General features: G+C 66.1%; 48 protein-coding genes and 3 pseudogenes (1 of these 51 running past the window's edge). 20 read left to right on the top strand and 31 right to left on the bottom strand.

The annotated features are described in order from the left end of the window. Positions 1 to 261, bottom strand: the start of a protein-coding gene (locus tag ABIB25_RS24505) for a YcaO-like family protein (protein ID WP_354531151.1). It extends 1,209 nt beyond the left edge of the window; only the first 261 of its 1,470 coding nucleotides appear in the window; its start codon is at positions 259 to 261; its stop codon lies off the left edge, out of view. 216 nt (positions 262 to 477) lie between these two features. On the opposite strand from ABIB25_RS24505, the gene ABIB25_RS24500 reads away from it, so the two are divergent. From ABIB25_RS24500 to ABIB25_RS24490, 3 genes are all read left to right on the top strand, one after another. Further along, entirely contained in the window at positions 478 to 1,314 is an 837-nt protein-coding gene (locus ABIB25_RS24500) for an alpha/beta fold hydrolase (protein ID WP_354531150.1), read from the top strand. Then, positions 1,307 to 1,882, top strand: coding sequence for a TetR/AcrR family transcriptional regulator (locus ABIB25_RS24495; RefSeq protein ID WP_354531149.1), 576 nt, complete (start codon positions 1,307 to 1,309; stop codon positions 1,880 to 1,882). The genes ABIB25_RS24500 and ABIB25_RS24495 overlap by 8 nt, the downstream gene beginning before the upstream one ends. Positions 1,883 to 1,990: 108 nt before the next feature. Continuing rightward, positions 1,991 to 2,344, top strand: a complete 354-nt coding sequence (locus ABIB25_RS24490; RefSeq protein WP_354531148.1) for a YciI family protein — start codon at positions 1,991 to 1,993, stop codon at positions 2,342 to 2,344. 119 nt (positions 2,345 to 2,463) lie between these two features. On the opposite strand, the gene ABIB25_RS24485 is transcribed toward ABIB25_RS24490, so the two are convergent. After that, entirely contained in the window at positions 2,464 to 3,033 is a 570-nt protein-coding gene (locus ABIB25_RS24485; RefSeq protein WP_354531147.1) for a hypothetical protein, read from the bottom strand. A 56-nt stretch (positions 3,034 to 3,089) separates the two neighbouring features. Here ABIB25_RS24485 and ABIB25_RS24480 point away from each other — a divergent pair, with 56 nt between their 5' ends. Beyond that, positions 3,090 to 4,058 carry an aldo/keto reductase gene (locus ABIB25_RS24480; RefSeq protein ID WP_354531146.1) on the top strand — a complete coding sequence of 323 codons (969 nt, stop codon included), beginning with the start codon at positions 3,090 to 3,092 and terminating at the stop codon, positions 4,056 to 4,058. 86 nt (positions 4,059 to 4,144) lie between these two features. Here the strand turns inward: ABIB25_RS24480 and ABIB25_RS24475 are convergent, their stop codons facing one another. Next, positions 4,145 to 4,774 carry a mycothiol transferase gene (locus ABIB25_RS24475; protein ID WP_354531145.1) on the bottom strand — a complete coding sequence of 210 codons (630 nt, stop codon included), beginning with the start codon at positions 4,772 to 4,774 and terminating at the stop codon, positions 4,145 to 4,147. A gap of 299 nt (positions 4,775 to 5,073) precedes the next feature. Here ABIB25_RS24475 and ABIB25_RS24470 point away from each other — a divergent pair. Continuing rightward, positions 5,074 to 6,823, top strand: a pseudogene (locus ABIB25_RS24470) (KUP/HAK/KT family potassium transporter). A gap of 41 nt (positions 6,824 to 6,864) precedes the next feature. On the opposite strand, the gene ABIB25_RS24465 reads toward ABIB25_RS24470, so the two are convergent. After that, on the bottom strand, positions 6,865 to 7,899 hold the full coding sequence (locus tag ABIB25_RS24465) for a LacI family DNA-binding transcriptional regulator (protein WP_354531144.1): 1,035 nt from the start codon (positions 7,897 to 7,899) through the stop codon (positions 6,865 to 6,867). 233 nt (positions 7,900 to 8,132) lie between these two features. Between ABIB25_RS24465 and ABIB25_RS24460 the strand changes: the two genes are divergently transcribed. Then, on the top strand, positions 8,133 to 8,945 hold the full coding sequence (locus ABIB25_RS24460; protein WP_354531143.1) for a phytanoyl-CoA dioxygenase family protein: 813 nt from the start codon (positions 8,133 to 8,135) through the stop codon (positions 8,943 to 8,945). Here the strand turns inward: ABIB25_RS24460 and ABIB25_RS24455 are convergent. The 9 genes and pseudogenes from ABIB25_RS24455 to ABIB25_RS24415 form a co-directional block, all read right to left on the bottom strand. After that, the gene (locus tag ABIB25_RS24455) at positions 8,884 to 9,915 is read right to left on the bottom strand and encodes a DUF4380 domain-containing protein (RefSeq protein WP_354531142.1); all 1,032 of its coding nucleotides are present in this window, start codon (positions 9,913 to 9,915) and stop codon (positions 8,884 to 8,886) included. The genes ABIB25_RS24460 and ABIB25_RS24455 overlap by 62 nt on opposite strands. 55 nt (positions 9,916 to 9,970) lie before the next feature. Next, the gene (locus tag ABIB25_RS24450) at positions 9,971 to 13,375 is read right to left on the bottom strand and encodes a tetratricopeptide repeat protein (protein WP_354531141.1); all 3,405 of its coding nucleotides are present in this window, start codon (positions 13,373 to 13,375) and stop codon (positions 9,971 to 9,973) included. 64 nt (positions 13,376 to 13,439) lie between these two features. Continuing rightward, complete coding sequence (locus ABIB25_RS24445) at positions 13,440 to 13,832, bottom strand: hypothetical protein (protein WP_354531140.1); 393 nt, start codon at positions 13,830 to 13,832, stop codon at positions 13,440 to 13,442. 37 nt (positions 13,833 to 13,869) lie between these two features. Further along, positions 13,870 to 14,085, bottom strand: a pseudogene (locus tag ABIB25_RS24440) (alpha-galactosidase); the annotation flags it as partial. A 195-nt stretch (positions 14,086 to 14,280) separates the two neighbouring features. Next, positions 14,281 to 14,622 (bottom strand): hypothetical protein, encoded by a 342-nt coding sequence (locus ABIB25_RS24435; protein ID WP_354531139.1) that lies wholly within the window; start codon positions 14,620 to 14,622, stop codon positions 14,281 to 14,283. Then, positions 14,619 to 15,521 carry a carbohydrate ABC transporter permease gene (locus ABIB25_RS24430; protein ID WP_502919895.1) on the bottom strand — a complete coding sequence of 301 codons (903 nt, stop codon included), beginning with the start codon at positions 15,519 to 15,521 and terminating at the stop codon, positions 14,619 to 14,621. The genes ABIB25_RS24435 and ABIB25_RS24430 overlap by 4 nt, the downstream gene beginning before the upstream one ends. A 1-nt stretch (position 15,522) precedes the next feature. Beyond that, the gene (locus ABIB25_RS24425) at positions 15,523 to 16,455 is read right to left on the bottom strand and encodes a carbohydrate ABC transporter permease (RefSeq protein WP_354531138.1); all 933 of its coding nucleotides are present in this window, start codon (positions 16,453 to 16,455) and stop codon (positions 15,523 to 15,525) included. Next, positions 16,452 to 17,741 (bottom strand): ABC transporter substrate-binding protein, encoded by a 1,290-nt coding sequence (locus ABIB25_RS24420; RefSeq protein WP_354531137.1) that lies wholly within the window; start codon positions 17,739 to 17,741, stop codon positions 16,452 to 16,454. The genes ABIB25_RS24425 and ABIB25_RS24420 overlap by 4 nt, the downstream gene beginning before the upstream one ends. A gap of 75 nt (positions 17,742 to 17,816) precedes the next feature. Next, positions 17,817 to 18,089: a hypothetical protein gene (locus ABIB25_RS24415; protein ID WP_354531136.1), complete on the bottom strand. Its 273-nt coding sequence runs from the start codon at positions 18,087 to 18,089 to the stop codon at positions 17,817 to 17,819. A 102-nt stretch (positions 18,090 to 18,191) separates the two neighbouring features. Between ABIB25_RS24415 and ABIB25_RS24410 the strand changes: the two genes are divergently transcribed. After that, positions 18,192 to 19,058 carry an AraC family transcriptional regulator gene (locus tag ABIB25_RS24410; RefSeq protein ID WP_354531135.1) on the top strand — a complete coding sequence of 289 codons (867 nt, stop codon included), beginning with the start codon at positions 18,192 to 18,194 and terminating at the stop codon, positions 19,056 to 19,058. A gap of 121 nt (positions 19,059 to 19,179) precedes the next feature. Here the strand turns inward: ABIB25_RS24410 and ABIB25_RS24405 are convergent, their stop codons facing one another. The 5 genes from ABIB25_RS24405 to ABIB25_RS24385 all read right to left on the bottom strand — a co-directional run bounded on the left by ABIB25_RS24405 (position 19,180) and on the right by ABIB25_RS24385 (position 26,320). After that, positions 19,180 to 21,564: a lysylphosphatidylglycerol synthase transmembrane domain-containing protein gene (locus ABIB25_RS24405; protein WP_354531134.1), complete on the bottom strand. Its 2,385-nt coding sequence runs from the start codon at positions 21,562 to 21,564 to the stop codon at positions 19,180 to 19,182. A 281-nt stretch (positions 21,565 to 21,845) separates the two neighbouring features. Next, a complete protein-coding gene (locus ABIB25_RS24400) occupies positions 21,846 to 22,502 on the bottom strand; it encodes an RICIN domain-containing protein (RefSeq protein ID WP_354531133.1) in 657 nt (218 codons plus the stop codon). Between the two features lie 308 nt (positions 22,503 to 22,810). Beyond that, positions 22,811 to 24,178, bottom strand: coding sequence for a carotenoid oxygenase family protein (locus ABIB25_RS24395; RefSeq protein ID WP_354531132.1), 1,368 nt, complete (start codon positions 24,176 to 24,178; stop codon positions 22,811 to 22,813). 190 nt (positions 24,179 to 24,368) lie between these two features. Next, complete coding sequence (locus ABIB25_RS24390; RefSeq protein WP_354531131.1) at positions 24,369 to 25,217, bottom strand: bacteriorhodopsin-like; 849 nt, start codon at positions 25,215 to 25,217, stop codon at positions 24,369 to 24,371. 104 nt (positions 25,218 to 25,321) lie between these two features. Next, a complete protein-coding gene (locus ABIB25_RS24385) occupies positions 25,322 to 26,320 on the bottom strand; it encodes a MerR family transcriptional regulator (RefSeq protein ID WP_354531130.1) in 999 nt (332 codons plus the stop codon). 262 nt (positions 26,321 to 26,582) lie between these two features. Here ABIB25_RS24385 and ABIB25_RS24380 point away from each other — a divergent pair, with 262 nt between their 5' ends. After that, the gene (locus ABIB25_RS24380; RefSeq protein ID WP_354531129.1) at positions 26,583 to 27,083 is read left to right on the top strand and encodes a MarR family winged helix-turn-helix transcriptional regulator; all 501 of its coding nucleotides are present in this window, start codon (positions 26,583 to 26,585) and stop codon (positions 27,081 to 27,083) included. Further along, a complete protein-coding gene (locus ABIB25_RS24375; RefSeq protein WP_354531128.1) occupies positions 27,080 to 27,541 on the top strand; it encodes a group I truncated hemoglobin in 462 nt (153 codons plus the stop codon). The genes ABIB25_RS24380 and ABIB25_RS24375 overlap by 4 nt, the downstream gene beginning before the upstream one ends. Positions 27,542 to 27,678: 137 nt before the next feature. Here ABIB25_RS24375 and ABIB25_RS24370 read toward each other — a convergent pair whose 3' ends face one another. The 3 genes from ABIB25_RS24370 to ABIB25_RS24360 all read right to left on the bottom strand — a co-directional run bounded on the left by ABIB25_RS24370 (position 27,679) and on the right by ABIB25_RS24360 (position 29,347). Continuing rightward, positions 27,679 to 28,080 carry a PPOX class F420-dependent oxidoreductase gene (locus tag ABIB25_RS24370; RefSeq protein WP_354531127.1) on the bottom strand — a complete coding sequence of 134 codons (402 nt, stop codon included), beginning with the start codon at positions 28,078 to 28,080 and terminating at the stop codon, positions 27,679 to 27,681. 106 nt (positions 28,081 to 28,186) lie between these two features. Next, the gene (locus ABIB25_RS24365) at positions 28,187 to 28,909 is read right to left on the bottom strand and encodes an SDR family NAD(P)-dependent oxidoreductase (RefSeq protein ID WP_354531126.1); all 723 of its coding nucleotides are present in this window, start codon (positions 28,907 to 28,909) and stop codon (positions 28,187 to 28,189) included. A gap of 57 nt (positions 28,910 to 28,966) precedes the next feature. Further along, positions 28,967 to 29,347, bottom strand: coding sequence for a Rossmann-fold NAD(P)-binding domain-containing protein (locus ABIB25_RS24360; RefSeq protein ID WP_354531125.1), 381 nt, complete (start codon positions 29,345 to 29,347; stop codon positions 28,967 to 28,969). 138 nt (positions 29,348 to 29,485) lie between these two features. On the opposite strand from ABIB25_RS24360, the gene ABIB25_RS24355 reads away from it, so the two are divergent. After that, the gene (locus ABIB25_RS24355; protein ID WP_354531124.1) at positions 29,486 to 30,157 is read left to right on the top strand and encodes a TetR/AcrR family transcriptional regulator; all 672 of its coding nucleotides are present in this window, start codon (positions 29,486 to 29,488) and stop codon (positions 30,155 to 30,157) included. 151 nt (positions 30,158 to 30,308) lie between these two features. Here the strand turns inward: ABIB25_RS24355 and ABIB25_RS24350 are convergent, their stop codons facing one another. The 8 genes from ABIB25_RS24350 to ABIB25_RS24315 all read right to left on the bottom strand — a co-directional run bounded on the left by ABIB25_RS24350 (position 30,309) and on the right by ABIB25_RS24315 (position 43,397). Further along, positions 30,309 to 31,349 carry a CopD family protein gene (locus tag ABIB25_RS24350; protein ID WP_354531123.1) on the bottom strand — a complete coding sequence of 347 codons (1,041 nt, stop codon included), beginning with the start codon at positions 31,347 to 31,349 and terminating at the stop codon, positions 30,309 to 30,311. A gap of 72 nt (positions 31,350 to 31,421) precedes the next feature. Further along, a complete protein-coding gene (lepB, locus tag ABIB25_RS24345) occupies positions 31,422 to 31,898 on the bottom strand; it encodes a signal peptidase I (protein ID WP_354531175.1) in 477 nt (158 codons plus the stop codon). Positions 31,899 to 31,910: 12 nt separating this feature from the next. Beyond that, on the bottom strand, positions 31,911 to 33,605 hold the full coding sequence (locus tag ABIB25_RS24340; RefSeq protein ID WP_354531122.1) for a multicopper oxidase family protein: 1,695 nt from the start codon (positions 33,603 to 33,605) through the stop codon (positions 31,911 to 31,913). 47 nt (positions 33,606 to 33,652) lie between these two features. Then, positions 33,653 to 34,447, bottom strand: coding sequence for a hypothetical protein (locus tag ABIB25_RS24335; RefSeq protein WP_354531121.1), 795 nt, complete (start codon positions 34,445 to 34,447; stop codon positions 33,653 to 33,655). A gap of 162 nt (positions 34,448 to 34,609) precedes the next feature. Then, on the bottom strand, positions 34,610 to 40,861 hold the full coding sequence (locus tag ABIB25_RS24330; protein WP_354531120.1) for a fibronectin type III domain-containing protein: 6,252 nt from the start codon (positions 40,859 to 40,861) through the stop codon (positions 34,610 to 34,612). 431 nt (positions 40,862 to 41,292) lie between these two features. Next, entirely contained in the window at positions 41,293 to 41,913 is a 621-nt protein-coding gene (locus tag ABIB25_RS24325) for a response regulator (protein ID WP_354531119.1), read from the bottom strand. A 450-nt stretch (positions 41,914 to 42,363) separates the two neighbouring features. Continuing rightward, the gene (locus ABIB25_RS24320; protein WP_354531118.1) at positions 42,364 to 42,864 is read right to left on the bottom strand and encodes an MMPL family transporter; all 501 of its coding nucleotides are present in this window, start codon (positions 42,862 to 42,864) and stop codon (positions 42,364 to 42,366) included. Then, on the bottom strand, positions 42,849 to 43,397 hold the full coding sequence (locus ABIB25_RS24315; protein WP_354531117.1) for an MMPL family transporter: 549 nt from the start codon (positions 43,395 to 43,397) through the stop codon (positions 42,849 to 42,851). Before ABIB25_RS24315 ends, ABIB25_RS24320 begins: the two co-directional genes overlap by 16 nt. Positions 43,398 to 43,635: 238 nt before the next feature. On the opposite strand from ABIB25_RS24315, the pseudogene ABIB25_RS24310 reads away from it, so the two are divergent. The 9 genes and pseudogenes from ABIB25_RS24310 (at position 43,636) to ABIB25_RS24270 (ending at position 54,739) form a co-directional block, all read left to right on the top strand. Further along, positions 43,636 to 44,694, top strand: a pseudogene (locus ABIB25_RS24310) (IS701 family transposase). Positions 44,695 to 44,942: 248 nt separating this feature from the next. Continuing rightward, positions 44,943 to 45,560, top strand: coding sequence for a helix-turn-helix domain-containing protein (locus ABIB25_RS24305; protein ID WP_354531116.1), 618 nt, complete (start codon positions 44,943 to 44,945; stop codon positions 45,558 to 45,560). After that, positions 45,557 to 47,458, top strand: a complete 1,902-nt coding sequence (locus tag ABIB25_RS24300; protein ID WP_354531115.1) for a M28 family peptidase — start codon at positions 45,557 to 45,559, stop codon at positions 47,456 to 47,458. The genes ABIB25_RS24305 and ABIB25_RS24300 overlap by 4 nt, the downstream gene beginning before the upstream one ends. Further along, positions 47,455 to 49,248, top strand: a complete 1,794-nt coding sequence (locus ABIB25_RS24295; RefSeq protein ID WP_354531114.1) for an ABC transporter substrate-binding protein — start codon at positions 47,455 to 47,457, stop codon at positions 49,246 to 49,248. Before ABIB25_RS24300 ends, ABIB25_RS24295 begins: the two co-directional genes overlap by 4 nt. After that, positions 49,245 to 50,375, top strand: coding sequence for an ABC transporter permease (locus ABIB25_RS24290; RefSeq protein WP_354531113.1), 1,131 nt, complete (start codon positions 49,245 to 49,247; stop codon positions 50,373 to 50,375). The genes ABIB25_RS24295 and ABIB25_RS24290 overlap by 4 nt, the downstream gene beginning before the upstream one ends. Next, positions 50,372 to 51,343, top strand: a complete 972-nt coding sequence (locus ABIB25_RS24285; RefSeq protein ID WP_354531112.1) for an ABC transporter permease — start codon at positions 50,372 to 50,374, stop codon at positions 51,341 to 51,343. The genes ABIB25_RS24290 and ABIB25_RS24285 overlap by 4 nt, the downstream gene beginning before the upstream one ends. After that, positions 51,343 to 52,392: an ABC transporter ATP-binding protein gene (locus ABIB25_RS24280; RefSeq protein WP_354531111.1), complete on the top strand. Its 1,050-nt coding sequence runs from the start codon at positions 51,343 to 51,345 to the stop codon at positions 52,390 to 52,392. Before ABIB25_RS24285 ends, ABIB25_RS24280 begins: the two co-directional genes overlap by 1 nt. Further along, complete coding sequence (locus ABIB25_RS24275) at positions 52,392 to 53,381, top strand: ABC transporter ATP-binding protein (RefSeq protein WP_354531110.1); 990 nt, start codon at positions 52,392 to 52,394, stop codon at positions 53,379 to 53,381. The genes ABIB25_RS24280 and ABIB25_RS24275 overlap by 1 nt, the downstream gene beginning before the upstream one ends. Before the next feature lie 59 nt (positions 53,382 to 53,440). After that, positions 53,441 to 54,739 carry an ArgE/DapE family deacylase gene (locus ABIB25_RS24270; RefSeq protein ID WP_354531109.1) on the top strand — a complete coding sequence of 433 codons (1,299 nt, stop codon included), beginning with the start codon at positions 53,441 to 53,443 and terminating at the stop codon, positions 54,737 to 54,739. A gap of 312 nt (positions 54,740 to 55,051) precedes the next feature. Here the strand turns inward: ABIB25_RS24270 and ABIB25_RS24265 are convergent, their stop codons facing one another. Further along, complete coding sequence (locus ABIB25_RS24265) at positions 55,052 to 55,492, bottom strand: SRPBCC family protein (RefSeq protein WP_354531108.1); 441 nt, start codon at positions 55,490 to 55,492, stop codon at positions 55,052 to 55,054. A 21-nt stretch (positions 55,493 to 55,513) separates the two neighbouring features. Between ABIB25_RS24265 and ABIB25_RS24260 the strand changes: the two genes are divergently transcribed. Continuing rightward, a complete protein-coding gene (locus ABIB25_RS24260; protein WP_354531107.1) occupies positions 55,514 to 56,248 on the top strand; it encodes a TetR/AcrR family transcriptional regulator in 735 nt (244 codons plus the stop codon). A 370-nt stretch (positions 56,249 to 56,618) separates the two neighbouring features. Here the strand turns inward: ABIB25_RS24260 and ABIB25_RS24255 are convergent, their stop codons facing one another. Then, positions 56,619 to 56,900 carry a hypothetical protein gene (locus ABIB25_RS24255; RefSeq protein ID WP_354531106.1) on the bottom strand — a complete coding sequence of 94 codons (282 nt, stop codon included), beginning with the start codon at positions 56,898 to 56,900 and terminating at the stop codon, positions 56,619 to 56,621. Positions 56,901 to 57,671: the final 771 nt, after the last annotated feature.

Below are 57,671 nucleotides of genomic sequence, written 5' to 3'. Positions count from 1 at the left end.
CGCCGTCACGACCCGTTCTGCCACTTCGCCCAGTGCACCCACCGACGCGGTAGACCAGGTCGAACCGTAGCCGACCCCGTGGGCCTCTCTCGGCCCGTCGTCTTTCCCGGACCAGACGGTAGCGGCGACCGGTACGCCGGTCCGGTCGAATCCGTCGAGCTTCCACTCCCGCACATGCCCCACCGAATCAAGGGCAGATCGATAGGACTCGAGGACTTGCGGGTCCACCTCGCGGCCGGAAACGATTGGCGCGCTGGTCATCGACGACCTCCTGTTGTCCGCGGTGGCCGTTGAGCGGGCGGCGGTCGTTCTTTCCATGCCCACCATCGGAGACGACCAAACCGATCCTTCTCACCCACCTACGGTCGCGAGCCGAGATCGCGACGGCACGACCAGGCGGCGGGTCGAGTCGATGCGGCCTGGCTGGCTAATTGTGCTAGCTTTGACCTAACGCAATTAGCCCACCCGGAGGACTTCATGACCGAGCACCTGACCATCGACGGCAACACCCTCGCATACGATGTGACCGGCGACGGTCCCCTCGTCGTGCTCGCCCACGGCATCGGCGACAGCCGGCACTCGTACCGCTTCCTCGCGCCGGGCCTGGCCGCCGCGGGATACCGCGTCGCAAATGTCGACATCCGCGGTTGCGGCGACTCCAGCCTCGGCTGGAACGGGTACAGCCGCACCGACATCGCCGGAGACCTCGTCGCCGTCGTGCGGCGTCTCGGCGGTCCGGCCGTCGTCATCGGTCAGTCGATCAGCGGCGGCGCCGCGACCATTGCTGCCGCCACCGCTCCCGAGTTGATCACCGGCCTCATCGAACTGGCGCCCTTCACCCGCAAGCAGGCGTTCGACTTCAGCGGGCTTCTTCGCGTGAAGCGGTTCCGGGCCGGATACAGCCGCCTGGCAATGACTCTCGTCCTGGGGAGCCTGCCGAGCTGGAAGAAGTACCTGGACCTGGCGATGCCGGTCAAGCCCGCCGACTGGGACATCGAACTGGCGCGCATCGACGCCAAACTCAGCGAACCCGGCCGGATGAAGGCACTGCAGGCCATGTGCAAGGCCAACCCCGGCGACGCGGGCGCGCAACTGGCAAACGTCCGCTGCCCCGTCCTGATCATCGAGGGCAGCGCCGATCCCGACTGGGCTGACCCGCATGCCGAGGGGAGGCGCATCCTGGCCGACCTGCCCGAAGGTCTCGGGGAACTGGCCGTCATCGAGGGTGCCGGTCACTACCCGCACACCCAGATGCCCGACGACGTCATGGCGCTGGCGCTGCCCTTTCTCGCGAGGACCGCGGCCCGTGCCTAGGGCCGGACTGGCCGCGGCCTCGGTCACCGAGGCCGGAGCGAAGCTGGCCGACGAGGTCGGTCTCGATCAACTCAGCATGGGCCTGCTCGCGCAGCGGCTGGGCGTGAAAACGCCTTCGCTCTACAAGCATGTCGAGAGCCAGGCAGATCTCCTCCACCGAATCGCCATCCTGGCCATGACCGAGCTGGGCGATGCCCTCCGTGACGCCACCCAGGGGCGTGCCCGCACCGACGCACTCACCGCCGCCGCCCGAGCCATGCGGAGGTTCGTCAAGGAGCACCCCGGCCGGTACGCGGCGGGTAACGGCGCCCGACCGACCGGGCCTGACGACCCGCTCATCCCGGCCGGCGACCGGCTGCTCGCCTCGCTCTCGGCGGTGCTGCGCGGATACCAGCTCGACCCGAGCCAGGAGATCCACGCGCTACGAATGCTGCGGAGCACGTTGCACGGATTCGCGACCCTCGAAGTCGCCCACGGGTTCCGGATCGACACCGACGTCGACGAGAGCTTCGCCTGGATGATCGCTCTCATCGACCACGGACTGCAGTCGACACCGCAGCTCACGTGATTCGCCCGACAAGTCCGGGGAGCGATGTCGAATGCGGGCAACGGCGTTCGTAGTGGGGAGGAGCGGGCACCCACGAGGGGTGCCCCGATCGATTGGAGATGATCCGCCATGCAGTTCCTATTTTCCGTCATCGATGACGTGACCCGCGTCGACAGCCGGACCGGCACCGCCACCCAGGCCGAGATGGATGCCATCGACGTCTTCAACGACCGGCTGGTCGCCGATGGTCATTGGGTCTTCGCCGCCGGCCTCGGTGCGCCCGATACCGCCACCGTCATCGACAACCGCGGTGGGAAGGCCCTTTTCACCGACGGACCCTTCGTGGAATCGAAGGAATACCTTGCCGGCATCTGGATCATCGACGCCGCCGACTTCGCCGCGGCGCGCGAACTCGCCGCCGAAGGGTCGAAGGCCTGCAACCGGAAGGTCGAGATCCGGCCGTTGCTGGGCGAGGAAACCTGATCCCCATCGGTCTTCAGCTCACGGATGTATGTCGGATCGCCAGCGACATTGCCTCGAGAAGCCCAGGGCACCCTGGGACGTTCGACGTCACCACCGCCGGGCCTCCGATCGGACGGCCCCTACAGGTCCTGCAGGCCCATTCGGTCACGGCGGTAGGCGCGTAGTGCAACGCCGAGCGATCCAGCCAGGCGGGACGCGGACTCGGCGTCGGCGAGCTCCACGCGGTAGGAGCGCCGCCCCGAGGTCGGTATGGCGACATCGGTGCCGCGCGTGTCCTCCACCAGGACACCGGGCTCGAGATGTCCGTACGGCAACGTGAACACCTCCCAGTGCGGGCGGAAACCTCCGGACGTGCGTGCGGCCACCAGCTTCCGATCCGTCACCAGGACCACGACCGCGTCCCGGAGCAGCACCCTTCCGTCGATCTCGCCGATGGCCTGCACCGGTTGCCGGAGCCACACCGCCTCGTCGGTTTCCAGGTACTGAATGACCGCGGCGCGTTCGCCCTTGGGCAATTTCCCCGGAACCGGGAGATCGTCGTACCCATCGGCACCAGTCCGCTTCGACTCCAACACCATGATCGCGCGCCCCTCCCTCGAGTGAAGATCGATACTTGGGTACTCCTCCACCTTGCCTGCGCCGGCGGCAGCCTGCCAGGAGGCAGGAAGTGGAGCGCGACGAAGGGCCACCGAAGCCTCCCGAGCGGATGAGACTGCACCAGCGCAGTCGTGGGCACACTGTAGGTATGAAGTTTCTGGAAGTGGCGGGGCTGGGTCAGGTCGGTCGGGTCGGACTGGGTACGTGGCAGTTCGGATCACGGGAATGGGGTTACGGCGACGGGTACGCCTCCGGCGCCGCCGCTGACATCGTCCGGCGGGCACGAGAGCTGGGGGTGAACCTCTTCGACACGGCGGAGATCTACGGAACCGGCAAGAGCGAGCGCATTTTGGGTGAGGCGCTGGGCGCGGAGCGTGACAGGGTGATCGTCGCCAGCAAGATCTTCCCGATCGCACCGTTCCCGTCGGTGGTCCGCAGCCGCGAGAAGGGGAGTGCCGACCGCCTGAAACTGGATCGGATCCCGCTGTACCAGATTCATCAGGCCAACCCGTTGGTGCCGGACTCGGTGATCATGCCCGGCATGAGGGGCCTGCTGGACGCCGACCGCATCGGCGCGGTCGGCGTCTCCAACTACTCGTTGGCGCGGTGGCGCAAGGCCGATGCCGCACTGGGTCGTCCGGTGGTGAGCAATCAGGTCCAGTTCTCCCTCGCCCATCCCGGGCCGCTGGAGGATCTGGTGCCGTTCGCCCAGCAGGAGAACCGGATGATCATGGCCTACAGCCCACTCGCCCAGGGACTGCTCGGCGGCAGGTACTCGGCCGAACTACGGCCCGGCGGCATCCGCGCGATGAACCCCTTGTTCGGCACGGAGAATCTCCGGCGGGCGAAACCACTCCTGGATCTGCTGCGCACCATCGCGGCCGCACACGATGCCAAACCTGCTCAGGTGGCGCTGGCCTGGTTGCTGAGCCTGCCCGGGGTCGTCGTCATCCCCGGCGCGTCCAGCGTCGAACAACTCGAGTTCAACGTCGCCGCAGCTGATCTCGACCTCGACACCGACTCGGTGGCGTCGCTCACGGCAGCCGCCAAGGCCTTCCGGCCGATCTCGCTGCCGCGCACGCTGCTGGAGAAGGCGCGCGAGAAGCTCCCTGTGTGAGCCCTCCGAGGAGTCGCAGACCCGCGAGCCATCCAGCCGACGTCGAATCGGGACGGGGTGCGAGAGCCGAGCCCCCGACCGATGCGTCAGGTGTGCTGCACACCGACGGGAGAGATACCCGACGCACTGACCCAACCCGCGGATGGGTCCTCTCCCACCCGGCCGTCGACGGCCTCCCGCAACAGGTCCGCGTGACCGGTGTGACGCCCGTACTCCTCCAGCAGGTCGTAGAGCAGTCGACGCAGGCTGACGACGAAGCCGGCGTCAGCACCCATCGTCACGCGCTGGGCCAGGTCGGCGTCCGACAGTGCCGCATGCAAACGCTCGTCGGACCGCTGGACGGCATCGTCCCAGAGGCGGTAGAGATCGTCGGCCGTCAACCCGGCGGTGGAGAAGCCGTATTCCTTCGACGAACCGCCCCACTCGGCCATCCCGGACCACGGTGGTCCGTAATCGGCGCCGGACAGCGCCATCCCGAACTTCTCGTCCTCGACGCACGCCAGGTGTTTGAGCAGATTCCCCAGGGTCAGATCGGACGCCCCGACGGTGACGGAGAGGCCGTCCAGGTCGAGTCCGTCGGCCTTCCAACGGAAGGTCGTGCGCAGCCGGGTCAGCGAGCCGAGCAGGTGTTCGACCTCCGATCCGGACAGCGGCGGCTCCCAGGGAGTCTGCGGCAAGGTGTCTTGGTGGGCCGGGGGCATCGCGGTGTCATCCATGCGCGAGACGCTACGACGCATTGCGGACGATCGACGTCCTGAATCCCAGATCAGATGAATGGGCGACCTTTGCTCGTCGACTCGAGCGACCATGTCAGCGTCCGGACGGTCCGCTCAAGAGGCGCTCGATGCCCGGTTGACCCTCGAAGCCAGAAGTCGCTCCAGTAGGCCAGCCCTTCGCGCTGCATCTGCCTGGCCCAACCAACGTTCGAACACCCGGCGGGGTAGTGATGGTGGCTCGACCCCGACCAGCTCAACGCCTCCACAACCCGTACTTGGATCAGCGGTGTCGGGTTTGGGTGCGGAGCGTGACCACCGAACTGACTCGCCCCGCCGGCGTCCTGCGCCTCGCCGTCGTCGTCGGTGCCCTCGGGGTGGTTTTCGGGGACATCGGAACGAGCCCGATCTACACCCTGCAGACGGTGTTCAGCCCGACCGACCCGCAGCCTGTGCCGGTGACGAACGAGAACGTGCTCGGCGTGGTTTCGTTGGTGTTCTGGTCGGTCGTGCTGATCGTCCCCGGCCATCTCGGTGCTCTCCGCGGTCGAGGGATTCAAAGTGGTCAACCCCTCGATGGACGACTGGATAATCCCGATCACGGTGGTGATCATCATCTGTCTGTTCGCCGGGCAACGCTTCGGCACCGCCGCACTGGGGCGCCTGTTCGGGCCGGTCATGATCGCCTGGTTCGTCGCGATCGGTGCTTGCGGAGTGGGGGACATCGCGGGCGAGCCGGAGATCCTCAAGGCACTGTCCCCGACCTATGCCATCGGCTTCCTGGCCGGTCATTTCGGTCTGGCCTTCTTTGCGCTGGCCGCCATCGTGCTGGCGGTGACCGGGGCTGAGGCCCTCTACGCGGACATGGGCCACTTCGGCAGGCGCCCCATCTCGATAGCGTGGATCTTCCTGGTGTTCCCCGCCTGCGCGTTGAGCTATCTGGGACAGGGTGCGCTGATCCTGAGGGATCCTGCGAACGCCAGCGCGCCCTTCTTCCTCCTCACGCCCGAGTGGGGCCGAACGCCGATGGTGTTGCCGGCCTGCGCGGCCACCGTGATCGCCTCGCAAGCCGTCATCACCGGCGCCTTCTCGGTCGCGGCCCAGGCCGCCCAGCTCGGTTACCTACCGCGGCTCCGGATCCTGCACACCTCACGCTCGACCTACGGGCAGATCTACGTGCCATGGATCAACTGGCTGCTGCTGGTCTCGGTCATCACCCTCGTCTTCGCATTCCGCAGTTCGATCGCGTTGGCCTTCGCCTTCGGCATGGCGGTCACCGGCACGATCACGATTACCACCCTGTTGTTCTTCTACGTCGCCCGTCGCCGCTGGCGGACACCGGGGTGGCTGCTGGCACTCGTGGCAGTTCCGTTGCTCGTCGTGGACCTGTTGTTCCTCGCGGCCAACCTCACCAAGATCGTCCACGGCGCCTGGTTACCCCTGGTGATCGCGGCCGTTGCATTCTTGGTCATGACGACCTGGCAGCGCGGTCGGCAGCTCGTCACCACCCGCCGGACGGCCATGGAGGGGCCGCTACGGAACTTCGTGGACGACCTCAACGCCGATCCGTCCCACGCCACCGTCGTGCCGGGTACGGCCATCTTCCTCAACCGCGGCATCGAGAACACGCCGCTGGCACTACGCGCCAACGTCGAGCACAACCACGTCCGACACGACCACGTCGTGGTGGTCTCGATCGACGTCGACACCATTCCCCGCGTCCGGGACGAGGACCGCGTCCAGGTCGACCCACTCGGCACCATTGACGACGGGATCACGCACGTGGCGATTCGCTTCGGGTACACCGAGACGACGGACGTGCCTGCGGTCCTGCATTCGCTGAGCTACGAGCAGACCGAAGGACCGATCGACCTTGCCGGGGCGACGTACTTCCTGTCCAAGATCGAACTACGCAGGGGAGACTCTGAAGAGATGGCCCAGTGGCGCCAACGACTGTTCATCGCCACCTCGCACATCACGTCCGACGCAGCGGAACAATTCTGCCTGCCCCGCGATCAGGTCGTCCTCATCGGATCGCACGTCGAAGTCTGACACCTCCGGTCCGGACTAGCCCTCGTCCAGGTCTACCGGTGTCAGGTCGGCGGTGTGCCTGCTGGTGGGGCGGTGCTTCCCCGCGGCTGGATCTCGGCTTGGCTGTCTCGAAAAGCTGCGGGCTCGGCCCCGTCGAGGAGATCGAGCATGCGGCGCGCCGTATGGCTGCCCAGGGCTTGGATGTCGCGGCTCATCGCCGACAGAGTCGGATGCGTAATCTTGCACAGTGACGAGTCGTCCCACGCCAACAAGGACAGGTCTCGGGGAACGTTGAGACCAAGTTCGGTGGTGACCGACAACCCCGCGACTGCCATCACGTCGTTGTCGTAGATGATCGCGGTCGGTGGCGCCGATGACGTGAGCAGCTGGCGGGTGGCCCTGGCTCCGCCTTCTCCGCTGAAGTCGGTGGGTACGAGCAACTCCGACTCGACCGGAATGCCAAGATCGAGGCTGATGGAGCGCATGGCTTCGGTGCGCTTGCTGATGTGCGTGAGGTAGGTCGGTCCGGTCACCCGCGCGATCCGGCGGTGGCCGAGGGTGTAGAGGTATCGAAGAGCGCTGTCCATCGAGGCGTGGTCGTCGGTCCACACGCAGGTGAAGCCGCCGGCCACCGTTGGCGACCCGATCACCACGGTGGGCACGTCGAGGGTTCTCAGCACCTCGATGCGCTGGTCGTCGTGGACGATATCGACCAGAACCACGCCGTCCACCTGCCGATCCCGCCACCAGGCGCGGTGGATGTCGCTCTCACGTTCCCGGCTCGCCGACATCTGCAGCATCAGGGACATCGAACGGCTGGAGAAAACTTCTTCCATCCCGGCGATGAATTCCATGTAGAAGGGCTCGGCGCCGAGCAGTTTGGCCGGCCGCGCCAGCACCAAACCCAGGGCGTTGCTGCGTGCACCCGATAGTTTGCGGGCGGTCTGGCTCGGGGTCCAGTTCAGCTCACGCGCAATCGATTCCACCCGTCGACGGGTTTCGGCCGAGACACCGGGCAGTCCGTTGAGGGCGTAGGAGACGGCGCCCTTGGACACACCGGCCCTGGCCGCGATGTCCGAGATGGTGACACGTTTCATGCGCCGATCACCGCCTCCCGATTCGGCCGGATCCGCCCCTGACAGGGCATTGAACGGAAGCCTAACGTCGGCCCCAGCCCCGCCGGGGTGCGGCTCGCCCCCAGGCGGTCGAGGTCAGTAGGTCGTCGAGCTACTGCAGAGCGCCGGAGACGGCGAATGATTCGGCAGCATCATCCATTTGTCGGCCTCAATCGTCCATGGTCAAAAGCTTGGCTCGACGGCAGGGTGGAGGGATGACCAACAACCTCACCTCCTGTGACAGCAAGCTTGAATTCGAACGTGACGGAGTAGAACTCGCCCGTGGACTCCTACCGTTGGTGGACGTCGAGACAATCCGCGACACTTTCATGCAGCAGGTCGAGTCGGACCGGCTTGCGCTGGCCGCCGACGACAAACTGGCCCAGAACGACATCCTTTCGCAGTACCCGCGCTTCATGCAGCCGCACCGCCGCCGCGACCTGAGCGCCGGCCTGGTGGCCCGGAAAACAATGGTCGACGCTCGGATCACCCAGATCGTGACGCGATTGATCGGAGCAGCACATGGTGCCCAGTCGATGTTCTACTTCAAACCACCGACCGCTCGCGGCCAGGCCATGCACCAGGACAACTACTTCCTGCGCAGCAACCCAGAAACATGTCTGGCTGCATGGATTGCCATCGACGACTGCGACGGCGGGAACGGCGCGCTGTCCGTCGTTCCCGGTTCGCACCGCATGGAGGTCGTGTGCCCGGAAGAGTCGGACGCGAGCGAGTCCTTCACCAGGGGCCTGGTCCGGCCACCTGAGGGCATGACAGCCGTGCAGACGGAGATGAATGCCGGTGACGTCCTGTTCTTCCACGGAAGCCTGGTCCACGGGTCACTGCCCAACACTTCGCTCGACCGGTTCCGTCGCTCGTTGATCTTCCACTACGTTCCCACCGCGAGTAAGGAGATCTCACGGTGGTATCTACCGATGACCGACTTGTCCACCGGCAATGACGTATTCATCGGTGAAGCCGGCGGCGGTGGCCCGTGCGGTGAGAGCTGGGAGGGTGGTGCGCACTGATGGCCCACCCTGCCGGGACGAAATCGCTGGTCACTCCGACGACAACGGTCATGGAAGTGCTCTCCCCCTGGGCGAGCGCGACCATCGGGCCCAACACCTCGCTCTCGATGATCCGGGCGGGCGGATCGAGCCCACCGAGATGCGCAAGCCGCTCGGCGAGCGGGCATTCCAGCCAGATCTCCGCCCTCGACCCACGGTCGGGATAGTCCCCGTCGTCGGCCCACGGAGCGGGCCAAAACCGTTGCGTGACAGCAACACCGTCAATCCAGGTAGCCAGACGACCGGTCGCGCCGGGCACACCCAGCTTGCCGACGACGTCCTGACAGGGCACGAAGACGACCCGTTCAGTGATCCGATAGGACGGAAATCCGTTACCGGACAACAACTCGATGACGGAACCAGGTCGATGCACCACCTCCGCGTACCAGCCATCCCGAACGTCGCCGGATGGGTCAGCGCGCAGTTGGAGGACGTTCCAGACCGCCCACCTCACCGGGCGTAGGACGGCCGTGAATTGTTGGTGCAGCTCGAATTCCAACGAGTCCGGGACCAGCACGATCGTTCTGGTGACCTGCAGTCCGCTCCGCGGATCGGGCGCACTCGTCATGACGAGCGCAAGCCGTTCGTCCTCGATGGCCAACACCGGTTCGTAGGGTCCCGAGTCGAGGACCGGGTCCGGCGGGCCGGCCCATTCGGCCGCACCCGACCAACCCTGCGGGGCCGGCCAGGTCTTGTCCCCACCGTAGTTGCGCCAGGATGCCATGGTGCGGTCGAGCGCCGGGAGAGCAGAGTCGTCGAGGCGGTGCAGTCGGTCGTCGATCAGTACCTCGTTGCGATAGAGCAACTCTCGGTGGTTCCACTGCAGGGACAACAGGCGGCCACCGAGCGCCGGCACCACGCCGAGCCGCAACCGTTCGTTGGACAGCCAGAACACCGCATCGGGTCCACTGACGTCGACCTCCGCGATCATCCCGCCCACCTGAGTCGACCTCCGGCCCACTTCGGTCACTCCCGCACTCGGATCATCAGGATGCATCCGGCGTCGCGAGGTCATCCGTCATCCGGCCCGCGTCCAATTCCTGCTGCAGGTCGAGGGCGAGCCGATGAGCTGGGTTCCTGAACAAGACCTGGTTGAGTCGGCTCATCGCACCTGCCCGGTCCCCTCTCAGGACGCGGAGCTGGGCGGAGAGGAACAGCACCGTCGCCGCCCTGGTGGCCTGCAGATCCTCGTGGAACAGCAGCATGGCGGGTAGCGAAGTGGCGAAGTAGTCGACCACCGCTGGGCTCTCGCGCAGCCGTTCGATATGGCCGGCCAGCCCCTCCAGCAGCGCCGCAGCCTGCGCATCATGGCCGAGGCGCCGACAGGCGACCACCGAGAAGTACGTCATCTCGCTGTAGGCATTGCTGCTCATGTTCTGGAAGTCACCGTCGAAAGTGGCTGCTCGGAGCCAGGATTGCTTGGCAGAACCCGAACCGGCCGCCGCCTGCGCATCGCCAAGGGCGAGGTACAGGTCCGCCGAGTTGACCAGGAGATGCCTGGCCTCACCGAGGCCGATCGGTGGATTCAGGGCCGCCTCGAAGCACTCGAGTGCGTCAGCCGCACGCCCCTCCCCCATGGCGGACCTGCCCAGCCGGGCGTTCGCGGCCTCCCAAACCTCCAGCACGCGACCCTCGCCACCCTCCCAGGGCTGGAACACCCGCCCTGCGAGCAGGGACAGTGCCTCGTCCGGCCGAGAGGCCAGCACCAACAGTTCCGCGAAGGCTGCGCTGAGATCGTCACGTCTGGCGACGATCTCCGGTCTGACCGCCAGGGTTGCCACCCGCTCGTCGACCGGCTTGCCGCGCAGCGCAGCTAGTTGATCGGCCTCGAACCACAGCCGCGGATCATCGGAGGCAAGGACGAGCGCGCGCCGATAGTGCTCGCCCGCTGCGTCCAGGTCACCCTGCACGTTGATGGCGGCCAGGCCCAGATTCCGCCAGATCACCGGGTCGCTCGGATCGAGGTCGGCGGACCGCTGCCACTGGTCGATGGCATCGGCGTGTCGATCCTGCGCGTACAACCAGTGTCCGAGCAGCCCGGCAGCACGGGCGTCGCCGGGCTGTGCTTCGATCGCGGCCCGCAGTACGAGGGCGTCGGCTGATCGGCCAGGCAGACACAGTGCCGACGCCACCCGAGAAGCGGCCAGAGCGGCAGCATGCGCCTCGTTGGCACGCCCAGCCATCCGCAGGATGTGTGCTCGGTGATAGCCGATCAACGGCCGCACGGCCCCGGCTCCGACGGGCGAGGTCTCCGCTCTGCTGTCGGCTCGGTCGAGCACCGCGAGCGCCTCGGCCCAGAAGCCGGCACCGGCATAGTCGAGCGCGACGTCGAGCAGGGTCTGGGCATCGCAGGAAAGGCGTTCGCCGGCCAGGTCGAGCGCCCAGCTGTCCAGGGGATCGAGGGCTCGTGTGGCCGAGAGCCGTTTGCGCGCATCTTGTTCCAGGCCGAGCCGCCGCAGGACGAGGACCAGCAGATCGGCCGCCTGCAGGTGGTCGGATTCGGCGCCCAACGCCTGGAGCAGATGCTCCTCTGCCGCCGCCCACTGCTCGCTGATGCAGTCCAGACGAGCCAGCGCGTAGTGAGCCGGGGCACGCCAAGCAGCGTTCCAGGCTGCCTTGGCGAGCATGTCGTAGGCCTGATCGGTGCGCCCGAGCTGGATCAAGGTCAGGCCGAGTTGGTAGTGGGCCTCGCCGACGGCCGGATTCGGATTGCGCGATGTCAGTCGCGAAATTGCCCTTTGCAGTAGTTCTTCCGCCTCCCGATACCGTCCACGACGGTGCAGACGGGCGGCCAAGGCCACATTGACCCTGCTGTCCAACGGGTCCCGCCGCAGCGCTTCCCGCCAGTACCGTTCCGGGGACCTCGTCGCGTGACGGTACTGCTCCAGATGCAGGCCGGTGAGGAACAGCTCCTCGATCGACTCGATGGCCTCCGGAGCCGGTGGTTCGGTCGCCGACTCCGGCGCCGGCCTCTCGTCGGCAGGCAGCGCCGCAAGCCGGACCAACTGCAGCCCTTCGCATTCTGCGACGACCGCGAGCTCAGCGGCCGAGAACGCCCCCACCACCTCAACGGAAAACGATGCGGAAACACCAGGTTCCAGATCACAGGCCCGCTGGTGCAGGACCCTGCTGCCCGGACCGAGCAGGCTGATGACCGTCCCTGGCCGGTCGCTGGTGACCGAAACACCCACCCGCACCGAGGTTTTCCCCGGAACCTTGGCATTCGTGGTCAAGGATGCGGCGGCGTGCAGGGTGGCAGCACCGGCCGGCCCGATGTCGTGGATGGGGTACCAGTACTGACTGAAGGACTTGGTTTCGCCGGGCGTCAGGAACGAGAAGTCCGGTTGGTTGTCGGTGTAGACGCCGGCCATCAGCTCCACGTAGGGCCCATCGCCGTCGGTCAGCTGGGCATCCCAGGCCCAGCCGAACGGCGCATTGCCCCACGTCCACTGCTTCTTGCCCGGCGAGATGTGGTGATCGGCCCAATGCACGAAGCCGAGGTTCGCGCGATGGTCGTATCCGCCGAAGAAGTCACCGGAGCTGCCGACGCACATGTACGAGGTCGGTACCGGGATGTTGCGGTACCAGTCGAGACGATCGGCGTCCGGGTGCTCGCCGTCGACCCGGGCCGCATAGTCGACGCCGTAGTACTCGCCGCGCACCCGCGGGAAGGTGGTAGTGACGCGCTTCGCATGATCTGCCACGTAGTGGACATCGGGCGGGAAGAAGGACTGATAGTCGTCGTGCACCCTGGCCGCCACGTTCGCCCACCAGAGAAAGGTCTGGGTGGCATCGGTCCGGTTGTAGAGCCGGACCACCACCTCGATGACCGCCCGGTCCGGATGCAGTCGGATACCGTGCATGCCCTTCATCCGGTTGAACGGCTCGTGATCAGAGCACCAGACGGTGACGCTGCCATCGGCTCCACGCTCGATCGACGTGTCCGTCGGCAGATAGGTGGCCGGCCGGTGGTGTTGCGGCCAGTTGAACTCCACGCCCCCGGAGAGCCACGGCCCGGCCAGACCGACCAGTGCCGGCTTGATGACATTGTTGCGGTAGAAGAAGTCCTCACCCCGAACCTTGTCGTAGCCGACGTGGATCCGTCCACCCAACTCGGGCAGCACCATGACCCGGAGCCACTTGTTCTCGAGGTGGATCGCCGACCACAGCCGCGGAAACTTCGTCGCACTGATCCGCTCGTGGAACGGCAGCGGGTACACCCGACCGGAAGATCCCTGATACACCCGGGTGTCGAGGTAGGCGGGGAAATGATCGGGTGGATCGGGTTCGTAGGTGTCGATGACCACCGGCTCGGCCCAGGCCGCAACGCCGAGCCCGGCCTGGTCCGCCGGTATCGCGGGAAGTTCGATGCGGGACTCACTGGCGAGCATGGGTTCTTCAGTCCGTCCGGGTATGGGTGGCACCTGATGGCGGAAGGCCAAGGCATCACGGAGGTCAAAGTTGCTTGGTGACCGGGTCGAGACTGATCAGGTCGCAGTCGGTGGCCAGATCCCAGCCGACGTCCAGTCCGGCGGCCGACAGCCGCCGACCGGTGAAGACATCGCCGGTCGAGCGGATCCGATAGGAACGGTCGGGGTCGGCCGACAGAGATCGCAGGCGGATGCCGGGGTGAAGGCGGTCGATCGGCGCCCCACCCAGGCGCTCCCGCAGGATGTCCAAGACCATCATCACGATCGGTTCGGCCGCTGGGTCCGCGGGCGCGAATTCGAGGGCGTAGCCACGGTTGTCCGGCGATCCATGGACGTGCACCCTCCCGCCCAACACGACCGGCCGGATGTCGAGGTAACGGTCGACCAGTTCGGCCGCCCGATCCGGGACGGCCGCCATCGGTCACCGGCCGGTCCATGTCCCACTCGAGATACGAGATCGGTTGGGCGCCCGGCAGTCTGCGCAACACCCCAAAGAGATGCGCGACCACCTCGGGCCGACCCAGATCGAGTACGTACTGGTGACGGATGGACGTGAACGGTCGATCGCCCGCCCGGTAGACCCGGTCGGGATGCTCGGCGAAGAGACGACTGTCGGCGCCGACCGCCCCCGGCTCGATCCACAGGCCGAACCTCAATCCGCGCCCGAGCACCCCGGCCACCGCGTGTCACACGGGTTTCGGTGACCGAGTACTCCTCGGACCACCCGCCGCACAGGTGCTGCACCATCGCCCCGTAAGGGGCCCAGATGTTCCAGCAGGCGGACATCATCCGCGTGATGGTCACCGGATCCGCTCCGGTGCCGGACAACTCCTCCGAACGGGAGGGCACGCCGGTCGGCGGGTCGATCACGGTGCGGTCCGTCCGCGGAGCCCGCCCGTCTCGTCGAACGCGGTCACTTCCAGGCTGTCGATCTTCACCCGAACCACCGGGTCGGCCCACCGGGTACCCATGATGCCGGAGGCAACTTCGAAGTCGAGATCGCTGGGCAGACCCTGCCTGTCGCCGCTGTTCGACGACTCCAGCGGCGCGAGGTCGGGCAACGTCAGGAAGGCAAGGGGAAGGCTGGGCGGTGCCCACGGCCGCTCGACCGATTCGACTCTGGCGCCCCAGAAGTCCAGTACCGGGCCGGGTCCCGGTTCGAGATGTTCGGCGTCGGAGGATTCCCGCGATTGCAGCAACCAATTCACTTGTCGCTCCCCACCAGCAGCCCGGACACGAAGTGCTTCTGGAAGGTGAAGAACACAACGGCAGTCGGCAGCGCGGCCAGCAACGATCCGGCCGCCACCACATTCCACTGGCTGACGTACCCGCCCTGCAGATTGAGCAGCGCCGCGGTGATCGGCATCTTGGTCTGACTTCGCAGCACGCTCAGGGACCAGATGAGATCGTTGAAGATCCAGGTGGTCGACAGCGCGGCAAGCGCAGCCAGGGCAGGTCGGCACAGCGGCAGGATGATGCGGAGGTAGATGGTCAGTGCACCGGCACCGTCGACCACTGCGGCCTCGGTGATCTCGCGTGGGATGGATCGCATGAACCCGTGCAGGACGAAGGTGTAGAAGCCCATCCCGAAGGCCACCTGGATCACCACCAACCCGAATCGGGTGTCGTACAGACCCACCGAATCCATGATCTTGGCTACCGGGATCAACAGGATCTGCGGGGGAAGCAGGTTGCCGGCGAGCATCGTCAGCAGGATCGTGCGCCGGCCGGGTATGGCGAACCGGCTCAACGCGAAGGCCGCCATCGACGAGAGGGTCAGTGCCAGCACCACAGCCGGGACGGTGACCAGCACGCTGTTGCGCAGGGCCTGCCCGATCGCGCCGGCGCCGAAGGCCTCTCGGAACCCGTCGAAGGTGAAGGTGTTGGGCAGCGCCGACAACCCACGACCGGCGATGTCGTCGAAGGAGCGGAAGGCGACGAGTACCACGAACACCATCGGCGCGACCCAGATCAGGGTCAGCGGGATCATCAGACCGTGGAACAACCACGGCCGGCCGCCCTTGTTCCCGGCGTGGCCGTTGCCGGCGAACTTCGGGTTCTTCGGCGTCCTGGGAACGGCCCGGTCGGTGGTCGTCGAGGCAGTCATGTCAGTCCTCCTGACGGGAGGTGCGGACCAGGTAGGTGAGGATGAATCCGATCGCGATGACGAAGATGACCACCGCGATCGCAGACGCGTAGCCGAGGTTCAGCGACGTGAACGCCTGCTGGAACATGTAGGTGCTGAGCAGTTCCGACGAGTGGTACGGCCCTCCCCCGGTCATCGTCCAGACGATGTCGAAGGTCCGGAGCGAATCGATCACGGTCACCGCGAACACGACCATGTTCACCCCTCGCAACTGGGGCATGGTGATCCGCCAGAATCGTTGCCACGGACTGGCACCGTCGACGGCTCCGGCGTCGTCCAGGGTGGGGTCACATCCCTTGAGACCGGCCAGGTACAGCACCATCACGTAGCCCACCTGACGCCACACGGCCGCAACCAACACCGCGTAGATCGCGGTATCCGGGTTGGCCAGCCACTGGGTGGCCCAGCTGCCGAGCCCCAGCCCGTCCAGGGTGGTGTTGACCGCACCGTCCGGTTGGTAGAGCAGACGCCAGAACAGACCTGTGACCGCCAGCGAGAAGACCATCGGAAGATAGATGGCACTGCGGTACAACCCCACGCCCCGGCGCGTGCGGTTGAGGGCGACGGCGAGCCCGAGACCGCCGGCCACCGAGAACAGCCCGAATCCGATGGCCCAGATGACGTTGTTCCGAAGAGCCTGGCGAAAGATGTCGTCGGAGAACAGATCAGAGTAGTTCTTGAACCCGATCGAGAGCGGAGCGCCTGCGCCGTTCCACTTCTCGGTCGACAGCACAAAGCTGTTGACCGCCGGCCAGAACACCCAGGCCGCCTCGATCGCGGCGGGGACGGCTAGGAAGATCCAGACCAGGACCGGGATCTTCCGGGTGATCCGACGCCGCTTCGGCGGCGCCCCGCCGACCGTGTTCGGCTGGGCGGCGACCTTCGTGATGCTCATGCCGACGCGAAGACCTTCGCCGCAGCTTTCTGCCAGTCGCCGAGGATCGCGTTCACATCTGCCGGCTTGTCCAGGAATTTGGTCAGGGCCGTGTCGGCGGTGGTCTGCAGTGCGTCGGAGGAATCGCGATTGAAGAACTGGGTGATCTCGTCGGTCTTGTTCAGCATCTCGACACCCTTCTGGACCAGTGGCGTGAATTTGGTGGTATCCACGTCCGGCGAGGTGGGGAGATTGGAAGATTTGCTGGTCTGGATGTACGTCTGCTGGCTGGTGGCCGAAGCCAGATAGGAGAGGAATTCCTTGGTGGCGGCCGGGTTGGCGGTTTTCGCACTCGCGAAGTAGCCGTCGGTCGGCGCCTCCTCGGCGACCGGCAATTTTGCATCGATGATCGGGACCCGGAAGAAGTCGATGTCGTCGAGAACGTCCGCCGGTGCGACAGACGTGATGAAGGCGCCGATCAGATACATGCCTGCCTTGCCCTGCATCAGCGGTGTGGCTGCGTCCTGCCAGGAGTAGGAGCGACCCTTCGGATCGACGTACGGCAACAGCTTGTTGTACTCGGCCATCACATTCTTGACCTCGGGGCTGTCGAACTGCTTCTTGCCGGCGAGCAGATCACGATGGAATGCCGCACCGTTGACCCGGAGGTCCAGGTAGTCGAACCAACCGGAGGCCACCCAGGCCGTCGAGCCGGTACCCATGGTCAACGGCGCGACATTCTGCCCGGAGATCTTCTTGCACACCGCCAGGAATTCGTCCCAGGTGGTGGGGACCTCCACACCCCACTTCTTGAACATGGACTTGCGGTAGAAAACACCCCACCAGTAGTAGCTGGTCGGCACGAAGATCTGCTTGCCGTCGGCTGCGGTTGACAACGATTTCAACGCGGGGCTGAACTTGGCGAGGCTGCCGCTCGAGGCCCACAGATCGGAGAGATCCAGGAGGTAGCCCTTGCTTGCGTAGTCGCGGGCAACCGAACCCGCGTACCAGGTGAGGGCGTCCGGTGGTGCGGAGGAGTTCAGGTAGGTGGGCAGTTGTGCGCGGAAGCTCTCGATGGCAACCGTGTTCAGGGTGACCGGGGTCTTGGTATAGCTCTTGACCAGTGCCTCGAGCGCCGCCTTCGGATCCGGATCCGAGAGCGACGACTGCAGGGTGAGCGAGGCAGTCGCCGAAGTACCTCCCGTGGCACTGCCGGAGCTGACGCATCCGCTCAGCAGGGATGCGCCGGCGATCGCCGCTGCACCCTGAAAAAGCTTGCGGCGACTGATGTTATGGATGGTGGTCATCACTTCACACTCCTCGGTGGGAATTCCATGACACGGTGCGGCCCCGCCGACCATCGGGGTCGGAGGAGCAGGTGGCTACTGGTGGTCGACCGGACGGTTCGGACCGATCGTCAAGATCTCACCAGCGCATCGAGCACTCCGCACCCCGCAGAGAGACGGGCGCACCACCAGGACATCGAGATCGGAGTGCGCCTGGGCCAGGTGCAGGTCGGCGAAGGGCTCGCCGGGACCCGTTCTCGTGTACCCGGTGAAATCCCACAGACTGACGGTCAACGTGCCGGGCAGGTCGTGGCCGATCCGGTCACGGAGTAGCGAGGCGCCTCCCTGCGGCAACTCCTCGGTGAGCATGTGATGAAAGTAGCCTCTGCAGTGGTAGCCGGGAATACCCGATCCACTGGACAACCTGGACGATTTCATGATCATAAGGCCGGTGATGGCATAGTGACTCCGATGCCGATCCGCGATGGTTTCCCCGGTCAGCGTCTGCTCGTGCTCCCCCGTCCGATGGCACGGAAAGCACTGTCCATGCCGGGCACGGCACGCCTTCTCGTCACCGATTGCGGGCACTACCCCCACGCCCGCAACCACGGTCACATCAGACCGGACGGTTCGCACCAGGCGATCGTCATGATCTGCAGCGAGGGTGCCGGGTCGTGCCGGATCGGCGGCGGCGAGCATCTGGTCGAGGCCGGGCAGGCGCTGATCATCCCTCCCGACACCCCGCACGAATACCAGGCCGATCCTCGCAATCCCTGGACGATCTGGTGGGTCCACCTGGCCGGTGCCGACGTCCTTCAACTACTGGCCGCTGCCACGGTCGATACGCAGCACGTCGTGATCGACGTCGGTGACCTGTTCCAAGCGGTCGGCCTGGTCGAGGCGATCATCCATCGCATGCAACGCGATGAGACCCAATCGAATCTACTGGGGGCTTCCGGGGCGGCGTGGTACCTGATGGCCTTGTTGGCCGCAGATCGGCGACGGGGTCGGCGGCGTGGGTCTCCGGTCGGGCAGGCCCAGCAATACCTGCGCGACAACCTGACCGAGCAGGTGTCGGTCGCCGAACTCGCAGCTCTCGCCGGCCTCAGTGCCTCCCACTTCGCCGACGTCTTCCGGCGCGAGACGGGCCTCGGGATCGTCACCTACCAAACGCGTCTCCGGATGGCCACGGCACGTGAGATGCTCGACACCACCGACGATCCGGTCGCGGTCATCGCCCAGTCGGTCGGCTACCCGGACGCCTTCTACTTCTCCCGTCGGTTCCGCGCTGTGCATCAGCTGACGCCGACCGAATACCGGGCCCAGTCGAAGGGATGAAGGGCGGTTGTCGGCGTACTGGAGCTCGGCCGACCCCACCTCTCGGACATGCTCGCCTTCGGCATGCGGCGAAGGATCGGGAGCAACCGCTCGTCCAGTACACGACGACCCTCCAGGAATCTCAGATTCGATCCCTGCGCTGCAGCAACACGAATGCGGCCCAGCCAAATGGCGCAGGCAACCAGAAGGTCGCGGCACGGAATGCGAGAACTGCGGTGATGGCCGGAGCAACCGGGATTCCGGTGGCGGTCAAGCCACCGACGAGTGCGGCCTCCACTGCGCCGAGACCGCCCGGCGTCGGTGCAGCCGAACCGATGGTCGACGCGGCCAGGTAGACCACGACGAGGGTGGGGAGTGCGAGCGAGGTGGAGAACGCGCGCAGTGATGCATCAAGGGCAAGGACGTAACCACTGTTGAGCAGCAGCACCCCCAGCACTGCGGTCCCGAGCCGTCGCGGATCGCTCAGGGTGGAGATCAACTGTGGCAGGGTGCGACGGATCAAGGGTTCGAGCCGGCGGCGCAGGAGCCGACGGGTCGGTTGGACGAAAGCGACGATGGCGAGCACCGCGAGGGCGCCGCCGGTGATGGCCAGCACCGTGCCGCTGGGCAGGAGCGCCAGCCTGCTACCGGACACACCGCTCAGCCAGCCGCAGATCAGCAGGAGCGGGATGGTGACCACGACGGTCACGACTTCCTTGACGGCGACATCGGCTGCCGCAGTTGCGGTCGGCAGCCCTGACTTCTGCAGGTAGCGGATGTTGAGACCGACGTGTCCCACGGCCGGGGGCGTCACCAGCGCGACGAACGAGGCAGCGACCTGGACCAGCGTCGTGCGCCCGAGGCGGAGTTTTGTGGAGACGAAAGCGGTGAGCGCAACGGCGGCCCCCAGATAGGTGATCGCAGATCCCAGCACAGCGACGGCGAGCCAGAACGGATCGGCGCTGCGGATGGCGCTGCCGATGCTGACCTGGGAAAGCTGGGTCGACAGCAGATAGACGGCGAGCGTTGCACCGACGACGCTGACCACCGTCCGTGGTTTGAGCCGTTCGAGACGGGGCACCCCGACCATGACCGACGGGGTGCCCGTTCCGGCGATCGCGGCGCGAAGTTCACCGAGAATGGGACTGTGCCGGACGGTCCGGCGTAGCGACGCGGGCAGAACCACCGGTTGGAGCAGAGCAGCCAGCCGGGCTTCGTTGGCCGGGCTCAGGGTGTAGGTCGCCCGCAGAGCCTCGACCGACGCAGGTGCCCCGACCAGGGTCCCGATGACGACCAGCAGAGCGGCGATGTCCAAACCGCGCTGCAATTCTGTGGTGGCCGCCTGCGCTGCGGACAGATCGGCGAAGCCGGCAGCGCCGTCAGGGAGCAGAACCAGCCCGCTCACGGCAATGGCTCCGTGGGCGAGACCGGCCTGGTGCAGCCGTCGGAGCGTTGCGAACGCTGCTGGCACCGCACCGTCACTCCCGAGCACGTCGATCTCGGAATACGGCATCCCGACGAGGGTCCTCTCGATCAGCAGCAGGGCCCGTCCGGCCGAGAGGAGAGCAAGAACTTCCGGGGCCGCAGCACCGGAGGATGCCGCCAGCCCACCGACGAGCGCTTGGCGTTCCAACTGCCCGCGCAGGGTGAGCGCCGGCCGACCGACCACTCTTGTCCGGAGTCGCACCAGACGCCAGAGACGCCGCACGAGGGGAACACCCCCGCGGTCGGGATCGACGACGGTGATGCGCACGTCGCCGATCTCCCTCTCGACCCCGGAGTAGCGCACTCGACCGGCCGCCTGTTGCACAGGCACCATGTCGATCACCTCGAACCCGGCCCGCGCCAGCACCGATCTGATGATCTCGTCGGACGGACGCGCCGGGACGACACCGACGGCGACCCGCGCGGCAAGGCCCGCCGCGCCACCGACCACGACTGCATAGCTCGCGCTGGACACCGTCAAACTGCCCAGGCCCAACTCGAGGGCCACGGCAGCAGCAGTACTCAGCCGAACGGCCCCGAACCAGCGCCGACGATGTAGGTCAGCTCCCACCATCAGCGCGACGACCACCGTGATCGACAATCCATCCGAGACGCCGGGTATCCCGAGAAGAATGGACCTCGCGTCGCCGCCGACCAGCGCCGCAAGGCCGTAGGACATGCCGGCGGCGGTGACGCACGCTATCGCGGCGCTGGTCAAGGCTAGGCGCCGGAGACGAAAGGCGTCGACGACGACGGCGACAAGACTGCCGAACACCGCGACCGAAGCCGCTACGTTGCCGAACGAGAGCAGTGTCCGAGGCCAGCCGGAGCGGACTGCGGGAATCCAATGTTTCGACGTCCGCAGGAACTCGACGTCCGCGCCAGCAACCGCCACGATCGCCACCAGGAAAGCAACGATTGCGAGTAGTCGCGCGAAATCGAGTGGACGTCGTACCCGCGCTCGGGGCCAGAACGACCGGCCGGCCTCGTCCTCGTCGGCCGTGCCGGCAGTTCGGCGATTGGCCGAGAGTGGTGGGAGCACAGGTGTGACGGTGCCACGTCCCTCGGCTACCCCGTTCAGCGCCCGCCGTCGTCGACGGCGAAGCGACGTGCACGTCAGTGCAGCCCCGTCGTCAGGCGCCCACCGGAGTCGGTGACGGCCGACCTCGGCGACATCGGCGGGCTCAGCCGAGGAACAGAGGGATGAAGGACACCGGCGAGAGGTCGGGCACGGAGACGCAGAACGAGGCGGGACCGGTGGGTCCCGCCTCGTTCGGCATGAGTGCGGTGTGGTGCGGCGCCGCGAGATGCGGCAGATGGCGGTCAGTCGATGCGGACCGATCCGGGCGACCCGATGTCCCAGGCCTGGTTGCCGATGTTCCATGCCTTGGTGTCGCTGACACAGTCCCACTGCTGGAGGTAGGACCGGGCCGGCGGCCGCCCACCGGCACTGTTCGAGACATCGAGGCACTTGCCGGTCCGTCGGTTGACCAACACCATCTGATCGATGCCTGTGGTGCAGTAGTCGTCGTTGCAGGTGGTGCCGGACAGATACCGCTTGGACCACTCGGCGGGCGCGTAGCCGGCGGCGCAGGCCGGGTACTGGACTATTCCGGTGCCGTTGACGTAGTTCCCCCAGCGCCAGTCCAGCATCAGACATTGCCCGGAGTGCCGAGCCTGAATGCGGAACCAGCCGCCGCCGCTGTCCAGCAGGTTGAACTCCTGCGAGGCGCTGGTGTTGTCCGGCCAGAGGAAGACCGGCTGCATCGGGTCAGTCGACGCCCCCACCACGTCGGCCTTGAGACCGCTGAAGCTGTTGGTGATCTCGACTCGCGGAGTGTCGGCAGATGCCGAGGCGGCCGGAGCCACCATCGCGGCGACGACGGCGAGGAAGGCGACCAGGAGGGTGATCAGCGATCGACCTCTGCGGGGTCGGCCGGCAGCGTTTCGTGCACTTCCGGCGCAGGGGCGACGAATCATGATGGCTCCATTCGGATCGAGTGAGCATTACCGTGCTTCTTCACGGCAGAAGAGCACAATCAATCCGGGACTGATACGAGCGCTTTGACACTACTTGATATTCACGGTGTGATGTGGATCATGGGCCTTTTGTAAACTCTATTCCACATTCGTGGAACCAACCCCCGGTTGAGACGTCCACCAGGCGATCCACGGATTTGTCAATTGTCATGCCTTCATGGCGAACACTGGCCGGGAATTAGGCTGGGTACGTGATGATGCCTGCAGCGCAACCTGTTCTTTGTGCTGGACATCGTATGAGGATGAATTCATCGAAGATCGGTGTCTGCGATCCAACTGGAGTGAAATCCGAAGGGCACTTTCACCGGCAGGTGGATGACGGCAGCGGGTTCGCCGGTGAAGTTCTGCGCATCGATGATCACCAGGTCGCTGGCCTGACGCTGCTCGTCGTAGGAGAAGTGCAGAACCCAGCCGTCATCCTGGCTCTCGCTCGAACCAGTCGGCGGTCCGGGGCGCGGCACGTAAACGGCTTCGGTAGGAACGGTGTGCGGAGCTTCCGGGCGAATCAGGCCCTGCCCTGTCCGGTGGTCGTACTTGAGGAGTGATTGCGGGCTGTGCGAACTGATGTGATCGGAGCCGGCGGTGATGGCGTAGTGGTATCGCGCACCGGAGGTGATGTGGTCGGGATTGATGCGTGGTAGTTCCTGCAGCAGGTCGTCGAGTTGTCCCTCGATGACCGATCCGGTGACCAGGTTGATGTTCCACTGCCAGAGTTGTCCGGCCTGGGTGAGCGGGTCTGCGGCCCCGGAGTCGAACAGTCGTCGGTAGCGGATCCCCTTGACCGTCAGATGGGTGGCTGTTTCGGTGGCGCCGACGGTGTGAAACAGGAAGCACGGTTCGATGGGGAACCATCGGACGCCGCCATCGCCCTGGCGAGGCAGGATTCCGACCCTGGCCTGGTAGTGCTCGTCCCACTGGTAGGGGAATCTGCCGATGACGGCCGGCCCGATCTGGAAGCGAACGGGAAGATCGAAGAGAACGACATGTGTTTTGGTCAAGGCGATGTCGTGCAGCATCGGGCGGCCGCCGAGATCGACCCGCCGACTGGAGAGCAATGCCCCGGCACGGTCGAGGACGCGGTACTCGGCGAACGTCCGGAGCGGGGAATAGACGACGGCATGCAGTTCACCGGTGACCGGGTCGAACTTGGGATGGGCGCTGGCGCCGTGAGGCAGGGTGCCGTTCACGTCGGTGTACCGGACGGTATCGAGTTCGGGAGTGAGTTGGACTGCTGTGCATCCGGTCTCGACGAGCGCTAGCAGGAGTCCGGCATGGCTGACGACGTTGGTGTGGACGGTGCCGATCGGGAAGTGGCGCCGCCCGGGTGTTCTGCTCTCGCCGAGGGCGCGGGTCACGCGGGTGGACCGTACCCAGCGGTTGCGGAACCACTGGGCCGTTCCCTCCTGCAGGCGCACACCACTGACCATGCCGTCCTGGGCGAACCATTGATAGCGGTCGGTGTCGGTGTGTCGGGGTGGCCTGATCGGGTTCGGCCCGATCTGGGTGAACAGACCGTTCAAGTCCGGCGGGATGCGCCCGGTGACCGGAAAGGTCAGGGCGGTGGTCTCTCGGAACACCGGGGCGAATGCACCGAGCAGGAACGGACTGGTGGTCACCCGTAGTCTCCTTCGACTATTGACCGCGGGTGGCTGTTGCCCGCGCGGTAGATCCTGGTCCGGGTCCGGAGCGTCCAGCCGGTGCGGGGCGGCACCGGCTGGGCGCCCGGAGAGTACCCGTGAAGACTCCCGCACTGCAGTGCAGGCCCGAGTTCATCCCTGACCTGCATGTGCTCGTCGCGGTGGAGAATCAGGCGGCAGAGCGAACCTTCGCCGATCCAGCCGTGGTCGCCTCATGGTCGAGGTCGAAGGCAGAGTCCTCGAGCGCACTACGGATGGTCGCGATCTTGAAGATGACCAAGGCGAAAGCAGCCTTGGCCAGGATGTCGGCGATGGAATATCCGGCCTGGCGCAGGACGAACCCGCCCTCGCCCCCGAAGAACGAACCGCCGAACACCGGGAACAAGAACGCGATCGGGTACACGCACCACAGGGCGACCAATGCCGTTCGGAGCCGCTTGATCAGTCCTTGCACCTGCACCGGTTGGCGAACCACCGACCGGGACAGCTCGGTGAACATGACGAAGACGATGAACAGGAATGCGAGCGTCGACAGCCCACCCCACAGCAGGCGGGTTCCGGTGCTGTTGGCGATCTCGCCGGGGTAGCCAAGGCCGATCATCAGCGCAGACGCAGGGACGAGTTTGTACAGCAGCGAGCGCGACTCGGTTCGCGGCAGGCTCATGACGGCCACGGTCTCGATCAACAGCAGCGGGACGGTCAGCAGCCAGTCGACGTATCGGTAGGCCTCGTTGAACTCGATGTTCGAGAGTGGGTGGGCCGCATCGATGGTCGCGCCGGCAGGATAACTAGCTTCGAAGTTGTTGAAGATCCGGAAGTAGTGATAGGCGGCGATCCCGCAGACGATCGCCGAGATGACGATCGCGGTGCGGTAGCGGGGTGCGACCCGGCGTTGGGAGGCGAACAGGAACAGGGCGGTGAACAGCATGCTGGCGATGACCAGGGAGAACAGGTTGTACACCGTCGAGAAATTGCTCGCGGTCAAGGATTGGATATGTACCGCGGCTTCGAGGGACATAGCGGAGAACCCTTCTGATGACAGGGACTGTCGGGACGAGGAGTGACCGGCCGGGTCCCCTCCGTTGTAACCCCCGATCTGGGTTTCTGCAACTTGCCCAACTTTCAAGCCTGAGCGGCAGCCTCCAGCGCGTTGACTGCCGAATCCAGATCCGGCGCGCGGTGCACCGACGGTGGGAGTTCGACGTCCTCCCACCCCGGTCCACCGACGACCACCTGGACCGATGGGCGCATGGGGGTCAGGTCGTCCGACTCCGCGGCCTCGTCGGACACACTCTGACGCCACAGGAAGACCGCGGAGGCCCGCGTCCGCCTCGCGGCCGACGCCAGCGCCGCACCCGGCACCCGGGCGCCGAGAAGGAGGGTCGGCACACCGCGCTCGGCAAGTGCCGCGGCGACGACGTGCAGCGGCAGCACGTGCAACTCGGAGGCAGATCCCGCCAGCAGCACCGGCGGAAGGGGACCCGCCGCCCACTGCCGCACCCGGTACAGCCGCAGTGCCTCGATGATGGCCTCGCTCAGCACGTGCTCGATGTCGATACCGGTTCCGGTTCGAGCCCAGGCCGCACCGGCCGCTGCGAGCACCGGTCGCAGCACGTCATCCCACGTGGCACGCGCTCCGGTCTCGTCCAGGAGCCGTCCGACGATCTGCGCGATGGCGGCAGCGTCCAACCTGCTCGCCGCCCGAGCCAGGCCGCGCGCGGCGGCGGTGCCGTTCGGAACGGCGAGTACCCGGCCCCCCGGACCGCCGGGCCTCCGAGGGATCTCCTCCCGGCCATCGGACCGACTTCCGAGTTGGTCGTCCGCACCCCCTTGATGACCCGGCCGATCGCTGCCGTCGTCCGGCCGACCGCCGGCGAGAACCACTCTTGCCGCGACGGCCGGCCTGACACCGTGGCTGACCAGTGCTTGCATGTGCGTGAGCGACGAGACGTCGGACTCCGAGTATCGCCGGTGTCCGCCGGCGCTCCGGATCGCTGGCACGAGTCCGTATCTGGTCCCCCAACTGCGCACGGTAGCCGCCGAGACACCCAGCCGAGCCGCCACGGTCCCCACCGAGAACTGCCCAACGGCGTCGTCGTTCGCGAGGTCATCGGGTGGCATTCCAAGATAATGCCAGAGACTAACTTGCATAGCTTTCAGAGGTTCAATCCGAGATCTTGCCTCAAGTCGGACACGTGCCCCTGAACCACTCACTTCTGTTCGTAGATCGGCATTCTCGCCTCCCGACTCGAACACCAGGATGATGGCGGCAAGGTTCCGGTCGACCGTTGGCAGGTCGTTTCGACCACCTCTTGACGAAATGTGTCACGCATGATGAATTAGCTTCCGACGTGTGAGGCCACTCACCCGCGGAGGAGGCGAGATGACGGCGAGTGCCACAGATGACGCTCCACGCCTGGACGACCAGCTCTGCTTCGCGCTGTATGCCGCCACCCACGCGATCACGCGTCGGTACCGTCCCCTGCTCGACGAGATCGGCCTGACCTACCCGCAATACCTGTTGATGCTCATCATGTGGCAGGACGGCCGTGCCACGGTCGGGCAGATCGCCCGTCGCCTGGAACTCGACTCGCATGCGGTGACGCCCCTGGTGACCCGCCTCGAGGCGGCCGGACTCGTGGACCGTGCCGCTGGCACCGATCGTCGCCAGGTGATGATCACCGCGACCAGTCGCGGCCGCGAACTGCAAGCAGCTGCCGCTCGCGCTCAAGCTCAGGTCGCCGGCGACACCGGTTTGGCCCCTGCTGATCTCGCCGACCTCCGTCGCCGGCTCCGCGTCCTGACCGACCGGCTCACCTCCGACAACCGATGCTCTCCGCACCCTGCGGGCGAGCAGAATTCGATCGAAAGGAACCTGCAATGACGCAGATCATCGAACCCGACACCGAGATCGGCGACATCGCCGAGGCAGCCGCACAGGTCCCCGCCGAAGCCTCGTTGTACGAGCGTCTCGGTGGCGCCTACGCCATTGCCGGGGCGGTGGACGTACTCGTCGACCGGCTCTTCGACAACGCCCTGGTCAACGCCAATGCCGGAGTGCACGCCCACCACGGGAACGCCGCCAACGGACCCGGCTACAAGTTTCTCGTCACCGCCTGGTCGATCGAGGCCGCCGGCGGCCCGAAGTGCTACCTCGGACGCGACATGATTGCCGCCCACGACGGTCTCACGATCGACCCGGCCGGCTTCGACGCGGTGGCCATGGAGATCGCGGCCACCCTGATGTTCCTGGGTGTGCCGCAACGGGAGCGCGACGAGTTCAACGCCATCATCGAGACCTATCGCGGCCAGGTCGTCCAGGCTGGCCCCGTAGCGGGGTAGACCCGCTGCGATCGACGGCCGTGCGGTCGTGCCTTGCGGTGCCGCTCGAGCCTCCAGTCTGGCCGCGGGCAGGAGCAGAGAACTGAAATGGAGAACCGTGGTGGGAACGGAGCATGGACGAGCGCGAGATGAAGGGGCTACGGAGTCCCGGTCGGACTGATCCGGAGGATCAGGCGGTCACGGTGGCGTGGCCGGGTGAGCAACTCGATACCCATCACCAAGTAGTACTCGAGACGGTATTTCCGGCGCAGGATCCGGATCGCCCGTTCTCGGCTGTTCGGGTCGGTCAGGAAGGTAACGCGGCCGGATGTCACCGGGGCGCCGGCCTCCACACGCCCGGTTCGACCGCATGGGCGCATTTCGACATCAGGGTTGTTCCTCAGCCGCTTCACCTTGCCGCTGGCCTTCGGCGTCGTCACCACCAGATCCTTGCCGTCCCAGCCGATCCAGACCGGCGTCGGGACCGGTGCTCCGGAGTTTCGGAAGGTGGTGAGCGACACGAATCGCTGAGCGGCAAGTTCTTCGAATGCTGAATTCATGAGGCTCCCGTCGTGGTGGTCGTATCAAAGATGAACTGGAACCCACGAATGGTTGTGGGGAGACGACTCGTGGTGGCGGGGAGAATGCAGCGCGACTGTCGGGTGGTCACCACGGGATGAGTCCGTCGATGTCCGAGAAGGTTCCGGTAGGCGCCGCGCCGCCAAGAAGCGCCATTCGCACGGCGGCCTGGGCACCCTCGCGCACGTCCTTGCCCATGTTGCCGGTTCCGTCGGTGGCGGTGAGGCCCGGGTCGACCGCGTTGATCCTGACGTCCGGGAGCGCTTTGGCGTACTGCAAAGTGAGCATGTTGACCGCCGTTTTGGACGAGGCGTAGGCCAGTGACACCCACCGCGACTCCAGTGCGCTCGGATCAGCGGTTCGGGTCAAGGAACCCATGCCGCTGCTGACATTGACGATTGCCGGGGCGGACGACGCCCGAAGTAGTGGCAGGAATGCCTGGGTGACCCGGACGAGACCGAGCACGTTGGTCTCGTAGACGGCCCTCACGTCCTCCGCTGTCACGTCCGAGGTATCCGTCTGCAGATGGCCGACGTTCGCGGCATTGTTCACCAGGACGTCGAGTTGCCTGTGTGAACGGCGACATTCTTCTACCGCCGCGTGGACCGATTCGTCGTCGGTGACGTCCAACTGGAGGAACCGGGCGCCGATGTCGTCGGCGGCTTCGCGACCGCGTTCGGCGTGACGAGCGGTCAGAAAGACCGTGCGGTTCTCCGCTACCAGCCGCCTGGCTGTTTCTCGTCCCAGTCCCTTGTTGGCACCGGTGATCAGGACTACCGGCGCGAGGCCGAAATCATGTTGCGTCGTCATATCATCTCCAGGTTTGGTCTGATCGGGCTTGTTGCTGACACGTGCTCGAGTGAAATGTCAGCTGACGTATTCGGGCGTCAGAACAGTCGGCAAGATGCGTTGTGCATACGTTTCGAGGTTCTCCAGTCGCAGATCTGCATAGCGCTTGTTCTGCACGTCGGACCGGGCCGTCCGACCGGTCAACATCAGCAACAGGTAGGCCAGCTGCGCCCACTGTCCCGGATCCGGATTCCAGTGCCTCGACTGCTCGAGCCGGCTGCGCAGTTCCTCGGTACTGCCCAGACATCGTCGCTCATCACGCCGGCCGCTGAGCTGCTCGACGGTGTCGGTCATACCGCCGAAGGACAGCTGGTCGCCGGCCACGGCCAACTTGCCGCTGGGCATGGCGTCATCCACGGCAGCTCGGGCGGTGAACCGTGGGTGACCGGTCTGGATCATGGGGCCTTCTTTCCTCGGGGGCGCTCCGGGTGGGCGCCACTCCCTTCACCGTACGCCTAAGTTGATCGGCTTATCCACTTTGCATGGAGGTATCCACTTCGGGCTCCACCGGCTGCGCCGACGACTACGATGATGTCGATGAGCGACAGCGGACGGGCCGGGATGGAACAGTCGCGCCCTCTTCGCCGTGATGCCGAGAGCAACCGGGCGCGCATCCTGGCTGCCGCGCGAGAGTTGATCGCCGTTCGCGGACTCGGGGTGGGGCACAACGAGATCGCCCGCGCGGCCGAGGTCGCCGTTGGCACGGTGTACCGACGATTCCCGGACAAGGAAGCCCTGGTCGACGCACTCTTCATCGACCGCCTCGACGAGGTCGTCGATGCGGCCGAAGCAGCTCGCGACATCACCGATCCATGGCTGGCTCTGGTCACCTTCATGAACGGTGCCGTCGCTGCGCAAGCCAGCAATCGCGGCCTGGGCGATCTCGCGCTCGGCGCGGCCCGGGGCATGAAGCTGTCCACCGAGGCCAGGGAACGCGTCGGACCGGTCGTCGCCGAGATCGTCCAGCGAGCTCAGGCAGCCGGAGTACTCCGACCCGACGTCACCGAGCAGGACCTCGCCCTCGTCCCGGCCATGCTGGCACCCATCGTGGCCAACGCGCGAGGGATCGACGACGAGCTGTGGCGCCGCGTCCTGGCCCTGGTCCTGGACGGGTTTCGCGCAGGTATGGCCGACGTACTACCGGGCACACCACCTGCACCCGAGGTTGTCGACGCCATCATGAGCAACTGGAATGCCGCCGCGCACTGATCACGGTGCGAGATGGGCCGCCAGTGGCTCGGATCGATCCGAGAATGAAGGTTCGCGGCCGTGGGTGGTTGTGGCACGGCGACCGTCTGTTCGGCTCCGTCATCGCAACTGGGCGAGCAGGATGAACGCCGGACAGGCGACGGCAGAGCCGTCAAGGAGTGGTCGACAGCACCACGGCGATCCCGATGGTGGCGCCCATCAGGGCCAGCTCCACGGTGGCCAGCCGCAGCAGCGGTATCAACCGGCCGATGTAGGCCGGTGCCATCGTGTTCCGGCGGTGGACGTAGCCGATCAGGACCAGACCGGCCAATACCGCGGCCTTGGCCACGATCAGATGACCACGATGGGAGTGCCAGAGGCCGGTCCAGCTGTCGAGCGTGACAGCCGCTTCCAGCACGCCGGAGAAGCCGATCGCTGTCACGCAGAGTAGAGCTGCCCGGCTGAAGCGGGTCACCGACCGACGGATGTCCTCGGGAAACAACCGCAGATGGACCGTCAGTACCAGCAATCCACCCACCCAGATCGCAGACGCCGCAACGTGAACGCCGAGGGCCAGTGACGCTACGACCGGTGAAGCGTGATGGCTGGCATGCCCCGTCAGCGCGCTCGGCAGCATCGCCAGGGTGACCGGGAGCAGACTGATCACACTCCAACGCCGGGGGGCGAGGCGGGCTCCGAACAGCGCTACCGCCAGCGCGACCCAGAACGTCAGCACCTCGGCCAGCACCCGCGAGCTACCGAACACGATCATGACGGACTCGCCGTGGGCCGGCAGGGTCAATACCTCTGCCCCGGTGAGATCGGAGACGGTGAAGACGATCCACAGCGAGGTGGACGCAGCCCAGACCCAGGCCCATCGGGTGGCCATCGCCAGCAGGTGATCACCTGCCGGGCGCGACCGCGGCGAGCCCAAGAGGCAGTTGAGGAACAATGCGCCGACGACGGCAATGCCGGCGAGCTCGTGGACGAACTGCGCGAGCGGAAGGCCGATCGAGGTCAGTTGACCCGTGTCCGGAAGCCCGAAAAGGGCTGGACGGTAGCTGGTATCGGTCCACCACCTGCTGATGGAGATCGCAAGCATCCCGGCGACCATCACCCCGGCGAGAGCGGCGAGGGAGCTCGGAACCCATCGAATGCGCGGCGGGCCAGACCATGAGGTGTCGGTCGCGGTTGGCTTGGTCGACTGACTCATGAGCGGGGTCTCCTCGAATCTTGTCAGGGCCAGGTGGCCATCAGCGGCTGCTGCGGCCCCTCACCGGGTCGGTCATCCGCAGTCGTGCCACAGGTCCCGGAGCATCCGTCCGTCGATGATCGAGGTCGGAATCGGGCCGTAGGTTCTCGAATCGATGGACACCTCGCGGTTGTCGCCCAGTACGAAGACCGAACTGCTCGGCACGATCACCGTGGCCGTGTAGACCCCGACGATGCTTGCGTGGTCGACATACGGCTCGTTCACCGTGCGCCCGTCGACGAACAGCTGGGCGTCCTTGATCACCACGCTCTGGCCGGCGACTGCGACCACGCGCTTGATGACCTGCGCCCCGTCCTGCGGGCTGGGGAAGGTGACGATGTCATCAACCTTCGCCGCTTCGTCCCCGTGCAGCCGGAGCAGCAACACGGTGTCCCCGGTGCACACCGTCGGCGCCATGCTGCCGGAGGAAACGGTGACGCTGTCCAGCCACTGGGTACGGACGACCACGGCGGCGGCGACCACCAGGATCACCGCCGCCCCGGCCACCATCGCCCGCACGACTCACGGACCCGTGTCGGCGACCGCCGGATCAGCGGCAACGGGATCGTTCTTGTCGACATACCCGTCCTGCACCATCGTCCCGGTGCTGTCAGACGGCAGCCCGACGCTGAACTGACTCATCATGTCGTGGTCCTCGTGCACCAGATTGTGGCAGTGGACCATGTACTTGCCCACCTGCACGCTGAACGGGTCACCCGGTACCTTGCTGCCGAACTTCATGATCAGCCGCACCTTCTCGAGTTCACCGGTGTAGATCACGTCCTTCGGACCCATTTCCCAGGGGAATGGCGGTTTCCCGTTCCGACTCAATACCTTGAAATCGATCAGGTGGATGTGGACCGGATGGAACCAGCCGCCGGAATTGTTCTGGATCTCCCAGATCTCGGTATCCCCGAGACCGGGATTGGCGATCACCTTGCGGTAGCCGGAGGCGACGATCTCGTCCCAGGTCATCCCGTTCAAACTCCAGACGTTCGTGGTGTCGTCGTGCTCCACCCGGATGGTACGAACCTTCATTCCGGGCGTCTCCTGCAGGGCCATGCACTCATTGCTGTAGTTCAGGACGTCCGGCATGGTGTGCGCACCCGGGTCGTTGGTGTCGAACTGGTCGTCCACCACATCGAACGCCATCACCTTGTTCGTGTTGGTGAAATCGCGGTTATTAGGGTTGCTCAGGTTCTGCAGCTCGATCCGCTGACCCGCCTTGAATCCGGAGAAGTCGATCAGCACCTCGTACCGTTCCGCCGTCCCCTGGCGCCACTGGGTGACTTCCTGGGATCTGGGCATCAGACCTCCGTCGGTCGCCACCACCCTCATGGGCGCCTGGGGCGACGTGGTGAATCGGTAGGACCGCGAGATCGAGGCATCCAGGAACCGGAACCGGTAGATGCGCTTCTTCACCTTCATCACCGGCCACGGTTTTCCGTTGACCAGGATGACGTCTCCCCACAGGCCGGCATGCGTGCGGTCGTCGAACAACAGCGAGGCGTTCGCCTGGAACATCATGTCCGAGATGATCAACCCGACGTCGAATTCACCCTGGGGCAGCAGCGCCCGTTCCATCGCATCGTGCATGTGATACTGGGAAGCCAGACCCGAATAGACATTCTGGCCGGTCCAGTGGACACCGTGGTCGTGATACCACAGGGTCCGCGCTGTCTGGACGTTCGGATAGTGGTAGGTCTTCACCTGCCCCGGCATGGTGAGATCTGCGGCGTAGCCGTCGTACTGCGGCAGTGAGGCCGATCCGTCGAGATGGGTCGAGAGATTCAGCGGCGAGTTCAGGGCGATGTCGGTCAGGTGCAGTTTGTTGTGCATCCGCATCACGATGCGGGTGCCAACGGCGACATCGATGCGGCGGGCCGGAATCATCCCTTCGTAGCCCAGCAGGGGTGTGGCCGGGAAACCCGGGACCAGACGGGCCGAGCCGGGTAGCGCCGCGATGTCGTAGTAATCGATGGGTCCCATGCCATCTGCGGGCGACAGGTCGGTTCCCGTCGGATGTTCCGCGGTCATCGACTTCGGCAGGACCTGCAGTCGGCCGAAGACGTTCTGATAAGGAATGGGCATGCTCTTGGACGGGAGGAGGCTGGCGCTGGAGCCGCTGACACCGTGGCCCAATGGGATCGCCAGGCCGACTCCGCCCACCGCGGCCAGGCCGCTCAGTTTGAGTACATCTCGTCGTGAAAGCTTCATCTTCTACCGCCCGGTTCGATTGGGTGACTGAATTGAATGGAAGGAATTCAGGAGACGGCGGTCGGGGGGGGCACCGTCATCTTGATGGTCCACGAATCGATGAGGAATGGTCTCGAGGACCGATCCGCGCCGGTGTTGGCCACGAGGAAGTATCGGAGCACGCGACTGCCCCGCAACATCATGTGCCGCCCGGCGGAATCCACCATCTGGATGTCGCCCCGGGCCGCGAAGGCCACCGAGAGTCTTTCGCCGTGGGCGGTATCCAGACCGATCGAGCCGGTGCTGAATCGTCGGTTGGTCACCACTTTCCCGGACCTGACCGCCTTCAGTCCGTTGGAACCGGTGACGCCGAAGAACATGGCCTCCTCGATCCTGCGACCCGCGCTCTTGTCACCCTGGACGGCTAGCCCCAGTTGTGCCAGGAATTCCTTCTTGAACGCCGGCGTGAGGTACAACAGGGTAAATGCCGCATCGGCGCGGGAAAGGTAGGCCGAGTTCTGCGCGATCAGGTTCGAGTTCCACCCCGACGCGAATGCGAAATTGACCATCTCCTTGTAGGCCGCCTGTAGTGACCCCTGGCCGTATTTCGCGACCGCGGGCCCGGTGAACGGCTTCAGGTGCTCGAATGCCGAATCGGGAATGCCGTGAGGTACTGCCGCCTGACCCGTCGGGCCGGAAGCTGCCGGTGACGAAGAGCCGGCTACCGACGCCGAGACACTCGCCGAACTGCTCGGCAAGGACAGCGCGCCCTGCTGCTGGCTCGACCCCTGGCAACCGGCCACCAGCGCCAGGATGGCCACCGCCACCGAAGCGCAACCCACTCGCAGGTGGACGCCCCTCATGCGCGTTCCACCGCTGCGAGATGACGTCTGCTGTAGTGACACGGTGGACCTCCTGGTGGCCAACGATGAGCGGCTCGTTCGAGATGCGAAGGCACTTCGCCGATGTGGGATCAGGACCCGCGGGTGGGGCGGTATTGGGCCGCCCCACCCCCAGGTCTTTCCTTACCGGGCGGTGACCAGGTTGGACCTGGCCGACTGCGCACTGCCGCCCACCGCATTGATCGCCTGTACCGAGAAGCGGTAGGTACCGGCGGTCAGCGTCATCGTCAGGGTGCGTGCCGTCGCCGGCTGCTGTCCTGAGACCGTGGTGGCCAGGACGTTCCCCAGAACTCCGAGCCGCAGAGCCGTGACCCGGTAGCCGGTGATCACCGAGCCACCGTCCGTCGCCGGTGGGGTCCAACGGGCCGCAGCGTTGATGGCGCCGCCGGCCGTGCCGGATGTCGCGACCCCGATGACCGGAGCACCGGGCACCGTGGCCGGCGTGGCCGCAGCGGACAGGGCGGAGAAGCCGCCCGACCCGACTGCGTTGACCGCCCTGACCTGGAACCGGTAGGCGGTGCCGTTGGTCAGGCCGACCACGGTGAGGCTGCGGGATGCAGCCGTCGCGGCGCGGAGAGCTCCCACCTGGACGGTGGGGTTGGCGTTGGTGACCACCTTCACCTCGTACCGGATGATCGCCGATCCTCCGGTGGCCGGGGCCACCCAGGTGACGATGGCCGAGGCATTGCCGGGGGTCGCAGTCGGGGTGGCCGGTGCGGCCGGTGCCGTCACACCGACCGGTGTCACGTTGTTGGAACGAACCGAGAAGGTGCCCGTTCCGACCGAGTTGACCGCGGCGACCTGGAATCTGACCGTGGTGCCGTTGGTCAACCCGGTCACCACGAGGCTGGTGGCTCCCGCAAGGGCGGTCCGCGTCCCGATGACGGTGTTGGCCGCATCGAGCACCTGCACCGTGTACCCGGTGACCGGAGATCCACCGGTGTTACCAGGTGCCGTCCAGGTGACGGTCGCCGACGCATTGCCGCCGGTGGCAGTCCCGATGGTCGGCGCGCCAGGGGTGGTCGCCGGCGTGACCGGGTTGGAGGCTCCGGAAGGAGCCCCGGCTCCGACCGAATTGGAGGCGGTCACCTGGAACGTGTAGGCCACACCATTGGTCAACCCGGTGACCACCAGACTGCCGGTTCCGGCCGCCGCCGGCTGGGGGGCACCGTCGGCGAGCCCTGCGATGAACGCCTGCACCGTGTAGCCGGTGACGGCCGCTCCACCGTTGCCGGCCGGCGCCGTCCAGGTGACGGTCGCCGAGGCATTGCCTCCGATGGCCGTACCGATCGTCGGCGCGCCAGGAGTGGTGGCCGGTGTCACGGTGTTCGACGCGGCCGAGGCGCTGCCGCTGCCGACGGAGTTGACGGCCGAGATCTGGAACGAGTAGCTCGTGCCGTTGGTCAGCCCGCTGACGGTTCCGCTGGTGGCGGAGACGCCGGAGATGACCGTGGGGGTGCCGGTGGCGACGCTGCCGATGAACGGCTGGATGGAGAAGCCGGTGATCGGAGTTCCACCATCGCTGGCTGGAGGGGTCCAGGTGACCAGGACGGAGGCGTCACCGGCGGTGGCTGTTCCGATCGTCGGTGCCCCTGGTGCGGTGTGCACCGGGGGCGCCGTCGGCGTCACCACGTTGGACAGTCCCGAGAACGAACTGCTGCCGATGGCATTGGTGGCGGCCACCTGGAGCTGGTAGCTGGTGCCGTTGGCCAGGCCGTTCACGGTTCCGCTGACGGCGGTGCCGTCGGTGATCAGACTGACGATCGGCGTCCCACCACCGACCGGAACGGCTTGGACGGTGAATCCGGACAGCGTCAACCCGGTCGCCGGAGTCGCCGGCGGGGTGAAGGTGACCGTGGCCGATCCGCTGCTGGCGGTCGCACTGCCGAGCGCGGCCACGGTGGGAGCCGACGGCAGTGCCAGCGTGATGCTCCCGTCGGAGAAGGTCAGCTGTTCGATGCCCGTCAGCGTGTCGATGCCGTCGCTGACCTTCTGGGGTGCGACGACCGGACCGGTCTGGTTCACGATGACCTGCCCGGGAAGGGCGCCTGCGGTGATCGTGTAGCTCGCCTGCGGCCCGAGGAACACCGCGGTGTCGCAGTTCAGCGGTGTCGCCGTGCCACAGTCGGCCGTCGGAGTGCTCGGCGTGACGATCTCCCGCACCGCGACCAGGTTGCCCGGGTCGACCAACCCGGCGAAGACCGCCTGCTGCAGTGTCATCCCGGTGGTTCCCGGGCCGAAGTTGCCGCTGGTGGCCTTGTTCTCCATCAGGTCGGTGCGGCCGATCTCCACCGGCGGCTGGGTCGGGTCCGACCGGTCGACAACGGTGATGTGGACCTCGAGTTGCTTGTCGCCGTCGATGATCTCGTTGCCGGCGCGACCGGTGAAGGTGTCGCTACCACCGCCGCCGAGCAGGATGTCGCCCTCGCCCCAGACCGGCCCGACCAGCGGGCACCGTCCGGATGCGGAGAGGGCTGCTACGTCAGCGGCCGTGCCGGGCCAGTCGGCGACGGGTGGCAGCAGGTCGGCCAGACCCTGGATGCGGGCCACACCGGCCTGGTCGAGCGCGTCGCATCCCTGGAATCCGCCGCCGGTGATCAGGCGGGGAACCGCCAGTACACCGTCGGTGCCCTTGATGACGTCGTTGAACTTCCCGCCGGAGTCGGCTTCGGTCTCCTGCCAGCGGTCGCGGTTCACGATGACCTGGATGGGTAGCCCGCCCAGGTTGTTGTTGATCATCATGTCGTCGTCGGCCGCGATGGTGTTGTACTGGTGGATGGCCCAGTCGAAGCCGCCGGAGCCGGCGTTGCGGTCGATGGCCGCGTTCTGCGCCATGATGTCGTCGCCACCTTCGGCGTCGTAGTCGTTCTCGCCCGGTTGCCCGATCATGATGTCGTTGCCCGGCTTGGTCTCGGCCGGATCGTCGAAGAACGGCGCACCGTGGTCGCCCTGGAGCAGATCCTGCCCGGTGCCGCCCTGGATCCAGTCGTCTCCGCCGTCGCCGAAGACTGCGTCGGCGCCCTGTCCGGCGATGATGAAGTCGTTGCCCGGCCCGGCGAAGGTCTCGTTGTCGTTCGCCCCGCCGTTCAGGACGTCCTGGCCGTCGCCGCCCAGCACGATGTCGTTACCGGGACCGGCGTCGATGGCGTCGTTTCCGGGGCCGCCCTTGAGAACATCGGCGCCGTTCAGGTCGGTGATGATGTCGTTGCCCTCACCGCCGAGCACGACGTCGTCGCCGCCGTTGCCTTCGATGACGTCGTTGCCGACGCCACCCCAGAAGGTGTCGTTGTCGTTGCCGCCATAGATCCGGTCGACACCGGGGGTCCCGTTGTAGACAGATTGGCCATTGATGCCGGAGGGGTTCACCGAGTTGATGGCGCGGTACTGGATGGTGCCGTCGGGCTTGCGCAGCAACAACTTCGACTCATCGCAGTCGGTGGTGGTCGGATCGTCGGCGACGGTGGCCCCGTTGGCGGTGAAGCCGGCCGGGGTGCCATCGAGGTGCGCGAGCTGGAACCTGCAGTCGGCCGTGGCGAATGCGTCGGCCTTCATGGAGTTGGTGCCCTCGGTATTCCGTTGGATCAATTCGGAGAAGGAGTTGCCCTCGAGTTGGGTTCGGAGGTTCATTCCCGGGGTGCGGGCCAGGTAGTACAGCCGGTCACCGTCCTGCAGGTTCTCCAGCTGGTTCTGGAACACGTAGTTGAAGGTGCTGCCCAGCAGTCCGCCGAACAGGTTGGTGACCTCGGCGAGGCCGCCGACCCAGAGATCGACGTCGTCAAGGCCGGTGGTGGTCACTCCGGCGGATGTGCTCGACCAGGCACCGGTGCCGAACATGAAGTCGGCGGCATCGGCCGGCGGGACGTCCGCCGGGATGTTCGGGGTCACGGTCGTATCGACAGGCCGAGGATCGACGATTGCCCGTGCGGCAGCCCGCTTGCCGGCGATGGTGGTGACGTCGTCGCCGGTGCCGAGCACGCCGTCCGGTCCGGAATCGCGGATCGTCGGATGCAGTCCGTAGGCCGCCACGAAGTTGATCAGCGACTCGGGGTGCTTGAGGTGCTGGCCGAAATCGCTCCAGCTCGTGTAGGGCGCCATCTGTCCGTCGTTGGTGCTGGCGAAGATCTGCCGGCGCAGGTCGTTCAGCGGCGGTACTCCCGCCTCCCGGGCGCGGGCCATGTTGAGGGTGGGGAGGTCCAGCGGCAGACCGAGCAGATTGTTGCGCAGTGTCTCGGTGACGAATTCGTCGAGCTCGTTGCCGACCTGGCTGGAGGAGCCCATCGCGATCGAGCCGGCCGCCTGCTCCGGGGTCAACGTCCCCGCGGCGCCGCCGTCGAAGAACGAGGGCGGATTCAGGAAGGCACCGAGCAGGGGAAGGGAATTGTCGGTCTCGGCACCGCTGACGGGATTCACGTTGGTCCGGGCCACGGTGTCGTTGAGCATGGAGTGCCCGAAGCGGTAGACCGCGTGGGCGAACTCGGCCTTGATGGCCGGGTTGATGTCCGGGGAGTACACGTGGAACGGGCGTACCGCCGGCTGCACCTTCCGGGCGAACTCTTCGAAGACCGCGTGCTGGTATTCCATCTCGTTGACGAACCGGGCCGCCTGGAAAAGCCTCTCGCCGTTCCAGCCGTCCGGATTCTCGGCGGTCGGGAGCTGCCATTCAGGCAGGGCTGCCACCCCATCGGCCGTCGAATCGGTGGTCAGCACGTTCTTGATGTAGTCGACGAGCCGGTCGTGCTCGGAATGGAAGACCTGGTGGATCGTGCTGAGCGCGATGTTCTCGTTGCAGCGACCGTCCCCGCAGATGAAATGCGCATCGAGCATCTCGTTGTCGTAGGTACCGGCCGGCTGGTTGGCGAAGTCCGCCGACGGCGTGTTGTCCGCGTCGGGCACCGGCGCGACCGGCGGGGTGGCCGGGTTGTTGTCGGTGTCCTGCGGAGACGGGTCCGCATTGTGGGCGATGTCGGTTAGGAACGGGGTGTCGAAGTGCACCGCGTTGGCCGGCACCGCCACCGGGTTCGCCAGATCACCCTCGACGAGAGTGATTCCGGTCGGCGCGGCCGGATCCTTGGTGACGTACTGCGGCAACCCCCGCAGCGGGCCGGGGATGAATTTGCCGTAGGGGTCGACGGCCAGCATCGGGATGTTGGTGACATCGGCGTCCACGAGCTGCAGCCCGAGCTTGGTGGCGGTCTGCAACTTGACCGCCGCCCAGGTGCCGATGCCGGTCTGCCCGTCCGGTGAGTTCAGGTACGTCTGGCCGGCGGCCAGGCCGCCCAGAAGTTTTCCGGTCGAGACAGGTCGGTTCGCGCTGTTGAGCACGTACTCCCGCAGGAACACCTGGTGCGAGGCGTGCGAGGCGTAGGTCTGGCTGTTGTCCACCCAGGGGGTGTCGGTGTTGGTGGCGTTCTGGATGTCATCGGGGGTGCCCAGGATGCCATCCGGACCCGGTTGGTTCTGTGCCCTGGTCAACACCATGAAGCGCTGCGAGACCGGAAGGTCGTCGGCATTGCCCAGGATGTGGTCCGGACCGGCGATGAGCGGATCATCCGCCCGCAGCGGCACGAAGACTGCCGACCCGCTCTTCACGGTCTGGTCGACGCCGTGGTCGAAGAACTGGCCGAAGAAGGTGAACAACGAGTTGTACGGCGGGGACAGACCCACATCGGTGGTCACGTTCGGGATGAAAAGGGTTTGATGAGCCGGCACACAGCCGGCGGGGGCGGCCGGCACCACGTCCACTACCGGGTCGGATCCCGGAACGGTCGCGCACGGCACGATGCCTTTGGCGTTCTGGGTGCGCACGGGGAAACCCGCCGCGGCGACGGCCGCGGGGTTGGTCGATGTCTGGTCGACGATCAGGTTGCTGATCACGCGCGGCTGGGAGTCCACCACGCTGCCCTGCTTCTGCTTGTAGCTGGTCGGGCCCGGGGCGCCTACCGGCAGGCTCGCGTCGATCGGCTCTGCATCACGGAAGAATGACGTGGTCAGCCGCGGAAAAACCTGGTCCGCCGCAGCAACTTTCGCATTGGCCAGACCCGCCTTGAGATTGTTGCAGGAGCCGTCCACCGTCCGCAATCCGTAGGACGTGAGTACATCGGGCACCCGATCCGCCCCTGGGGCCAGCAGTGCCTGGCAGTAGTCGGGATCGGTCAACGGATTCGGATTGGCCGGTATCCCCGGCTGGGTCCCCTGCAGGGCACGGGAATGGCGCTCCGCGATCTTGATCTGCTTCAGGATGAACGACAGGTCCCCGGCAGTGACCGTGAAACCCTGGCCCACCACCGGAACAATGGCGGCAGCGGAAGTCGACGCCAGGTTCGCCATGGTTCCTACGAGCAGGAACGCGGTGGCTCCTGCGATGAATCTCCTCATTTTACGCACGGGATGAATCCTCCATAGCTCACGATGGCCGGGGAATACAAGCGGGACTGAGCCACTCGAAGTGTTTGATCAAGTGTCAGCGACGATCGGACGATGTCGTGCGTCATCCCGGACGGTGGCGGCCGGATCCACTGGGGCAGCCTGCGCAGAGCCACCACGGCACATCGGGACGAACAGCTTCCATTCAGACGGACACGATCGAAGCTAGTGACAAGCCGGGAAAGCGAGAACCCCCAATTCGAGGGGTATGACACGCCGGCAGCAGGCACAGTCTCCCGCGCAACTTCGCTCTCCTTGCTCCAGCCGAGCTGAGGGGTGGATTCGGCGAGGGGAATTGGTCCACCGGGGTTGCGCTGGGTAATTGATCGGTCACACCAATCGCGAGAAACGTCCGCGTCTTTCCACTGCCCTCTGAGCACCGATCACCAGAGCGTCCCGCCTGCCGCAATCGCCCTGATGCCTCTCACCAGCACGTCGGGCGCGCCGCCCTTGAGGACGTACCCCCTTGCTCCGGCGCGCCGGGCATCTTCCAGCACGGCGACGCTGACCGCAGCGGCCAGGATCAGCACGCGAAGACTTGGCCTGTCCGCCATCAGGATCCGGGTTGCCTGCAGGCCACCGATGCCGGGCATCCGGATATCCATCAGCACCACGTCCGGCTCGGTCGAACAGGCCAGTGCCAGCGCGGCCGCTCCGTCATCGGCTTGACCGACGACCTCGAATCCGCCGGTATGGTGCAGCAACAGGGAAACAGCCTCGCGAACGAAAGCGTGATCGTCGACGAGGAGAACGCGTATCACGAGGTCTTCCATGCCTTTCCGGGCCTCTTGTGTACCCGGACTGCGGCTTTCCTGGCCTGCATCACGTCCTTCAGAATGACGGTGGCCGCGCCCGCGCGCCACCCCCAACGCTGGGGTGAAAGGCGGTGCCTGGGCGACACGAATTTGCTGCAGACGAAACTCCGTGTCAGCACCGAATTCGAACCGGCGATCAGAGCCGACAGACTCGGCATCATCGCATCTCCCGGCGGTTGTCGAAGCCATGCGGTCCTTCGGCAACCAGGCCACTTGGGCCGGGCACGGTCCTCACCCGCCAGATGTTGCCGCTGGTCCTGGTCCCCATCGTGCTGCCGCAGATCATTCAGGTGCCGAACGCGGCCTTGCTGGCCCGGCGGGTGCGGCGGCGGGCAGGGTTCGACGTGTGGAGCGGCCCCACCAGCTCTTGTTTGAACGAGTGGGGCCTGAGCTGCCCCGAGCTGCAGCTGGACTTCGCCGTACCTCCACCATGCGCCCTGTTCGACGAATTTGACCGAAAGCCAACTGTATGTCCTCGAAAACCGCTGCCTCACACTCCGGTGCGCCCCTGATCGCTTTTTCAGCATAATTCTGAGAATGCGGCTCGAAAAAGCCATCAGCACACCTCGACGTGTCCCATTTCGGTGATTTCGTGCTGAGCACAGCCGTCGCGTTCATCCTCGCCGTCGTCATATTCGGCTACTCACAATCGGGCCGACGCTGACGCCGGCTGGGTATCCACCAGTTGGCCGGGCCGAGGGCGGCGACGAGCGCGGGTGCCAGGATCCCGCGGACGATGGTGGCGTCGATGATGATGCCCAGGGCCAACGCAGTGGCGAGGATCTTGACGTCGGTGGACGGAACGCGCGAGAGTGCGACGAAGGCCAGGAACAGGATGAGCGCAGCGGAGCTGACCAGCCGGCCGGTCCTGGCCACCCCATGGACGGTGGCCTGGTCCGTGTCGGCGCCGGAGTCGTGTTCTTCACGGATGCGGGCGAGCAGGAACACCTCGTAGTCCATGGACAGGCCGAACAGGAACGCGAACACGGCGATCGGCACCCACACGGTGATCGCCCCGGCGGCGCTCTGCCCGAAAAGCACCTCCGTCGCCAGGCCGTGCTGCCAGATCACGATCGTGATGCCATATGCGGCGGCGATCGACAACACGTTCAACAGCAACGCTTTCAACGGCAGCACCACCGACCGCAACGCGAACCCAACAGCGCGAACGTGACCGCGGCAATGATCGCGGCGACCCACCAGGCGTTGCCGTACACCGCGCGGATGAAGTCGGCGTCCTGGGTCGGCACGCCCCCGACCCACGCCCCGGTCTGCTCGGCGGCCACGCGGATGGCGGCCGTGCTGCCGGTGCCGCGGGGGTCGGCCGAGTCGACGTCCGGCCACGCCTCGACCACGCGCTGGCCGTTGGCTGCCCACTGAGCCGGAGCGATGGTGGCCGCCACCCCCGGCACTTGCCGGATTGCCGCTGCCGCCGCGTCTGGGTCAGTGGTGAGCACCTCGACCGGCTGGGTGAGACCATCGCTCAGACCGGCCGTTTCGAGTCGGTGGATGGCGTCGGCGGCGGTGCCGCCGGTCGAGGCCAACGAGCTGTTGGTTGGTTGACCCAGGCGCAGGCCCAGGACCGGAGCGGCCAGCGGCAGCAGCACTACCGTCGAGCCGATGGCGGCCCACCACCGGTGGCGCACCACGGCCGTCCCCACCTTGCGCCACATCCGGCTTTCCGGGTCGGTCAGGTCGAGGGACAAATGGAACAAACACTCGGCGGGCGCTCGCACCGGCCCTGAGACGGCCCTGGTTCTGCAGCTCTACTTCGGGCTTGTGGGCGTGTTGTTCCAGGTCAGAGCGGCCGGCGGGTGATCATTGGTGGTGGTGAAGGCAACAAGGATCACCGCGGTAGCCGCGGAACACAGCATAGATCCCGACCGTTGGTGGGATGAGTTCGGCGCGCTCATGGATCGGATCCGGCCGCGGTTTTCCCGGTACGAACCGGCCTGTCATGCGGCCGCGATGATGCTGGGTTTGCTGTCGGGGCTGGACCGGTCGAACTGCTGGACGATAGCGCAGCGGCGCGGTGATGACACACCGAACAAGTTGCAGCACCTGCTGTCTCGGGCGGTATGGGACTCCAATGAGGTCCGGGACGATCCGCGATCGTATGTGCACGATGTCTTCGACGATCCGCAGGCGATCCTGGTCGTCGACGAGACCGGTGACCTCAAGAAGGGCCGTGAGAGGGGCGCATGCGTTGATCGACCGGGCCCTGAATGTGCCGGTTAGCTGGCTTCAGGACCCGGATCGGCGGGAGCGGGGCCGGTGTCCCGGCCGTGACGACGTTCGCCACGAAGCCGACCTTGGCGTTGCAGATGGTGATCGCGGCGTTGGATTCGGGCATGTCGGGCTTCGTTCGTCGCCGGCGATGAGGTCTACGGCGGTGACCCGAAATTTGCTGCGGCGCTGCAGGAACGGGGTGTCGACTACGTGCCGGCGGTCCCGCGGAGCCACTTCGTTCCCACCGAGTTGGGGCCGGTCCGCGCCGATCACCTGGCCGCCGGGTTCGAGCAACGTTCGGTGGATGTTGTGGAGACGCAAACGACACCACCGGGGAGATGTCTTCCACCGCTGCTACAGCCCCACGCCGGTCACATTGCGGGCCTTGGTCAGGGTCGCCGGGCGACGATGGAAGGTCGAACAGTCGTTCCAGTGCGCGAAAGGCCAAGCGGGACTGGATGAACACCAGGTGCGCCGCTGGAAGTCCTGGTACCGGTGGGTCACGTTGTCGATGTTGGCGATGGCGTTCCTGCCGGTCACGACCGCCGCTCAGAACGAACTTTCCCCTGCTCCGGCGGGGTTGATCCCGCTGTCCCCCAATGAGTTTTGAAGTCTGTTCGACGCACTCGTGCTGGCAGACAAGCTACGGAAGAGAACGTGCTGCACTGGTCCACCTGGCGCCGCAAACATCAATTCACCGCACGAATGTCCCACTATCGACGGAGGTCAGAGGCACCATGAGACCGATCTACGGCTGTAGTACCAGGCACCCTTTGGGACTATGCGACCGCCACCGCGCCCGCTCGTGGACTCGGCGTCCGCTCCGTCCATGGGTGGTCGGAGTCTGATCTAGACGGCCCTCGAATCTCCCCCACTGACCAGTAGCCCTTGACACTATGAATATTAGCGTTACTGTACCAATTCAAGTAGCACTGAATCTTTGCTCGGAGCGCGACCGTTGGCCCGATAGGACAGAGAAGGGTTGGCGCGTGGCCAGTTTGGATGTCTCGACGCGGCTGGCGCTGGGCAAGTTGCTGCGGCAGCTCCGGCAGCGGGAGCAGTTGACGCTGGCCGCCCTCAGCGCTCAGGTCGGGGTCACCGTGTCGGCCTTGAGCCAGTTCGAGACCGGCAAGGCCGAGCCGTCGCTGGGGACGTTGTGGAGCCTCGGCCGGGCTCTCAACGCATCACTTTTTGACTTCTTCGCCAAGCAGGAAACCGAAAACGTCGACGTCACCCCGGCCAACGAGCGGACCGTCGTCATCCAGGACCGGGCCCGATACGAGGCGATCGCCCGCAGTACCCGCCGCCGGCTCGACTTGTTCTACCTCTACCTCGAACCCGGTGAAGGATTGGTCCGCGAACCGGTCGCACACGCCGGAGAAGAGGCCGGCGTGGTGGTCAGCGGAACGATGGACGTGATCGTCGGCGAGCAGACCCACCGGCTATGCCCCGGCGACGGAATCTGGTTCGTCAGCAATCAGACCCACACGTTCCGGACCGTAGGGCAGGAACAGTGTGTGAGCATCTGGGCCGACACCCTGCCAGATCACGCACCGGAGCGTCAGGACGTTGAGTCGCTGTTCGGCGACGGCCGGGTGATGCAATGAAAGCGGAACCCGTCGATCAGTCCGTTGTGGACCTGGTCCGCGATTTGGACATCGACCAGGACTATCTGCGCCGCGTCATCACGACCCTCACCGGCATCGGCTCCTCCCCCATCGGTTTCCGCAATACCGGTACTGCCGAGGATCTGGCCGTCGCTGAATTCGTGTCCGCCGAGATGCGTGCCATCGGGCTGGTCGATGTGGCGAGGGAGCCGGTGGAAGTCGACGCCTGGCGGTTCCTCAGCGCTTCGGTCGAGGCCCATCTTCCTGGCAACGAACCGAAAACGGTGACCTATGAGGCCGTCAGCTTCGGCGGTATGGCACCCACGCCCGACGGCGGGATCTCCGGGCTTGTCGTGGACATCGCAGACGGCCGCCGCCGAGTACTCGACCGCTGTGACCTCCGAGCGTCCGTCGTCCTGCTGGATTGGCGTCGCCCGGCGATCCACCCGTCCGCCGTCGTGCTGGAACTCAGCCGCCGCGGGGTGGCCGGCATCATCCTGAACTGCCCGGCGAAAGGCCCGTGGTATCAGACCACGAACGCTCTGGGCGGGTTCGACTCTCACTGGCCCGCCGGCGTGCCGCCGATGGTGCTGATCACCAAGGAGGATGCGGCCGCGTTGCGCGACGCGATGGCCGCCGGCTCGATCCACGCGACGATCACCCTGAACGCCGAGGTGACGGCCCGCGCGGAGGGTCACAACGTCGTCGGATATCTCCCGGGGACGTTGCCCGGCCCGATCGTCGTCGGGGCTCACCATGATGCGTGGTTCCAGGGCGCATTCGACAACAGCAGCGGCGTCGCAGTCATGCTGGCTCTGGCCAAGGCGCTGGTGGCCGGCGGACAAGAACCTCGGCACACCATCTGCTTCTCCAGCCGCACCGCCGAGGAATACGGGATCATCGACAGTCTGTTCGACTGGTGCATCGGCGCCTGGGGGCAGGTCAACACCACCCACCCGCAGTGGGCCATCGAGTCGCCGTTTCACCTCTGCGTCGAGGCCAGCGGGCACGCCGGTCTGCGGTCGGTGATCGAGGCGCCGGCTGAACTGGCACCGTGGGCGCGCCGGGTCGGCCGGGCCGCCGCGGCCCAGGGTTGGGCGCCCACCGGCTGGCGGGTCGCACCGCCGGTGGCGGGCACCGAACAATGGCCGTTCCTGATCGCAGGCGTCCCCGGCGTGGCCTGCTACGCGTGGGAGAAGTCGTTCGCGCGCAGCGACTATCACACCCAGTTCGACACCATCGAGCTGCTGGACTTCGAGATCCTGGCCGCGCAGACCAGGCTCTACGCCCTACTGCTTCTGTCCGCCGACGCTGACCCCGACGGCATCCTTGATCACACGGCCAGAGCCCGCCAACTGGCCGCCATCGCCGACCATCACGAACACACTGACCTGCAGGCGGCCGCTGAGCAGCACATGGATGCCAAGGGCCGCAGGGATTTCACTCGAATCGGCAGCAGTCAGTTCGCGTTGGATGCGTCGTCGTCCGCGTGCTACCCCCACCAGCAGAGCCAACGCGACCTCGCCGCCATCACGTCGGCGATCTCCGCCTACGAAACCGCGGACCGGACCGCTGCCGCCCGCGCGGTGCAGTGGGTGGGCCATCACGAACTGTTTCCCTACCTCGGCCCGGAGGCGTTTGCTACGCATCTGGCACGCCACGAACCACCGGCGGTCACCAGAACCTGGGCTAGCGCCAGCCATTTGACGCCGGTGGTGAACCTTTGGGCCGAACTGGCCACCCTGACCGGCCAACCCGGCGCCCGGCCCGACGGGCCGTGGCTGATCGCCAGCCTGCGGCAGGCGTGGGATGACACCCAGCTGCAGCTCACCGAACGGCTGGACGCAATGGCGCGCTCAGTGACCCCCCGTCACTCTGTCAATCGAGGTCGAACATGAAATCCAGCCGCACAGTCACCGCCCTCTGCACACTGACCATCGCCGGATTGCTGTCCACCGGCTGCTCAGGTACCAGTTCCACCACCGCCAACTCCGGCTCCCCCACCGCCGGTTCCAGTTCGACGGCAGCGGTGCCGGCACGCTCGGGAACGGCGGCCTCGGCCGGATCCTCGGTGGTGTCCTCGGCGCCGCCAGCGGCTGCGGACCTGGCCAAGCATCGGGGCGGCACCTTCAACATGATCTGGCTCAGCGCCGGAACCTCGATCGACACGGCGGTGGACTACGACCCGAACTGGTTCATCCTCCGTATGACGGGGGACGGTCTGATGAGCTGGAGACAGGTCGGTGGGTCCGCCGGCAACGACCTGGTCCCTGATCTGGCCACGGCCACGCCGGTTCCCACCAATGGCGGCAAGACATATACCTTCACCGTCCGGCCGGGAATCAAGTACTCCACGGGCGCCACCGTGAAGGCCAGCGACTTCGCCTACACGATGACCCGGGAGTTCAAGGTCCCCGGACCGGGTGTGGGTTTGTATTCGGGGATCGTCGGCGCCGAGGCGTGCATCACGAAGCCGACCACCTGTGATTTGTCGAAGGGTGTGATCGCTGATGATGCCGCCGGTACGGTCACCTTTCACCTGAGCGCCGCCGATTCGGCGTTCCTGCAGAAATTGGCTCTTCCGTTCGCCTATGTCGTGCCCAGCGGCACACCGAATGTCGACACCGGCACCACCCCGCTCCCGGCGACCGGGCCGTACGTCATCAAATCGTTCGCTCCCAACCAGTCGATGGAGTTGGTCCGCAACCCGATGTTCAAGGAGTGGTCCAAGGAAGCGCAACCCGATGGTTACCCCGATGCGATCAGCATGAAGATCGGCATCGCCGACGAGGACGCCGTCACGCAGGTCGAGAACGGGCAGGCCGACTGGGTCTACGACCCGCCGCCGGCCGACCGGCTCAACGAGATCGCCACCAAGTTCGCCTCGCAGATCCACATCAATCCGACGCCCAACAGCTACTTCATGTCGATGAACACCAAGGTCGCCCCGTTCGACAATGTCGATGTCCGGCGGGCCCTGAATTTCGCCACCGACCGCAAGGCCATCATCGCGCTGTTCGGTGGCCCTCGGCTGGCCACCGCCAGCTGCCAGATCCTGCCGTCGAACTTCCCCGGCTACCAGCCGAACTGCCCCTACACGGCGAACCCGGGGACATCCTGGAGTGCACCGGATCTCGCGATGGCGCAGTCGCTGGTGGACAAATCCGGTACGAAGGGTCAGAAGGTCGTCGTGGTCGGAACACCCGATGAGACGACGAAGGCCATCGACCTGTACTTCGTGTCCTTGTTGAATCAGCTCGGATATCAGGCGAGCCTGAAGACGCTGTCCGCTTCGGTGGAGTACTCCTACGTCCAGGACTCCCGCAACAAGGTGCAGCTGAGCTACTCCTACTGGTCGCCGGACTACACCGCGGCCAGCAACTTCCTGAACGTAGTGGTGGGTTGTTCTGGGTTTCATGAGGCGAGCACGGCCAGCGCCAACCTCTCCGAGTTCTGCGACCCGGCCATCCAGGCCAAGACGGTGGCGGCGCTCGCTACCCAGAACACCGACCCGAAGGCGGCCGAGGCTTTGTGGGCCGGGATCGACAACCTGACGACCGCGGCGGCGCCGCAGGTGACGCTGTTCAACTCCAACCGTTTGGATTTCGTTTCGAGCCGGGTCGGGAACTACCAGTTCAGCCCGGCGGTCACGGCCAATTTTCTGATCGACCAGGCCTGGGTGCAGTGACGGTTTCCGGGATCGTGCCCGGTGGCCTGGGCGACCACGCGCCGGGCACGGCGGGCGAGGTCGCGGTGCCGCCCGGAGGTGACGGCGCGGCGGGGGTCGGGCAGGGCGGGAGTCCGTGGTTGCTGGCCTGGCACCGGTTCCGGCGCAACCGTTCTGCCATGACGGCGTCCATCCTGTTCGCGGTGGTGGTGCTGGCGTGCATCATGGCGCCGTTCTACGCCCGATATGTCGCCCACACCGAGCCGTTCACGTCGAACCTGACCGGCACGACGCCGATCGACGGTCAACAGGTCCCGGTGATCGAGCCGAACGCGTCCGGTCTGGGGTCGACGCCCATCGGGCCGACCTGGACCGGCCGCTATCTGTTCGGCGCCGACACGCAGGGCCGGGATGTGGCTGCGCGGTTGCTCTACGGCGGGCGGACATCCCTGATCGTCGGCATCGGCGCCGCGTTGATCACCGCCGTCATCGCGACCATCGTGGCCCTGATCGCCGGCTTCGCCGGGGGTTGGGTGGACGCGGTGATCTCCCGCATCCTGGATCTGGTGTGGGCGTTTCCGGTGTATCTGCTGGCCATCTCGCTGTCGACGGTCCTACTGCTGCAGGGGCTCAAAATCGGCCCGATCACCGTGGACCCGGCCAGCCTGTGGCTGCCCGTGCTGATCATCTCGTTGGTCTACGTGCCCTACCTGGCCCGACCCGTCCGAGGCGAAGTCCTGGCCCTACGCCGCCGCGAATTTGTGGAAGCGGCCATCGGGCAGGGCATTTCGCGGTCCAGAGTCATCTTCGGTGAGCTGCTGCCGAACGTCGTTCCCACCGTCATCGTCTTCCTCCCGCTGATGATCGCCACCGACATCCTCACCGAGAGCTCGCTGTCGTACCTGTCGATCGGGGTCCAGGCCCCCAACGCCAGCTGGGGCAGCATGATCACCGACGGCCAGAGTCAGCTCTACACGCGACCGTTGGTGTCAATCGCTCCCGGGGTACTGCTGGTGTTGACCATCGTGCTGCTCAACATCGTCGGTGACGGGGTCCGGGACGCCATCGATCCTCGGGGTCTGCTGCCGCGCCGGGAACGACGATTCCGGCGGCGCCCGGGTCGCCAAACACCAGCCAGAGTGTCATGATTCGCTTTCTGCTCTCCCGGGTCGCCTCCACCGTCGGGGTGCTGTTCGCCTTGAGCGTCCTGGTGTTCCTGATCTTCTTTGCCATTCCCGGCATCGACCCGGCCCGGCAGATGGCCGGCCGGAATCCGACACCGGAGACATTGGCTGCGGTGCGGGCCACGTTCGGCCTGGACAAGCCGCTGCCGGTGCAGTACTGGCGGTTGATGGATCACCTGCTGATCAAACGGGATCTGGTGTCCTACACCAACCGCGGCGTCAAAGTGGTCCCGGAATTGTTCGCCGCCGCGCCGGTGACCCTGTCACTGGTGCTGGGGGCCGCTGTGCTGTGGGTGGGCGGCAGTGTTCTGCTCGGTGTGATCGCTGCGGTATGGCGGAATTCGATCGTCGACCGGCTACTCATGATCGGGTCGCTGATCGCCATCTCCATTCCGGTGTTCTGGCTCGGCCAGGTGGCGAACCTCATCACCCAGGACCGCTTTCACTCCTGGCCAGTCTTCTCCTGGATCCCGCCCTTGGGTTACACCCCGATCACGCAGGACCCGGTGCTGTGGTTCAAACACATGATCATCCCGTGGATCGTCCTGGCCGCGCTCTACATCGGTTTGTACGCGCGGATCTTCCGGTCCTCCCTCATCGAGGCCGGACACCAGGACTACGTCAGAACCGCTCGCTCCAAGGGTATCTCGGAGGTCCGGGTGGTCTTTCGGCACACGGTCCGCACGTCGTTGGGCCCCTTCGCCAGCCTCTTCGCACTGGACTTCGGGGTGCTGGTCGGCGGCGGCGCGCTACTGGCCGAAGTGGTGTTCGGCCTCCCCGGGGTGGGCCAGCTGACGTTCCAGTCCCTGGCCGGGCTGGACCTGCCCGTCATCATGGCCGCAGTCCTTTATGGCGGTGCCCTCGTGGTCATCATGAACGCCGTTGTCGACGTCCTGTACGCCCGGCTCGACCCCAGAGTGCGGATGGCCTGATGAACACCAGCACCACGCCACCATCGTTGCTCGACGTCCAGGACCTGCGGGTGCACATCCGCACCGAACGTGGCACCGTCACCGTCGTCCAGGGCGTAGCCCTGACAGTCCAGGCCAACGAAGTGCTCTGCATCGTCGGCGAATCCGGATCCGGCAAGAGCGTCACGATGCTCAGCGTGATGCGGCTGCTGGACGAGAAAGCCGTCACCTACGAAGGCAGCATCAAATTCCAGGGCCGCGAACTGCTCGACCTACCCGCCAGGCAGATGCGGGCGGTGCGGGGCGCGGGTATAGCCATGATCTTCCAGGACCCGATGACCGCCCTGAACCCGGTGTACCGGGTGGGATGGCAGATCGCCGAGCAGCTCAGGGCGCACCGCAACCTCTCCCGCCGCCAGGCACGCACCGAGACGCTGCGGTTGCTGACCGCGGTCGGCATCGGAGACCCGGGTCGCCGCATCGACAACTATCCGCACGAACTGTCCGGTGGCCTTCGGCAACGGGTGATGATCGCGCTGGCGCTCTCCTGCCGCCCGAAGATCCTCATCGCCGACGAGCCGACCACCGCGCTGGACGTCACGGTGCAATCGCAGATCCTGCAACTGATCTTCGACCTGCGGGCCGACACCGGCATGGCGGTCGTCCTGGTCACCCACGACATGGGGGTAGTCGCCGAGATCGCCGACCGGGTGCAGGTCATGTACGGCGGGAACGTAGTCGAACACGGCACCACAACGGATATATTCAATGACCCGCATCACCCCTACACTGCGGGGCTACTTGCCTCGATACCTCGGCTCGACCAGCCCCGGCCCGCCCGACTCCCCAGTATCGCCGGCACACCGGCCAGCGCCGGGAACATAGCCCCTGGTTGCGTTTTCGCTGCGCGCTGTCCCCACCGGTTCGACGCGTGCTCCACCCAACCCGAACTGCGGACGGTCGGCGACGCCGGTCACCAGGTCGCCTGCCACCTGGATCTGACGGTTGCCGACCACCGAGCAGTCCCTGTCGGCGACGCCACCGGGACCGAAGGGACCGATCTGTTGTGATGAACCAGGAACGACCGGTGTTGGTGCGGTTGCAAGATGTGCGGAAGAGCTTCCCGGTGAAAGGTGATCGAGGTCGGCGCGCGGTGCTACGAGCCGTCGACGGCGTGAGCCTCGACGTGTTCACCGGAGAAACCCTTGGCCTGGTGGGAGAATCAGGCTGCGGGAAGTCCACCTTGGGACGGTGCATCGTCCGGCTCACCGAGCTCAGCTCCGGCACCGTGGAAGTGGCGGGAACTGACATCTCCCGGCTGGGCCAGCGTCGCCTACGGCCCCTGCGGCAACGTATGCAAATGGTTTTCCAGGACCCGTATTCCTCCCTCAACCCCCGACAACGCATCGAATCGAGCATCAACCTGACCCTGCGCACCGCGGACAACCCGACGAAAGCAGCGATTGCCGCACGCGTCCGGGAATTGCTCGAACTGGTCGGTTTGCAACCCGAGCACGCGCACAGGTTTCCGCACGAATTCTCCGGCGGACAACGGCAACGGATCGGGATCGCCCGCGCCTTGGCCGCCCAGCCCGATCTCATCGTCGCCGACGAACCGGTATCCGCGTTGGATGTGTCCATACAGGCGCAGGTGATCAATCTGTTCATGGACCTGCAGAAGAAGCTTGGCCTGACGTACATCTTCATCGCGCACGACCTGTCGGTAGTCCGGCAGATCTCGGATCGCATCGCCGTGATGTACCTGGGCAAGATCGTGGAGATCGGCCCGACCGAAGATCTCGTCGAAAGGCCCATGCATCCGTACACACGGGCACTACTGGCCGCGGTTCCCGTGCCGGTCGTCTCCCCCGGCCCCCGCGCCCCCCGGGCCGCGCTCACCGGCGACGTGCCGAGCCCGGTGAACCCCCCGTCCGGATGCCGATTCCACCCCCGCTGCCCGATCAGCACCGACCGCTGCCGCACCGAAGAGCCCGCACTGACCGGCCGCGGCCCACTGGGCCGCAAGGTGGCCTGCCACTACCCACTATCGACCGAATGACCAAAAGCCAAGTCCAGCAACCACTCTCAGCCGCTCACGTCGAACAAGGACCGTCCACCATGACCACGCCGCCCACCACCCATGCGCTGGACCTCTGGCGCCCGCAGGTTCTTCAATACATCGATGACCATGCTAGGCAGATCGTCGGATCGCTCAGAGAACTGATCAGAATTCCCAGCATCTCCGGTTCCGACGACGAGAACTCGATCCAGGGCGATATGGCGGCACAGCTCACCGGACTCGGCCTGGATGTCGACCATTGGCAGATCCCTCTCGCGCAGACAATCGCTACGCCGGGCTTCCCGGGGGTCGAGGTAGAGCGCACCGAGGCCTGGGGACTCGTCGGCGTAGCTCACGGCAAAGGCGACGGACCGTCATTGATGCTCAACGTCCACGTCGATGTCGTCCCGCCCGGTGACCTGGGTGCGTGGGACGGGCTGAGCCCGTTTGCCGGCACCGTGTCCCACGATGCCGTCCGCGGGCGTGGCGCCTGCGACATGAAAGGTGGTGTCATCGCGGCACTGTGGGCGGTCCGGGCCGTCACCGACCTTCGGGTGCCGCTACGCGGTGACCTGCTGCTGTCCAGCGTCCAGGGGGAAGAGGACGGTGGCCTTGGCACCTTCGCCAGCCTGGCCCGTGGGTGGCGCGCCGACGCTTGCATCATTCCCGAACCCACCTCGCTGGACGTCGTCCCGGCCAACGCCGGCTCACTGACCTTCCGTCTTACCATCAAGGGCCAGGCCGCCCACGCCTCCCGCCGCACGTCCGGCATCAGCGCGATCGAGAAATTCCTGCCCATCTTCCAGGCGCTACGCAGCCTGGAAACGGACCGCAACCGCAACCCGGACCCGCTCATGGCACGGTGGGACATCGCCTATCCGATCGAGATCGGACGAGTGAACTCCGGCGACTGGTCCTCCTCGGTGCCGGACCTGCTGACCGCCGAAGGGCGCTACGGCGTCGCCCTTGACGAAACCGACGAACACGCCCGCAACGAATTTGTCGCCGCCATCCGGGCGGCGTGCGACAGTGATGCCTGGTTGCGGGACCACCCCGTCGACATCCAGTGGTGGGGCGGGCAGTTCCTCCCCGGCCGCACCGACCTCGACACCTCGGTGATCACCGCTCTGCGCCGCGCCCATTCAGCCGTCTCCCCTCACCGGCAGCAGACATGGGGAGCGCCCTACGGCAGCGACCTCCGACTGATGAACGGCATCGGCGGAGTCCCCACGGTCCACTACGGACCAGGCGACGCGGCCCTGGCACACGGACCACGCGAAATGGTGCCCATCGACGAAGTACTCACCACCGCGCGAACCCTGGCGCTGGTCGCCATGGACATGTGCACGGTCGGCTGAGCCGGCGCAGCCATCATCCGGCCGCTGCACCAGCGGCCGTACTGTGTTCCGACTCGACACCGAATGGCTCATCGCAATCCAAGGTGTAGAGCGTTTCTGAACCTGCCGGTCTTTGGCGGCGATCTGCCGATATAGCCGCTCCGGTTTACGGAGGCCAAAAGCCGAGCAACGCAGGTGGTCGATGCGACCGACCGGGCAGTTGCGGGACGAGTCGAGACCCTGAATTTGCGGGCTGGCCGGACCCGCGCGGCGACCCGGCGCGCCGTTCTGGGCGGCCGCGGCCGGACTCGACCGATGTGTCCCGGCTCCTTGTCAGCTCCGGTCGTGGGGTCCACTGGCCTCGGCGAGCCGGATGAGGCCGTCCAGCGCGCTCGCCATACCTGTCCGATAGGAACGGGACAACACGAGCCGGTACACCGCGCTCAGCGGGCCGGAGCACACGACGTCGTGGCGAACCCGCCACCGACCGCCGCCGCAGTCGGTGATGCGATGACCGAAGGCCATGGACGCACCCGGCGCCCGGGAAACCTCGATGTAGCCGGCCAGCTGCTCGTACTCGGTGACGACGTAACGCACCGACGGGCCCGTCCGGGGCTTGTTCCGCCCCGTGGCGCCCAACCCGAACGGCCCGTCGGGGCGGATCCGGCCGATGAGCGGATCCCACTCCGGTGCCCGGTCGGTCGCCTCGTACCAGGCCCAGAGCCGCTCCGGCGGCGCACTCGTCGTTCTCTCAACCTCGATCGACCACACCATGCCCCAACTCCAATTTGAGCAGTGCTCAACTGTTTGAGCTACGTCTACGCCAGCGGGATGCCCACGTCAGGCGCCAGGATCCAACACCGGCGAGAACGGGTCGAGCGGGAGATCCTCGACCAGGCGGTCCACGTCCTGGCCGAACGGGGCCCGGACAGCGTGACGCTGCGCGGGCTCGCCGCAGATCTGGGCATGGCCGCCAGCGGGGTCCACTACTACTTCCCGGCCCGCGATGACCTGCTGGCCAGACTCATCGTCGCGACCTTCGACTCCCTGGCGCTGGATGTGTCCGCGCCGGGCGATGCGCAGGGGGATCCTGTCGCGGCTTTCCGGTCCGCAGCGCACCGTTACGTGACGTGGGCGAACGCCCACGCCGACCAGTTCGCACTGGCGCACAGCCGGACCGCAGCCCGACTGAAGGACCGTGCCGGTGTGCTGCCGGCCAAGGACCGCGCGGTCCGGGCGCTGATGGCGCCGCTGCTGGCCGCACTGGAACTTGCGCCGCCACCCCCGTCGACCATGCAGGTCAGCCCGACGCTCCGACGCCAGATCAAAGCCTGGTCCACCGCGATCGGAGACACCACATCGGTGGTGCAGGTGCGGGTCGCGGCCCTGACCGCGTACACCGTGGTCCACGGCTACGCGACGCTCACCTCCACCGCAAGCCTGCCGCGTGAACTGCTCGAGGACGGCGGCCTGGCGCTGCTGGACGCCCACCTCGACTGCCTCGTCGCCGGCGCAGTGCTGCACCCGTAGAAATTCAACCTGCCCGCCCTGGACGAATCCTTGCAGCAAGCCAGGGGTACCCGATGCGGGCGGCGCCCTACCGATGTTCCTTCATCGGCGTGGTCTCACATTGAGCCTCGATCCACCATGCCGGGTCGAGTTGATCTTGAAATCGTGCTGTTCATCTCGGTTGGTGTCACCCGGCGCGGGCAGGGTGATGGGCCGATCTGCGGTCGGGAGCCGATGCGGGGCGGAAATGTTGATCAGACGGGCGGACGGTGGCGGTGCGGGCCTTGCCCAACGCGGTGCCGGTGTACGCGGCGGCAGCGCGAGTGAGGTTGGAGGCGATGCCAGCGCAGTTCAGCCACGCAGCGTGGCACTGAACACTTCGGAAAGTCGTTCAGCGCTGAGCCGACCCCTGGGGAGTCGCTCCTCCCTCGTCCGTCCAATCGGTGCCGGGTGCGTCAGTCTTTGCAGGATCACTTGTCACGTCGGGCGCAGCGCCATCATGCGAGTCACTGGCCGCACTCTCGGTCTGATCACCGGAGCCTGTCCACGTCTCGCCTGCGGCCGACGGAGCGAGGTAGACCTCGGCTAGTTGCTTTTCGTCGACCGGCCCGCCGTAACTTTCGGTGGTGGCGATGACGTCCTGCTCGGCCCTGGCCTTTTCGTGCTCATCCATGGGTGGTGGGGCTCCCTACTTGGCTGTGTCCGTGCAGCGACCGGTATCGGCCATTCTGCAGGCTCCCCGTCGGGGGCCGATCAGATGCTGCGGCCAATCTGTACCCGGTCGCGGCATTGCGCAATCTCAGCCCGACGTGCACCCGGGCAGCAGCGGGACGTCATGCAGACGGGACTGACGCGCTGGCCGCTCCCGGTGATCGGAGCCGACGCTGACCACCAGACTCATCATGGAGCGGGGGACACTCTGCGGACGGAGTGTCCGGCGCTGGTTCAGCTGATGCCCGCTCCTCAGGTCTGTCGTCAGCCCCCTGATATAAGTTGCCGACGGCGTCGATCACCGGACAGTCGAAAACCACGGACGATCGAACGAGCCCGGTCCGTCGGCACGATGAACCGAATGAATCAACAGAACGAGTGCGAGCAAGGTCAACCGGATAGGTGAGGTCTGGCGTTTGTGGTCTGACAATGTCGGGTATTGGTCGCAGATGACTGCTGAGAATCTTCCGGACCAGGTACCCGACCCCTCAACCGAATGGGAAGCCGCCAACGCGAACGTTCTGCAGGTCGCGTGCAAGCCCGATGCCACCGAGGCGGAAGTGTCCGAGGCGTGGGAGCGCCACGATCGGGCCACCGACATGATGCAGCGCAGATTCCGGCCAGGCTACGAGTCCTAACCTCGATCTTTCTTGAGATGCTGGCCCTTCCCTCTGCGCGATAGATCTGGTGGTGTCGCGGGGTTGAGCCCCAACGCGGGTTCGTCAAAGCGCCC

It is taken from the genome of Nakamurella sp. UYEF19, from assembly GCF_040546275.1.
In the GTDB taxonomy this organism is placed as follows: domain Bacteria; phylum Actinomycetota; class Actinomycetes; order Mycobacteriales; family Nakamurellaceae; genus Nakamurella.
Note: the sequence above shows the minus strand (reverse complement) of the source record. Positions and strands in the feature narration are given on the sequence as shown.

Coding starts and splice junctions, on each gene's coding strand:
- ABIB25_RS24500 (WP_354531150.1), top strand. CDS start 478: ATGACCGAGCACCTGACCATCGACGGCAACACCCTCGCATACGATGTG.
- ABIB25_RS24490 (WP_354531148.1), top strand. CDS start 1,991: ATGCAGTTCCTATTTTCCGTCATCGATGACGTGACCCGCGTCGACAGC.
- ABIB25_RS24480 (WP_354531146.1), top strand. CDS start 3,090: ATGAAGTTTCTGGAAGTGGCGGGGCTGGGTCAGGTCGGTCGGGTCGGA.
- ABIB25_RS24475 (WP_354531145.1), bottom strand. CDS start 4,774: ATGGATGACACCGCGATGCCCCCGGCCCACCAAGACACCTTGCCGCAG.
- ABIB25_RS24465 (WP_354531144.1), bottom strand. CDS start 7,899: ATGAAACGTGTCACCATCTCGGACATCGCGGCCAGGGCCGGTGTGTCC.
- ABIB25_RS24460 (WP_354531143.1), top strand. CDS start 8,133: ATGACCAACAACCTCACCTCCTGTGACAGCAAGCTTGAATTCGAACGT.
- ABIB25_RS24455 (WP_354531142.1), bottom strand. CDS start 9,915: ATGATCGCGGAGGTCGACGTCAGTGGACCCGATGCGGTGTTCTGGCTG.
- ABIB25_RS24450 (WP_354531141.1), bottom strand. CDS start 13,375: ATGCTCGCCAGTGAGTCCCGCATCGAACTTCCCGCGATACCGGCGGAC.
- ABIB25_RS24445 (WP_354531140.1), bottom strand. CDS start 13,832: ATGGCGGCCGTCCCGGATCGGGCGGCCGAACTGGTCGACCGTTACCTC.
- ABIB25_RS24430 (WP_502919895.1), bottom strand. CDS start 15,521: ATGACTGCCTCGACGACCACCGACCGGGCCGTTCCCAGGACGCCGAAG.
- ABIB25_RS24425 (WP_354531138.1), bottom strand. CDS start 16,455: ATGAGCATCACGAAGGTCGCCGCCCAGCCGAACACGGTCGGCGGGGCG.
- ABIB25_RS24420 (WP_354531137.1), bottom strand. CDS start 17,741: ATGACCACCATCCATAACATCAGTCGCCGCAAGCTTTTTCAGGGTGCA.
- ABIB25_RS24415 (WP_354531136.1), bottom strand. CDS start 18,089: ATGCTCACCGAGGAGTTGCCGCAGGGAGGCGCCTCGCTACTCCGTGAC.
- ABIB25_RS24410 (WP_354531135.1), top strand. CDS start 18,192: ATGCCGATCCGCGATGGTTTCCCCGGTCAGCGTCTGCTCGTGCTCCCC.
- ABIB25_RS24400 (WP_354531133.1), bottom strand. CDS start 22,502: ATGATTCGTCGCCCCTGCGCCGGAAGTGCACGAAACGCTGCCGGCCGA.
- ABIB25_RS24390 (WP_354531131.1), bottom strand. CDS start 25,217: ATGTCCCTCGAAGCCGCGGTACATATCCAATCCTTGACCGCGAGCAAT.
- ABIB25_RS24385 (WP_354531130.1), bottom strand. CDS start 26,320: ATGCCACCCGATGACCTCGCGAACGACGACGCCGTTGGGCAGTTCTCG.
- ABIB25_RS24380 (WP_354531129.1), top strand. CDS start 26,583: ATGACGGCGAGTGCCACAGATGACGCTCCACGCCTGGACGACCAGCTC.
- ABIB25_RS24375 (WP_354531128.1), top strand. CDS start 27,080: ATGACGCAGATCATCGAACCCGACACCGAGATCGGCGACATCGCCGAG.
- ABIB25_RS24370 (WP_354531127.1), bottom strand. CDS start 28,080: ATGAATTCAGCATTCGAAGAACTTGCCGCTCAGCGATTCGTGTCGCTC.
- ABIB25_RS24365 (WP_354531126.1), bottom strand. CDS start 28,909: ATGACGACGCAACATGATTTCGGCCTCGCGCCGGTAGTCCTGATCACC.
- ABIB25_RS24360 (WP_354531125.1), bottom strand. CDS start 29,347: ATGATCCAGACCGGTCACCCACGGTTCACCGCCCGAGCTGCCGTGGAT.
- ABIB25_RS24355 (WP_354531124.1), top strand. CDS start 29,486: ATGAGCGACAGCGGACGGGCCGGGATGGAACAGTCGCGCCCTCTTCGC.
- ABIB25_RS24350 (WP_354531123.1), bottom strand. CDS start 31,349: ATGAGTCAGTCGACCAAGCCAACCGCGACCGACACCTCATGGTCTGGC.
- lepB (WP_354531175.1), bottom strand. CDS start 31,898: ATGGTGGCCGGGGCGGCGGTGATCCTGGTGGTCGCCGCCGCCGTGGTC.
- ABIB25_RS24340 (WP_354531122.1), bottom strand. CDS start 33,605: ATGAAGCTTTCACGACGAGATGTACTCAAACTGAGCGGCCTGGCCGCG.
- ABIB25_RS24335 (WP_354531121.1), bottom strand. CDS start 34,447: ATGAGGGGCGTCCACCTGCGAGTGGGTTGCGCTTCGGTGGCGGTGGCC.
- ABIB25_RS24330 (WP_354531120.1), bottom strand. CDS start 40,861: ATGAGGAGATTCATCGCAGGAGCCACCGCGTTCCTGCTCGTAGGAACC.
- ABIB25_RS24325 (WP_354531119.1), bottom strand. CDS start 41,913: ATGGCTTCGACAACCGCCGGGAGATGCGATGATGCCGAGTCTGTCGGC.
- ABIB25_RS24315 (WP_354531117.1), bottom strand. CDS start 43,397: ATGTGGCGCAAGGTGGGGACGGCCGTGGTGCGCCACCGGTGGTGGGCC.
- ABIB25_RS24300 (WP_354531115.1), top strand. CDS start 45,557: ATGAAAGCGGAACCCGTCGATCAGTCCGTTGTGGACCTGGTCCGCGAT.
- ABIB25_RS24295 (WP_354531114.1), top strand. CDS start 47,455: ATGAAATCCAGCCGCACAGTCACCGCCCTCTGCACACTGACCATCGCC.
- ABIB25_RS24285 (WP_354531112.1), top strand. CDS start 50,372: ATGATTCGCTTTCTGCTCTCCCGGGTCGCCTCCACCGTCGGGGTGCTG.
- ABIB25_RS24280 (WP_354531111.1), top strand. CDS start 51,343: ATGAACACCAGCACCACGCCACCATCGTTGCTCGACGTCCAGGACCTG.
- ABIB25_RS24275 (WP_354531110.1), top strand. CDS start 52,392: ATGAACCAGGAACGACCGGTGTTGGTGCGGTTGCAAGATGTGCGGAAG.
- ABIB25_RS24270 (WP_354531109.1), top strand. CDS start 53,441: ATGACCACGCCGCCCACCACCCATGCGCTGGACCTCTGGCGCCCGCAG.
- ABIB25_RS24265 (WP_354531108.1), bottom strand. CDS start 55,492: ATGGTGTGGTCGATCGAGGTTGAGAGAACGACGAGTGCGCCGCCGGAG.
- ABIB25_RS24255 (WP_354531106.1), bottom strand. CDS start 56,900: ATGGATGAGCACGAAAAGGCCAGGGCCGAGCAGGACGTCATCGCCACC.